The organism is Mycobacterium sp. IDUB_24 (assembly GCF_055419385.1).
Window position 1 is genome coordinate 169,119 of record NZ_JBVAXO010000009.1, and the last position, 57,671, is coordinate 226,789.

The 57,671-nt window shown below is 65.4% G+C and carries 48 protein-coding genes (2 of these 48 cut by a window edge); 33 read left to right on the plus strand and 15 right to left on the minus strand.

Annotated features, from left to right (window positions below):
- On the minus strand, positions 1-358 hold the 5' portion of the coding sequence (locus ACZYZF_RS27690; protein WP_463837403.1) for an SDR family NAD(P)-dependent oxidoreductase. 629 nt of this gene lie to the left of the window's left edge; only the first 358 of its 987 coding nucleotides appear in the window; the start codon lies at positions 356-358; its stop codon lies beyond the left edge, outside the window.
- A gap of 123 nt (positions 359-481) precedes the next feature.
- Between ACZYZF_RS27690 and ACZYZF_RS27695 the strand changes: the two genes are divergently transcribed.
- The 12 genes from ACZYZF_RS27695 (at position 482) to ACZYZF_RS27750 (ending at position 13,492) form a co-directional block, all read left to right on the plus strand.
- Positions 482-2,179 (plus strand): nitric oxide reductase activation protein NorD, encoded by a 1,698-nt coding sequence (locus tag ACZYZF_RS27695; protein WP_463747340.1) that lies wholly within the window; start codon positions 482-484, stop codon positions 2,177-2,179.
- Between the two features lie 194 nt (positions 2,180-2,373).
- Complete coding sequence (locus ACZYZF_RS27700; protein ID WP_463747504.1) at positions 2,374-3,171, plus strand: AAA family ATPase; 798 nt, start codon at positions 2,374-2,376, stop codon at positions 3,169-3,171.
- Positions 3,172-3,257: 86 nt separating this feature from the next.
- Positions 3,258-4,373 (plus strand): ABC transporter substrate-binding protein, encoded by a 1,116-nt coding sequence (locus tag ACZYZF_RS27705; protein ID WP_463747339.1) that lies wholly within the window; start codon positions 3,258-3,260, stop codon positions 4,371-4,373.
- Between the two features lies 1 nt (position 4,374).
- A complete protein-coding gene (locus tag ACZYZF_RS27710; protein WP_463747338.1) occupies positions 4,375-5,502 on the plus strand; it encodes a spirocyclase AveC family protein in 1,128 nt (375 codons plus the stop codon).
- Positions 5,495-6,400, plus strand: coding sequence for an SDR family oxidoreductase (locus ACZYZF_RS27715; protein ID WP_463747337.1), 906 nt, complete (start codon positions 5,495-5,497; stop codon positions 6,398-6,400). The genes ACZYZF_RS27710 and ACZYZF_RS27715 overlap by 8 nt, the downstream gene beginning before the upstream one ends.
- Positions 6,393-7,880, plus strand: a complete 1,488-nt coding sequence (locus tag ACZYZF_RS27720) for an aldehyde dehydrogenase family protein (protein WP_463747336.1) — start codon at positions 6,393-6,395, stop codon at positions 7,878-7,880. The genes ACZYZF_RS27715 and ACZYZF_RS27720 overlap by 8 nt, the downstream gene beginning before the upstream one ends.
- A gap of 25 nt (positions 7,881-7,905) precedes the next feature.
- Complete coding sequence (locus ACZYZF_RS27725; RefSeq protein WP_463747335.1) at positions 7,906-9,126, plus strand: cytochrome P450; 1,221 nt, start codon at positions 7,906-7,908, stop codon at positions 9,124-9,126.
- Between the two features lies 1 nt (position 9,127).
- On the plus strand, positions 9,128-10,396 hold the full coding sequence (locus ACZYZF_RS27730; RefSeq protein WP_463747334.1) for a cytochrome P450: 1,269 nt from the start codon (positions 9,128-9,130) through the stop codon (positions 10,394-10,396).
- A 25-nt stretch (positions 10,397-10,421) separates the two neighbouring features.
- Positions 10,422-11,297: a mycofactocin-coupled SDR family oxidoreductase gene (locus ACZYZF_RS27735; protein ID WP_463837404.1), complete on the plus strand. Its 876-nt coding sequence runs from the start codon at positions 10,422-10,424 to the stop codon at positions 11,295-11,297.
- Positions 11,298-11,314: 17 nt separating this feature from the next.
- Positions 11,315-11,452: a hypothetical protein gene (locus ACZYZF_RS27740; RefSeq protein WP_463837406.1), complete on the plus strand. Its 138-nt coding sequence runs from the start codon at positions 11,315-11,317 to the stop codon at positions 11,450-11,452.
- Positions 11,449-12,231: a spirocyclase AveC family protein gene (locus tag ACZYZF_RS27745; RefSeq protein ID WP_463747333.1), complete on the plus strand. Its 783-nt coding sequence runs from the start codon at positions 11,449-11,451 to the stop codon at positions 12,229-12,231. The genes ACZYZF_RS27740 and ACZYZF_RS27745 overlap by 4 nt, the downstream gene beginning before the upstream one ends.
- Before the next feature lie 52 nt (positions 12,232-12,283).
- Positions 12,284-13,492, plus strand: a complete 1,209-nt coding sequence (locus ACZYZF_RS27750) for a cytochrome P450 (protein ID WP_463747332.1) — start codon at positions 12,284-12,286, stop codon at positions 13,490-13,492.
- On the opposite strand, the gene ACZYZF_RS27755 is transcribed toward ACZYZF_RS27750, so the two are convergent.
- From ACZYZF_RS27755 to ACZYZF_RS27775, 5 genes are all read right to left on the minus strand, one after another.
- A complete protein-coding gene (locus ACZYZF_RS27755) occupies positions 13,486-13,821 on the minus strand; it encodes a hemophore-related protein (RefSeq protein ID WP_463747331.1) in 336 nt (111 codons plus the stop codon). The two genes, ACZYZF_RS27750 and ACZYZF_RS27755, sit on opposite strands and share 7 nt — an antisense overlap.
- Before the next feature lie 126 nt (positions 13,822-13,947).
- Positions 13,948-15,339, minus strand: a complete 1,392-nt coding sequence (locus ACZYZF_RS27760) for a cytochrome P450 (RefSeq protein WP_463747503.1) — start codon at positions 15,337-15,339, stop codon at positions 13,948-13,950.
- Between the two features lie 36 nt (positions 15,340-15,375).
- The gene (locus tag ACZYZF_RS27765; RefSeq protein ID WP_454791145.1) at positions 15,376-15,570 is read right to left on the minus strand and encodes a ferredoxin; all 195 of its coding nucleotides are present in this window, start codon (positions 15,568-15,570) and stop codon (positions 15,376-15,378) included.
- Between the two features lie 34 nt (positions 15,571-15,604).
- Entirely contained in the window at positions 15,605-16,480 is an 876-nt protein-coding gene (locus ACZYZF_RS27770) for a mycofactocin-coupled SDR family oxidoreductase (protein WP_463747330.1), read from the minus strand.
- A gap of 48 nt (positions 16,481-16,528) precedes the next feature.
- Positions 16,529-17,230, minus strand: a complete 702-nt coding sequence (locus tag ACZYZF_RS27775) for an SDR family NAD(P)-dependent oxidoreductase (protein ID WP_463747329.1) — start codon at positions 17,228-17,230, stop codon at positions 16,529-16,531.
- Positions 17,231-17,492: 262 nt separating this feature from the next.
- Between ACZYZF_RS27775 and ACZYZF_RS27780 the strand changes: the two genes are divergently transcribed.
- From ACZYZF_RS27780 to ACZYZF_RS27825, 10 genes are all read left to right on the plus strand, one after another.
- On the plus strand, positions 17,493-18,971 hold the full coding sequence (locus tag ACZYZF_RS27780) for an aldehyde dehydrogenase family protein (RefSeq protein WP_463747328.1): 1,479 nt from the start codon (positions 17,493-17,495) through the stop codon (positions 18,969-18,971).
- Entirely contained in the window at positions 18,968-20,176 is a 1,209-nt protein-coding gene (locus tag ACZYZF_RS27785) for a CaiB/BaiF CoA transferase family protein (protein WP_463747327.1), read from the plus strand. The genes ACZYZF_RS27780 and ACZYZF_RS27785 overlap by 4 nt, the downstream gene beginning before the upstream one ends.
- Before the next feature lie 570 nt (positions 20,177-20,746).
- A complete protein-coding gene (locus ACZYZF_RS27790; RefSeq protein WP_454791140.1) occupies positions 20,747-21,544 on the plus strand; it encodes an MlaE family ABC transporter permease in 798 nt (265 codons plus the stop codon).
- A gap of 13 nt (positions 21,545-21,557) precedes the next feature.
- The gene (locus tag ACZYZF_RS27795; RefSeq protein ID WP_463747326.1) at positions 21,558-22,415 is read left to right on the plus strand and encodes an MlaE family ABC transporter permease; all 858 of its coding nucleotides are present in this window, start codon (positions 21,558-21,560) and stop codon (positions 22,413-22,415) included.
- 9 nt (positions 22,416-22,424) lie between these two features.
- The gene (locus ACZYZF_RS27800; protein WP_463747325.1) at positions 22,425-23,702 is read left to right on the plus strand and encodes an MCE family protein; all 1,278 of its coding nucleotides are present in this window, start codon (positions 22,425-22,427) and stop codon (positions 23,700-23,702) included.
- Positions 23,699-24,724, plus strand: coding sequence for an MCE family protein (locus ACZYZF_RS27805; RefSeq protein ID WP_463747324.1), 1,026 nt, complete (start codon positions 23,699-23,701; stop codon positions 24,722-24,724). The genes ACZYZF_RS27800 and ACZYZF_RS27805 overlap by 4 nt, the downstream gene beginning before the upstream one ends.
- Entirely contained in the window at positions 24,724-25,806 is a 1,083-nt protein-coding gene (locus ACZYZF_RS27810) for an MCE family protein (RefSeq protein WP_463747323.1), read from the plus strand. Before ACZYZF_RS27805 ends, ACZYZF_RS27810 begins: the two co-directional genes overlap by 1 nt.
- Positions 25,806-27,281: an MCE family protein gene (locus tag ACZYZF_RS27815; RefSeq protein WP_463747322.1), complete on the plus strand. Its 1,476-nt coding sequence runs from the start codon at positions 25,806-25,808 to the stop codon at positions 27,279-27,281. The genes ACZYZF_RS27810 and ACZYZF_RS27815 overlap by 1 nt, the downstream gene beginning before the upstream one ends.
- Positions 27,278-28,663, plus strand: coding sequence for an MCE family protein (locus ACZYZF_RS27820; protein ID WP_463747321.1), 1,386 nt, complete (start codon positions 27,278-27,280; stop codon positions 28,661-28,663). The genes ACZYZF_RS27815 and ACZYZF_RS27820 overlap by 4 nt, the downstream gene beginning before the upstream one ends.
- A complete protein-coding gene (locus ACZYZF_RS27825; RefSeq protein ID WP_463747320.1) occupies positions 28,663-30,405 on the plus strand; it encodes an MCE family protein in 1,743 nt (580 codons plus the stop codon). Before ACZYZF_RS27820 ends, ACZYZF_RS27825 begins: the two co-directional genes overlap by 1 nt.
- 95 nt (positions 30,406-30,500) lie before the next feature.
- On the opposite strand, the gene ACZYZF_RS27830 is transcribed toward ACZYZF_RS27825, so the two are convergent.
- Positions 30,501-31,010, minus strand: coding sequence for an Rv2253/PknI dimerization domain-containing protein (locus tag ACZYZF_RS27830; protein ID WP_463747319.1), 510 nt, complete (start codon positions 31,008-31,010; stop codon positions 30,501-30,503).
- Between the two features lie 230 nt (positions 31,011-31,240).
- Here ACZYZF_RS27830 and ACZYZF_RS27835 point away from each other — a divergent pair, with 230 nt between their 5' ends.
- Positions 31,241-31,597 carry a hypothetical protein gene (locus ACZYZF_RS27835; protein ID WP_208301462.1) on the plus strand — a complete coding sequence of 119 codons (357 nt, stop codon included), beginning with the start codon at positions 31,241-31,243 and terminating at the stop codon, positions 31,595-31,597.
- Positions 31,598-31,671: 74 nt separating this feature from the next.
- On the opposite strand, the gene ACZYZF_RS27840 is transcribed toward ACZYZF_RS27835, so the two are convergent.
- From ACZYZF_RS27840 to ACZYZF_RS27850, 3 genes are all read right to left on the minus strand, one after another.
- Positions 31,672-32,106 carry a hypothetical protein gene (locus ACZYZF_RS27840; protein WP_463747502.1) on the minus strand — a complete coding sequence of 145 codons (435 nt, stop codon included), beginning with the start codon at positions 32,104-32,106 and terminating at the stop codon, positions 31,672-31,674.
- Positions 32,107-32,121: 15 nt separating this feature from the next.
- Positions 32,122-32,595 carry a hypothetical protein gene (locus tag ACZYZF_RS27845; protein WP_463747318.1) on the minus strand — a complete coding sequence of 158 codons (474 nt, stop codon included), beginning with the start codon at positions 32,593-32,595 and terminating at the stop codon, positions 32,122-32,124.
- A 167-nt stretch (positions 32,596-32,762) separates the two neighbouring features.
- A complete protein-coding gene (locus ACZYZF_RS27850) occupies positions 32,763-34,046 on the minus strand; it encodes a cytochrome P450 (protein ID WP_463747317.1) in 1,284 nt (427 codons plus the stop codon).
- Positions 34,047-34,237: 191 nt separating this feature from the next.
- On the opposite strand from ACZYZF_RS27850, the gene ACZYZF_RS27855 reads away from it, so the two are divergent.
- Entirely contained in the window at positions 34,238-34,843 is a 606-nt protein-coding gene (locus ACZYZF_RS27855) for a TetR/AcrR family transcriptional regulator (RefSeq protein WP_463747316.1), read from the plus strand.
- A 75-nt stretch (positions 34,844-34,918) separates the two neighbouring features.
- Here the strand turns inward: ACZYZF_RS27855 and ACZYZF_RS27860 are convergent, their stop codons facing one another.
- Both ACZYZF_RS27860 and ACZYZF_RS27865 read right to left on the minus strand, forming a co-directional pair.
- The gene (locus tag ACZYZF_RS27860) at positions 34,919-36,064 is read right to left on the minus strand and encodes a thiolase family protein (RefSeq protein ID WP_463747501.1); all 1,146 of its coding nucleotides are present in this window, start codon (positions 36,062-36,064) and stop codon (positions 34,919-34,921) included.
- Positions 36,061-36,498 carry a Zn-ribbon domain-containing OB-fold protein gene (locus ACZYZF_RS27865; protein WP_463837407.1) on the minus strand — a complete coding sequence of 146 codons (438 nt, stop codon included), beginning with the start codon at positions 36,496-36,498 and terminating at the stop codon, positions 36,061-36,063. The genes ACZYZF_RS27860 and ACZYZF_RS27865 overlap by 4 nt, the downstream gene beginning before the upstream one ends.
- A 99-nt stretch (positions 36,499-36,597) precedes the next feature.
- On the opposite strand from ACZYZF_RS27865, the gene ACZYZF_RS27870 reads away from it, so the two are divergent.
- Entirely contained in the window at positions 36,598-37,125 is a 528-nt protein-coding gene (locus ACZYZF_RS27870) for a VOC family protein (RefSeq protein WP_463747314.1), read from the plus strand.
- A 119-nt stretch (positions 37,126-37,244) separates the two neighbouring features.
- Here the strand turns inward: ACZYZF_RS27870 and ACZYZF_RS27875 are convergent, their stop codons facing one another.
- On the minus strand, positions 37,245-37,961 hold the full coding sequence (locus ACZYZF_RS27875; RefSeq protein WP_463837409.1) for an enoyl-CoA hydratase/isomerase family protein: 717 nt from the start codon (positions 37,959-37,961) through the stop codon (positions 37,245-37,247).
- Between the two features lie 58 nt (positions 37,962-38,019).
- Between ACZYZF_RS27875 and ACZYZF_RS27880 the strand changes: the two genes are divergently transcribed.
- The 5 genes from ACZYZF_RS27880 (at position 38,020) to ACZYZF_RS27900 (ending at position 44,081) form a co-directional block, all read left to right on the plus strand.
- On the plus strand, positions 38,020-39,561 hold the full coding sequence (locus ACZYZF_RS27880) for an AMP-binding protein (protein WP_463837411.1): 1,542 nt from the start codon (positions 38,020-38,022) through the stop codon (positions 39,559-39,561).
- Positions 39,562-39,640: 79 nt separating this feature from the next.
- On the plus strand, positions 39,641-40,831 hold the full coding sequence (locus ACZYZF_RS27885; protein WP_463747311.1) for an amidohydrolase family protein: 1,191 nt from the start codon (positions 39,641-39,643) through the stop codon (positions 40,829-40,831).
- A 39-nt stretch (positions 40,832-40,870) separates the two neighbouring features.
- A complete protein-coding gene (locus tag ACZYZF_RS27890) occupies positions 40,871-42,388 on the plus strand; it encodes a FadD3 family acyl-CoA ligase (RefSeq protein ID WP_463747310.1) in 1,518 nt (505 codons plus the stop codon).
- A 143-nt stretch (positions 42,389-42,531) separates the two neighbouring features.
- Positions 42,532-43,410, plus strand: a complete 879-nt coding sequence (locus ACZYZF_RS27895) for a hypothetical protein (RefSeq protein WP_463747309.1) — start codon at positions 42,532-42,534, stop codon at positions 43,408-43,410.
- Complete coding sequence (locus ACZYZF_RS27900) at positions 43,407-44,081, plus strand: twin-arginine translocation pathway signal (RefSeq protein ID WP_463747308.1); 675 nt, start codon at positions 43,407-43,409, stop codon at positions 44,079-44,081. The genes ACZYZF_RS27895 and ACZYZF_RS27900 overlap by 4 nt, the downstream gene beginning before the upstream one ends.
- A 136-nt stretch (positions 44,082-44,217) precedes the next feature.
- On the opposite strand, the gene ACZYZF_RS27905 is transcribed toward ACZYZF_RS27900, so the two are convergent.
- Positions 44,218-44,805: an AfsR/SARP family transcriptional regulator gene (locus tag ACZYZF_RS27905; protein ID WP_463747307.1), complete on the minus strand. Its 588-nt coding sequence runs from the start codon at positions 44,803-44,805 to the stop codon at positions 44,218-44,220.
- Between the two features lie 202 nt (positions 44,806-45,007).
- Between ACZYZF_RS27905 and ACZYZF_RS27910 the strand changes: the two genes are divergently transcribed.
- Positions 45,008-46,228, plus strand: a complete 1,221-nt coding sequence (locus tag ACZYZF_RS27910) for a low temperature requirement protein A (protein WP_463747306.1) — start codon at positions 45,008-45,010, stop codon at positions 46,226-46,228.
- Here the strand turns inward: ACZYZF_RS27910 and ACZYZF_RS27915 are convergent.
- On the minus strand, positions 46,213-47,481 hold the full coding sequence (locus ACZYZF_RS27915; protein ID WP_463747305.1) for an MFS transporter: 1,269 nt from the start codon (positions 47,479-47,481) through the stop codon (positions 46,213-46,215). The two genes, ACZYZF_RS27910 and ACZYZF_RS27915, sit on opposite strands and share 16 nt — an antisense overlap.
- 318 nt (positions 47,482-47,799) lie before the next feature.
- On the opposite strand from ACZYZF_RS27915, the gene ACZYZF_RS27920 reads away from it, so the two are divergent.
- Both ACZYZF_RS27920 and ACZYZF_RS27925 read left to right on the plus strand, forming a co-directional pair.
- Positions 47,800-48,411 carry a MerR family transcriptional regulator gene (locus ACZYZF_RS27920; RefSeq protein ID WP_463747304.1) on the plus strand — a complete coding sequence of 204 codons (612 nt, stop codon included), beginning with the start codon at positions 47,800-47,802 and terminating at the stop codon, positions 48,409-48,411.
- Positions 48,412-48,963: 552 nt separating this feature from the next.
- Positions 48,964-57,671 carry the 5' portion of a fatty acid synthase subunit beta domain-containing protein gene (locus ACZYZF_RS27925; RefSeq protein ID WP_463747303.1) on the plus strand. 544 nt of this gene lie beyond the right edge of the window, so 8,708 of the gene's 9,252 nt are visible here — the first part of the coding sequence; its start codon is at positions 48,964-48,966; the stop codon falls past the right edge of the window.

Genomic DNA, 57,671 nt, shown 5'->3' on the forward strand with positions numbered 1-57,671 from the left:
GCATGCGACGCCAGTCGTCTGCGCCGAGTTGCTCGAACGGAATGCTGTTGAAGATTCCCGCATTGCTGACCACGACGTCGAGCCGGCCGAAACTCTCCATCGCCGAGTCGACGATCGCCTGGCCGCCTTCGGGACTGTCCACTGAATCGTAGGACGCGACTGCCTGGCCGCCGGCCCGCTTGATTTCCTCGACAACCTGGTCCGCGACCGCGGCGTCCGAGCCGTCGCCGTGCATGGTTCCGCCGAGGTCGTTGACGATCACGGACGCTCCCCGGCGAGCCAGATCGATGGCATACAGCCGGCCCAGTCCGCGTCCGGCTCCGGTCACCACGGCCACCTGGCCGGTGAAGTCGATCATGTTGCACTCCCCGCTGATTCGCGTCCCAACGGACTTTCTGTTGACGCCAGTGGGGCCGAACTCTACGGTGGAACAGATATTTGGTCAATCGGTGGGAACCCGGCGAGTTGCGGAGGTGGTCGAGTGTCCGACGGCGGCGAGGAGGACCGATTCTTCGGACTGGGCCTGCTGACGTCCGCGCTCGCCGGCCGCCCGGTCGCAGTGGCCCCCGTCGAGTCAGGGGAGCCGTCGTGGACCGACGGTGAAACCGTGTTCGTGGATCCCTCGGTGCCCGTACGCAAGCAACTCGAATCAGTGGCAGTCCAGGCGTCGTTGATTGCCGCGGGGAGCCTGACCGCGGACGTCGTCGGAGCGATGGTTCGCCACCCGCGGGTGGCTAAACGCTATCTGGCCGTCGAAGGGCACCGCGCGCTTCTCGCCAACGACATGCTGCTGCCGGGTGTCCTCGGCGCATTGGCAGACCGCGGCATCGGCGGCCGGAGCGATTCGGCGGCCAAGTCATTGTCTATCGCGTTGGGAAAAGATGTGGTCGACGATCCGCCTGGTGTTTTCGGTGTCATTCGCCCGAAGAAGGTGCTGGCGGCCGGCAGCCGTGCGGTCCAGCAGGTAGACCACGAGACGCCAGGCCACGTCCCGCGACGGCACGACAGCAAGCAGGCACTCGAGGAACTCGATGACGGTGAGGTGGACGACACCGGCGATCCGGACCTGTTCACCAGCCCGGTCGGCGGCGGTGGAGCGATCGGCAAATGGCTGAAGAAGATGTTGTCCTCGGTGCGGAAGACCGGCAGCGGTGGCGGACCGCCTGGCGCCGATTCGCCGACGCATCGCGTCGACTCGGGCAAGCGCGGAGCGAATGCGGTGTCGTCGTTGGCCTCTGCTGAGGCCGAGGACGGAAAGTATGGAGCCGACATCGAATCGGTCGGCCTCAGGTATCCGGAGTGGGACGTCGACCGCAAGGGCTACCGGCCGGACTGGTGCACGGTGCGTGAGGTCGAGCCGCGGTTGAAGGTATCCGCCGCACAGGCCATCGACACGGCCATCGGCGTGCGGCGGCCGCTCGCACGGCTCGGGATGGGTTTGCATCGCCGCCATCGTCAGTCTCAAGGCGACGACATCGACATCGATGCCGCGATCGAGGCGCGGGTGGAGGCGAGGGCCCGGTCGGTGCCGGACGAGGCCGTCTATCTCGACAGCCTGCGCCGCCGCCGAGACTTGTCGGTGCTCGTTTTGCTCGATGTTTCGGGTTCTACCGCCGAGCCGGGAACGGCTGGGCGCTCCGTGCATCAGCAGCAGCGAGAGGCGGTGGCCAACATGACGGTCGCGCTGCACGACCTTGGTGATCGGGTCGCGCTGTTCGCCTACTTCTCCCAAGGGCGCAAAGACGTGACGATGGTGCCGGTCAAGCGGTTCGACGACCATCTCGACGCCAGGGTGATCCAGAAGCTCAACAGCCTCGAGCCCGGCGCTTACTCACGGCTGGGAGCTGCCATCCGCCACGGCTCGGCGGTGCTGGAGGCCCGCGGCGGCACCTCGCGGCGACTCCTCGTCGTGGTGTCCGATGGGCTGGCGTACGACCACGGGTACGAGCGCGCCTACGGCGCTGCGGACGCGCGTCGCGCGCTGACCGAGGCGCGGCGCCGGGGAACCGGCTGTGTGTGCCTGACCGTGGGCGCGAGCACCGACGTCGCCTCGTTGCGCAGAATTTTCGGCAGTGCGGCGCATGCGACGATCGCCCGCCCCGACCAACTGGCGGGCGTGATCGGCCCGTTGTTCCGTTCGGCCCTGCGCGCAGCCGAGGTCCGACGGAGCGTGGCCTGACTGTAGCCCTGATGCTTTGTCTAAGAAAGCAATTGACGATTGAAACAAACATCTGTTCCGGCTAGGCTGCGATGAAGCCGCAACGGAGCGGGTGAGGAGAGGAAGCGATGGCCAGTGAGACAGGATCTGCAACAGGGTCTGCACTCGGGCTCGCCTACCAGAACGGCACGCAGTCCGATGCACAGGCTGAGGCCATGAACCGTCCCTACTACACGCCGGTCGGAAACGAGGAGGCGGTTTTCAAGGCGGCTTACCGCCAGGGCCTCTCGGTGGTCCTGAAGGGTCCGACCGGCTGCGGCAAAACCCGCTTCGTCGAGGCGATGGCCCATGAACTCGGACGCCCCCTGATCACCGTGGCATGCCACGACGACCTGACCACCGCAGACCTCGTCGGCCGCTATCTGCTGCGGGGTGACGAGACGGTCTGGGTTGACGGTCCGCTGACCCGCGCTGTGCGCGAAGGTGCGATCTGCTACCTGGACGAGGTGGTCGAAGCCCGCCAGGACACGACCGTGGTGTTGCACCCGCTCGCCGACTACCGGCGCCAACTGCCCATCGAGCGCCTCGGCGTGACGCTCGACGCCGCTCCTGGGTTCGGGCTGGTGGTGTCGTACAACCCCGGCTATCAAAGCGTTCTGAAGGATCTCAAGGACTCCACTCGTCAGCGGATGGTGGCCATCGAGTTCGGCTTTCCCGCCGCCGATATCGAAGAGAAGATCGTCGCGCATGAAGCCGGCGTCGATCCCGCGACGTCCGCCGAGTTGGTCCGCTTCGGCCAGGCGATACGTCGCCTGGAAACCGGGGGACTGCGCGAGGTCGCCTCGACCCGGGTGCTGATCGCGGCGGGCCGGCTGACCGCCGAGGGCCTGACGTTGCGTGAAGCGGCTCGAGCCGCGATCGCCGGCCCGCTCACCGACGATGTCACGGTGAGCCGCGGCCTGGCCGAGATGATCGATGTCTACTTCGGCGAGCCTGCCGGATCCGGCGATTGACGCTGTCCAACGTCGCCGTTAGTGTCAGAACAAATATTAGGTTAGCTCCGGTTCCCGGTCGGGGAGCTGCCTGCCGGGGAGGTCAGATGTCGTACGAGAGCACTGCGGAACCCATCAAGGTCGGCTACCTGATGGACTTCAAATTGCCGCCCGGATTCCCCGAGGAGCTGCAGGCTTCATTCACCCGGACCTTCGATCTCGTGTTCGCCGAGGCGGTGGAACAGGGACTGATGGATCGGCCGGTGCAGATGATCTACCGCGAGGTGGAGGGGCTGCCGAAGGGTTCGGTCAAGGCGGTCATCGATGCCTATGGCGAACTCGTCGACGAAGGCTGCCTGGTGGTGTTCGGACCGAACATCACCGACAACTGCGTGCCGGTGCGGGAAGCGATCGAAGAGCGCTTCAAGGTACCGGCGATCAGCGTCACCGGGACCGACGACTGGCTCGGCGACTGGACATTCGCCTTCCCTCAAGGGTCGATGACCGACGAACCCATCTTTCTGGCCGATCTGGTGGCGAAGCGGGGCCTGACCGAGATCGGCGTCCTGGTCGAGCAGAACCTGATCGGTGACAGCTATCTGAAGAACCTGCGAAGTGCATGCGCCCGCAAGGGTATTCGTATTGTCGCCGAAGCCGCGATCGCGCAGACGGCGCAGGACATCAATACCGCGGTGAGCACGCTGCACCAAGCGAAGGCCGAGGCCATCGTTCATCTCGGTTTCGGTTTCGGAATCGTGTTCATCAACCCGGCACTGGAGGCTGTCGACTGGGATCCGCCGCGCTTCACCACCACCGCATTTCAGAATGCGTGGGTCAACCCGATCATGTGGCAGGCGTTCCTGGGCTGGGTTGGGGTCGATCAGTACGACGAGGGCAACCCGGTCGGACAGGCCTGGCTCGACCGGTATGCCAAGCGGTACAACGGCAGTCGGCCCGAGTACTGCGTGTCGGTGGTCAATCACGACGTCGCGGCCACGCTGGTGCGCGCCTTCACCGACGCCCATCCGTTGAGCCCGCGCGGGGTCAAGGAGGCGCTTGAGCGCGTGAAGATGATGCCCGCCGCCTCCGGTGCGCCCGGAACCCGGGTGTCCCTGGGGAAGTGGACGCGGCGCGCGTGGATGGGCTCGGGATACCTGGTCGCGCGGACCCTCGATGCGGACGGTGTCAATTCGCACCTGGTCGACCGGTTCGGGGAGGACTGACATGACGACACAGGAATCCCCACCGTCAGACTCGCGGGTCGAGCGACCACCGCGCAACGGCCCGAACTGGGGCCGAGTGATCTCTTTGATCGCCTGGCTGGGCTTCCTGGGATTGTTCGCCGCAGTCGGGCGGACCGCAGTCGACCCACGGGTGGCCAACCCGAATGTCGAAGGCAGGCCACGTCCGGTCGGCTTCCTGACCTCGTTCGATCACTGGCAGGTCATCCCGCAGGTGGGGGCCGTGACCATAGTTGTGGTGTTCACGGTCGCCTTCATCCTCGGCTGGCGGAAGAACCCAGGAAGCCCGGTATTGCTGATGGTCTTGTGCACGACGCTGATCGTGTGGCAGGACCCGATCATGAACTGGTCGCCGTATGCGGTCTACAACCCGATGCTGTTGCACTGGCCGGAATCCTGGTTGCTGATCATGATGTCGCCGACAGTGGAACCCTTCATCGTGTTCGGCTACGTCTTGTTCTATTTCGGCCCGTACTTTCCGGCGGTCTGGATCCTGCGCAAGTTGCAGGCCAGGCACGGACCAAAGGCGTTCGTCGCACGGCACCCGCTGATCAGCTTGGGCGCACTGGTGTTGGTGATCGGCTTCGTCTTCGACGCCGTGCTGGAGGTCAGCTTGGTGCGTACCGGGCTGTACATCTACTCGCAGGCGATCCCGTTCGGCACGATGTTCGGTGGCAGCACTTTCCAGTTCCCGTTGATCTGGGAGTCGCTCTCGGTGACCTTCGTGATGATCCCGGCGGCGATACTGGTGTATCGCGACGACACCGGAAAGTCGGTGGCGGAGAAGCTCGCCGCGAAGGCGAGGCTGTTCCCGACCAAGCCGGTCCTCGGCACCTTCCTGGTGATGTTCGCGATCATCAACGTGTCGTACTTCGCTTACGGCGGTTGGTTCTGGGCGATCAAGGCCAGTGGGTTGGCCACCTCGGTCGCCTGCCCGTGGCCGTACCCAGAGGCGAAGATCTATGACCCGCAGGGCTATTACCGGGCGAACGGAGCCGAGGGGCCGTACTCGGTCGGCAAGTGGTCCACCTGGCAGCAGGGGCCGTCTCGCAACCCCGACGTCGAACTGGGTTCGAAGAGCGACAGGTGCGCAACGGAGAACCATGGCTGAGCCCCGCAGCACCGAACCGCGCAGCGTCGTCATCACCGGGGCGTCCCGCGGGCTGGGCTTCGCATCGACCGCGCGCCTTTATCGCGAGGGGTGGCGCGTGGTCGCTGCGATGCGCACGCCCGAGCGGGGAATGCCGTTACTGCGCGAGGCGACAGGAGCCCGCGAGGATGACGACCGGCTGCTCGGCGTCCAGCTCGACCTCACCGACACTGCGTCGATCGCCGCGGCAGCCAAGACGATCGAAGAGGCCGTCGGCGCGCCGCATGCGTTGGTGCACAATGCCGGTATCTCGGCGGCGGGAATGGTCGAGGAGAGCTCGCCTGACCTTTGGGAGCGCATGTTCGCCACGAACATCTTCGGCCCGGTGGCGCTCACCAAGGCTCTTCTGCCGTCCATGCGAAAGGCCGGCCGCGGCCGCATCGTGCTGATATCCAGCGCAGCGGGTGTGCGCGGAATGCCTGCCACGGCGCCGTATTCGGCGGTCAAGGGCGCGCTGGAGCGGTGGGGTGAATCGATGGCCGGTGAGGTGGCCCCATTTGGAATCGGTGTGACGATCCTGGTCGCCGGGACCTACGACACCGAGATCATCACCGACGCGGGAACTACCGACGACCGCAATCTGGACGGGCCGTACGCTGCCCACCACCGCACGATGGACAAGCGTGGGCGGGCCATGATGAAGCACGCGGCCAAGTCGCCGGAGATATTCGCCGCGGGCTTGACGAAGGCGCTCGACGGCTCGAAGCCGTTCGTCAGGACGGCGGTTGGACGTGACGCACGAATGTTGTTGATTGCCAACCGCTTACTACCTGCTGCTGGGCTGCATCAGATGACGCGGCTGATGATGGGAATCCCGCGGTTCGGCGCACTGCGACGAAAAGGTGCAGGCCATGGCTGACTTCGAATCGAGGATGCTGATCGACGGCAAACTGGTCGACGGTCAGACTGGGACATTCGCCAACATCAACCCGGCGACTGAGGAGGTGCTCGGAGAGGTTTCGGACGCCTCCAAGACCGACATGAACCGGGCCATCGCGGCGGCCCGCCGTTCGTTCGACCAGACCGATTGGTCGACCAACCACCAATTCCGCAAGCGGTGCCTCGAACAATTACACGAGGCAATCGAAGCTGAGCTGGACGAGTTGCGTGAGGAACTCATCTCCGAAGTGGGTGCTCCGCGTGCGGTGACGCACGGGCCGCAACTCGACGCTCCGCTGGCCGATGGCCTCAAGTTCCCCGCCCGGCTCATCGAAACGTTCCCGTGGGAAACGGATCTCGGGGATACCCTCGTCTCCGTCACCGGGGTGAACACGACGCGCAAGGTGTGGCGTGAGCCGGTCGGGGTGGTTGGCGCCATCGTGCCGTGGAACTTTCCGTTCGAGGTCGCCATCAACAAGCTGGGGCAGGCGCTGGCGACCGGCAACACAGTGGTGCTCAAGCCGGCGCCGGACACGCCGTTCAACGCCACGCGGCTCGGCCGGCTCATCGCCGAGAACACCGACATCCCCGCGGGCGTCGTGAATGTCGTGACGGCATCGGACCACCTCGTCGGCGAAGAGCTGACCCTGTCGCCCAAGGTCGACATGATCTCGTTCACCGGCTCCACGACGGTGGGCAAGCGGATCATGGAGAAAGGTGCTGCGACGATGAAGCGGCTCTTCCTCGAGCTCGGCGGTAAGTCAGCGACGATCGTCTTGGAGGATTTGGATGACACAGCGTTCAACACCGCCTGCCTGATCGGTATCGGTCCGCTGTTGCACGCGGGGCAGGGCTGCGCCGCTCCCACCCGAATGTTGTTGCCGCGTTCCCGCTACGACGAGGGAGTCGCGATTCTGAAGGCCATCTACGAGAACATCGTGCCCGGTGACCCGCAGGACCCCGGAACCCTGTGTGGCCCGGTCATCTCGGCCAGGCAGCAGGTGCGCATCCTCGACTACATCAGACAAGGCGTCGACGAGGGCGCCACGATGCTGGTCGGCAGTACGCAGGCGCCGACGGCACTGGATCTGTATGCCAAGGGATTCTGGGTCAACCCAACACTTTTCATCGATGTGGACAACGCGATGACGATCGCCCAGGAGGAGATCTTCGGACCGGTTCTCGTCGTCATTCCCTACGAGGATGAAGAGGATGCCATCCGGATCGCCAACGACAGCCCCTACGGACTCGCGGGCAACGTCATGTCGAGCTCGCTGGAGCGGTCGCTCGCCGTCGCTCGCCGGCTTCGCGCCGGGTTCATCGGGCTCAACGGTACCGCGGGCTACGGCGCCGACACACCGTTCGGCGGCTATAAGAACAGCGGCGTCGGACGCCAGAACGGCATCGCCGGATTCGAGCAGTACACCGAGATCAAGTCCGTCGCATACCCGGCACGGTAGAGGAGAACGAGAGAAGGAGGAAGCTATGCCCCAGTTATTTGAAGACCTCGAGGACTTCGGCTCCTTCGACGATGCCGTGTCGGGCGATGTTCGCGACCCCTACCCGGAGCTCGCCAGGCTTCGGCACGAGGAGCCGATCCAGCGGATCGACATGTCGGCGATGCCGGGGGAGCAGGGCATGCCTGTCTTCATCGTGTACCGCTACGAGGACGCCCAGCAGATGCTGCGCGACAACTTGACGTTCTCGTCGTCGGGTGTCATCGCGGCGTTCGGCCCGGTGCTCGGTGAGCGCGTGATGCTGGGTATGGACGAACCGGTGCACGGTCGGCTGCGTTCGCTCGTGTCCAAGGCGTTCTCGCAAAAAGCCCTGGCGCGGTGGGAAGACGAACTGGTCGGGCGAATCGCCAACGAGCTCATCGACAAGTTCGCCTCCAAAGGCAAGGTCGACCTGGTCAAGGACTTCACCTTCGACTATCCGAGCCGTGTCATCGCCGGGTTGTTGGGGCTGCCCGAGGCGGACTATCCGCAATTCCAGCGCTGGTCCATCTCGCTGCTGAGCTGGATCATGAACCCGGAGCGCGGCCTGGCGGCGTCGGCTGCACTGTGCGAGTACTTCGCACCCATCCTCCAGGCCCGCCGAGCCCAACCGAAGGAAGACATGATCAGTCTTCTGGCGGAGGCTGAGATCGACGGTGAGAAGCTCACCGACGAGGAGATCTTCTCGTTCCTGCGACTGCTGTTGCCCGCAGGTGTGGAGACCACGTATCGGTCGCTGGGCAATCTGCTCTTCGGATTGCTCTCCGACACAACGCAGCTGGACGCGGTCCGGGCCGACCGGTCGCTGTTGCCACAGTCCATCGAGGAAGCGGTGCGCTGGAACCCGCCACTGCTGACCATCACGCGCACCACCACCTGCGATACCGAACTCGGCGGGGTACACATTCCGGCAGGCTGTTCGGTGATGCCGATGCTCGGTTCGGCGAATCGGCAGGAAAATCGGTGGGCCGACCCAGACGAGTTCGACATCTTCCGGACAGCCAAGGGAAACCTTGGTTGGGGCCACGGGGTGCACGTGTGCCTGGGCATGCACCTGGCGCGACTCGAAATGCGTACCGCTGTCGACCTTCTGCTGGATCGGCTGCCCAACCTGCGTCTGGACCCCGACGGCGACGATCCCCACATCCGCGGACAGGTCTTCCGATCACCGACCTCGTTGCCAGTTCTGTTCGACCCGTCAGGAGCCTGATGTGACCGATTTCGACGTTGTGGATTTCTTCACCGACCCGGCACTGGTGCCTGACCCTTACCCCTATTTCGACCACCTGCGGTCCAAATGCCCTGTGGCGCCTGCGACCCCGTTCAACGTCCTCGCCGTAACCGGGTACGACGAGGCGCTTGCGGTGTACAAGGACCCGGCGTTCTCCTCGTGTGTGTCGGTGGCCGGGCCGTTCTCCGGCCTGCCGTTCGGGCCGGGGGACAGCGACGACGTCTCGGAGCTGATCGAGCAGCACCGCGGGCAGGTTCCGATGGCCGAGCACATCACCTCGCAGGATCCGCCGGTCCACAGCCGCACCCGCGGCCTGATGAACAAGCTGATCACCCCCAAGCGCCTCAAGGAAAACGAAGACTTCATGTGGCGGCTGGCCGACCAGCAACTCGACACGTTCATCGACAAGGGCGGCTGCGAATTTCTCGCCGACTACGCAAAACCGTTCTCGCTGCTGGTCATCGCCGACCTGCTGGGTGTCCCCGCCGAGGATCACGAGGAATTCAAGGCGGCGTTCGCACTCGAAACTGTGGGGGAGCTCGGCAAGGAGGCACCGACAACGCACAACCCGCTGCAGTGGCTCAACGACAAGTTCTACGCCTATATCGAGGACCGCAGGCGGGCGCCGCGTGAAGATGTGCTGACCGGACTGGCGCAGGCCAAGTACGAGGACGGTTCGACACCCGAGATCGAGGACGTCATGAACCTGTCGACGTTCCTGTTCGCGGCCGGTACCGAGACCACGACGAAGTTGGTGAGTTCGGCGGTGCGGTTCATCGGCGACAATCTGGGGTTCGAAAAGTTGCTGCGCGAGGACCGCAGCAAGATTCCGGCCTTCCTGGAAGAGACTCTGCGGCTGGAGAGCCCGGTCAAATCGCACTTCCGGATGGCCAGCAAGGCGACCAGCATCGGTGATGTCGAGGTGCCGGCCGGGACGACCGTCATGGTACTTCCCGGTGCGTGCAACCGTGACGAGCGGAAGTTCCCCGACCCCAACTCATTCCAGGCCGACCGTGCCAATGTGCGGGAGCAGATCGCCTTTATTCGCGGTGTCCACTCCTGCCCGGGAGCCCCACTGGCCCGAGCCGAAGGCCGCATTTCGCTGAACAGGATTCTCGATCGGATGAGCGACATCGCGATTTCCGAGGAACACCACGGCCCAGCGGACAACCGCGACTACGCGTACGAGCCAACGTTCATCATGCGTGGTCTCGCCGCACTGCATATCACGTTTACGCCGCTCGGCTGAGCACGCACATCAAGAGGAGCACAACATGACCGGAAAGCTCGACGGCAAGGTCGCTTTCATCACCGGAGCGGCACGTGGGCAGGGCCGCGCGCATGCGGTGGCGATGGCCAAGGAAGGTGCCGACATCATCGCGGCGGACATCTGCCGAGACATCCCGTCCAATCCCTATCCGCTGGCCACACCCGAGGACCTCGCCGAGACCGAACGCAAGATCAAGGAACTCGGCCGCCGCGTCGTCGCACGGGTGGCCGATGTCCGGGAGCGTCATGAGTTGCGCGACGCGGTCGAGGCCGGGATCGCCGATCTCGGCAAGATCGACATCGTCGTCGCCAACGCGGGCATTCTGCCGATGGCGATGGGTAATCCTGATCCGATGGGGTTCGTCGACGCCTCCGACGTCGATCTGCTGGGCGTGATGAACACCGTCGCCGTGGCGATACCGCATCTGCCCGACGGCGCGTCGATCATCGTGACCGGTTCCACCGCGGGCATGATCCGCGGTACCACGACCAGCCCGGATATGGGTCCGGGCGGAGCGGGGTACGGCTGGAGCAAGCGCATCGTCATGGAGTACGTCGACGAGATGTGTCTTCACCTGGCACCGAGGATGATCCGGGTCAACGCCATCCACCCGACCAACTGCAACACCCATCTGCTGCAGAACGAGGGCATGTACGGGGTGTTCCGCCCCGACCTCAAGGCCGCGGGCAAGACGGCCACCCGCGAGGACGCCGAACCCCTGTTCAACCTGTTCCAGGCGATGCCGATCCCGTACATCGAACCGGAGGACATGGCCAATCTCGGGGTATTCCTGGCAAGCGAGGAGAGCCGCTACATCACCGGGCAGCACATCCGCGTCGATGCCGGTTCCCTGCTCAAGTGGCCCAACGGGCCCCAGTAGTTCTCCGAGGAGGGGCAATGGGCGCAATCATCATGTTGGGCACCCTGTTTGGCCTGATCGTCCTGATCGTCGGCCTGGTGGTGTATTTCGACCCGGAGGCGCGTCGCACACCGCCTGAGCCGCAACCCTCACCGGGGCCGGAGGCGGGTCAGTGAGCGTGCAGGTCTTGATCAACGCCGGAGTGGCGTTCGCATACATCAGCGGGCTGGGTTTCCTGGCCGTCGGTGTCTATTTGAGTGTGCGGCGTGGGCGTCTGCATCCGTTGCTGCTGTTGTGCATCTCGGCGCTCTCGTTCTCCTGGATCGAGGCACCGTACGACTGGGCGGTGTATGCGCAGTTCCCGCCCGAACTACCGCGGATGCCGTCCTGGTGGCCGCTCAACATGACCTGGGGCGGCGGACTGCCCTCGGCAGTTCCGGTGGGCTACATGGGGTACTTCGTACTGCCGGCCATCATCGGTGCGGCACTTGGCCGTTGGGTGTGCGGAAAATGGAACTGGCGCCGACCGCAGACCCTGCTTGTGGTGGGCTTCGCTGTGGGATTCCTCTGGGCCCTGTTCTTCAACGCGATCATCGGCGCGCGGCTCGGCCTGTTCTACTACGGCTATGTGATCGAAGGATTGGGGCTGTGGGAGGGAACCAAGCACCAGTACCCGATCTACGACGCCATCGCCATGGGTCTGCAGATGATGGTGTTCACGTATCTGTTGGGCCGCACCGATTCCCAGGGCCGCAACGTGATCGAGATATGGGCAGACAGGATTTCGGCGACCCGGCTGCAATCGGGTGTGCTGTCGGTGATCGCCGTGATCGTGGTCGGCCATGCCGTCTACGCCTCGGTGTTCGCACCGCACCTGGTCACCAAGCTCGGCGGTTGGGTGACAGCAGGACCCACCGAGCAGTTCTTCCCCGGGGTACCGAATCAGCCCAAGTAACGCCCGGCGGTCAATCATCAGGAACACGGCATGATTGGAAGGTGGAACGACGGTGACGGTCGACCCCGCGGTGGAGTTGTATTACGACCCCTTCGACTTCGCGATTGACGACGACCCGTATCCGATCTGGCGGCGAATGCGTCAAGAAGCTCCGCTGTACTACAACGACAAGTACAACTTCTACGCCCTGAGTCGCTACGACGACGTGGCCAAGGCCCTGCCCGATTGGGAGACCTACCGGTCGGGGCGGGGTACAACGGCGGACATCCTGTTCAGCGGCATCGAGGTGCCGCCGGGCATCCTGCTGTTCGAGGACCCGCCACTGCATGATCTGCACCGGCGTCTGCTGTCCCGGGTCTTCACGCCCCGGCGCATGCTGGCCGTCGAAGACCTGGTGCGTGGATTCTGTTCTCGTGCACTAGATCCACTGATGGACAGCGGCGGATTCGACTTCGTCGCCGACCTCGGCGCGATCATGCCGATGCGTACCATCGGGTACCTGCTCGGGATTCCCGAGGAGGGGCAGGAGAAGATCCGTGACCGCACCGACAAGAGCATTTCGGTCGGGAATGAGGCCGGCGACATCAGCGGGGCGATCTTCGCCGAGTCCCTCGCGGAGTTCGCGGACTACATCGAGTGGCGGGCTACCCATCCTTCCGACGACCTGATGACCGAATTGATCAACGCGGAGGTGGAGGAGCCGGACGGGTCGCGGCGCCGGCTCGACCGCACCGAAGTTCTCGCCTACACGGCCATGATCGCCGGGGCCGGGGGTGAAACCACGGCCCGGCTCATCGGCTTCATGGGACAGCTTCTCGCGGAGCACCCCGACCAACGTCATGAGCTCGCCGCCGATCCGGCGTTGATCCCGATGGCCGTGGAGGAAACACTGCGCTTCGAACCGCCGTCACCGGTACAGGCGCGCTACGTAGCGGCCGATGTCGAACTGTACGGGCACACTGTGACCGAAGGGTCCTACATGCTGCTGCTCAACGGCTCGGCCAACCGGGACGACACCCGGTATATCGATCCGGACCGCTACGACATCCACCGCAAAGGCAGCCATCTGAGCTTCGGCCAGGGGCTGCATTTCTGCCTCGGTTCGGCACTGGCCCGGCTTGAGGCGAGGGTGGCCTTCGAAGAGGTCCTGAAGCGCTGGACCGACTGGACGGTCGACTACGAATGCGCGACCATGGCCCACACCTCAAGCGTGCGGGGATGGGCGCGGATGCCGGTCAAGACCGGCTCAACATGTCAGTAGTTGTTGCAGCTGCCCGCGATCGCATTGATCGGCCCGAAGTACTCCTGAGCGGCCGGGCTGGCCTGCAGCTGGGCCACCGTCTGCTGACGCTGGGCAGGCCCCGAGGCCAGGAAGTTACGCAACGCACCCTGGGCGAACGGGGAAGCATTGAACTGCTGGGCAAGGTCTGGACGCTGCGCGTTGAGCGCCGCCATGACCTGCTCGTAGCTACACGTCGTGTTGACCACGCCGCTGAAATCGGGTTGGGCGGATGCCACCCCCGTCACCAGCGGAACGGACAGGGCCAGCCCACCGAGAGCGGCCGCGATGTACTTGAAAGATTTGATCACCTGTTGGAACCCCCATGTTGTTCGCCCAAGAAGGCGACGCCTTGCACGTTTGCCGGACCCGACCTCATTCGAGGTTAACAGGCGGCAGACGTACAAGGCGTCCTCGCGAAACCGCTGTCGGTTGCGTCAGTCGATGACGGCGGCTTCCTTGCGCTCGGTGATCGGCCGGGCCAACTCCTGCTCATTGCAGATGCGCTGCAGCTTCTCCAAGGTCTCGTCCAGGCCGGGGCCGAGCGGTTTCCCTGGTGTGAAGGTCGCGGGCAGGTTCCGCATGCCCTGGATGACGCCGATCGTGTCGTAGTGAATGGCGCCTTCCGGGTCGCACACGTAATCCGGCATCCGATCCAGGACCGCGGTGAGCATCGACTTGAACACCGTGCGGGCCACGTTCGAACCCACGCAGCGGTGCACGCCGATGCCGAAGCTGAAGTGCCGGTTGCCCTTGCGATCCAGGACGACCTCGTTGGGCCTGTCGAACACCGACGGGTCCCGGTTGGCCATCGCCCACGACAACCACAGCCGCTCGTACTGCTTGAACTGGTGCCCCGCAACCTCGACGTCCTCGGCGAAGGTGCGCCCGTCACCGGGTGCCGGGGTGAAGAACCGAAGGAACTCCTCGGTCGCGGGGTGCAGCAGGCTGTCTCGTTCCCGGCTGAGCCGGTCGCGTTCGTCGGTGTGCTCGCCGAGCCACTCCAGTGCGTGTGCGGTGAGCGCCGTCGTGGTGTCGAAACCTCCACCGATGACCAGGCCGAGGTTGCCCAGGATCTCCATGTCGGGGGCCGGTTCGCCGTCGATCCGCAACTGCAGCAGAGCATTCACCAGACCCGGCCGCGGGGTCTCCCGGATCTCCATCATGTTGTTGATGATGTCGATGCCCATTTCGCGGTGCTGCTCGTTGATCTTCTCCCGGTCGGGGGAGTGTTCGGGCGTGTACACCGACGCATGGGTGGGCTCGCTGTAGACGTTCCACTTCTTCAGCTCGATGCCCATCATGGCCAGCGTGAAGACCGCGGGCACCACGTTGGCCAGGTGCTCGACGAAGTCGATCCGGCCCGACGCGATGTGTTCGTCGAGTGCGGCCCTGGTGATCTCATCGACGAACGGTTCCCAGCGCTTGATCGCCGCGGGAGACAGATACGGGTTCAGCGCACCGCGGTACGCGCTGTGTTCGGGCTCGTCCATTTCGAGGATGCCGCCCCGAACGACGGTGGCACGGCTGGCTTTCGGGATGGTGATGCCCTGAAACGGAGTCTCACCGCTGATGTCGTGGTGATTGGACACCACCGGACAGCGAGCCAGCTCGAACACGTGCTTGCTGTCCGCGGCGATCCAATGCCCGTTGTAGACATCGGTCCAGGCCATCGGGCACTTGGCGTGCATTTCCTCGGTGATGTCCTGGAACTGCTCCCGGTACTCCGGGGTGTGCCGGTCGAACTGGATCTTGTGTTTCTTGCGGTCGTCGTCGGTAACGACATCGACGGCTGCTCCTCGCGCAAGCGGCTCATCGCTACGGCCGATACTCACGGCGTTGTCTCCCTTTGTCATTGGCCGGCCTCATTCCTCGATGAGGATGGCCTGCTCGGGGCAGGACTGCGCTGCCTCCCGGACCGCATCTTCCTGGTCGGCAGGCACCACGTCCGACACCGGAGATGAATGACCGTCGACGTCGTCGAGTTCGAACGAGTCGGGCGCGATCATCGCGCAGAGGGTATGCCCCTGGCAGCGACTGGCATCGACCGAAACCTTCACTACGCCAACTCCTTTCGAATCAATGGCTGAGTAATCACACGTGGTAGTCGTACCACTTGAGGTAGCCACCGGCGTCGACGCGCAGCTGCATACCGGTGACGTAGCGGGACTCGTCGGAAGCCAGCCACAGCACCGCGTTGCTGATGTCCTCGGGCTCGATGAAGTTGACCTTCATCGCCTGCTGCACACCGAACACCGGTTCGGCGTCGGCGCGGGTGGGGTTCTCCAGATCCGGCCGGAACGAGCGGTACATCGGCTCGCTCTGCAGCATGTTCGTGTTGCAGTTGGTCGGGTGGATGACGTTGGCGCGGATACCGCGCACCGCCAATTCGGTGGCCAGCGCATGCACGTACTCGGAGATCAGCCGCTTGGAGATCATGTAGCCCATGCCGCCCGGATCGCCACCCGGGTTGGGCTTGTTGTGGGCGTCCATCAGCGCGGCGGCCGATGCGGTCGCGATGATCGAAGCGCCTTCTTTGAGGTGTGGCAGCGCGACCTGGATGGCGTTGATGGTGCCGACGAAGTTTGTGTTGATGCCGTCGGTCCACGCCTGCATCGCGGGCTGACCCTTCATCGCGGCGATGCCGGCCTGCGCCACGACGATGTCGACCTTGCCGAACTCCGCGAGCCCGGCGTCCAGCGCACCGCGCAATTCGGCCTCGTTGCGGACATCGGCCTGGGCGGTGACGATGCGCCGACCGGTCTTCTCGACGTAGTTCTTGGTCTCTTCGAGATCTTCGGCTGTCGCCATCGCATAGCCGACGGTGTCGTAGTTCTTACAGATGTCGACCGCGATGATGTCGGCGCCCTCTTCGGCCAGCCGGACCGCGTGGCTGCGGCCCTGGCCGCGTGCCGCGCCGGTGATGAATGCGACTTTCCCGGCCACCCGGCCTTCTGCGCTGCTTCCCACTGCATATGTCCTTTCGCTGCTGATGATGTTTCGGGTGCGTCGCGCCCGTCAGGTGTTACGGCCGCCGTTGACGCCGAGGATCTGGCCGGTGATGTAGCTCGCCTCGTCGGAGACGAAGAAGGCGCAGGCCGCGGCGATGTCTTCCGGCTTGCCCATCCGCCGTACCGGGGTCTGTTCGATCTGCCTGTCGGTGTCCCCGAGGAACCCCTTGCCTTCGGCCTTGCGCAGCATGGGGGTGTCGATGAAGCCCGGCGGCACGGCGTTGACTGTGATGCCGCTGGGGCCGAGTTCCAGCGCGAGGCTCTTGGTCAGACCGTTCACCGCGGACTTCGCCGCGACATAGGGCGCCATGAAGGGCTGACCCGAATGTGTGCTCGATGACGAGATGTTGACGATCCGGCCCCAGCCGGCCTCGAGCATGTCGGGCAATACCGCCTGTACACAGTGGAATACGCCGTTGAGGTTGACGTCGATGATCTGCTGCCACTTCTCGAACGAGACGTCGCTGAAACGCTTGAAGCAGTCCAGCCCGGCGGCGTTGACCAAGACCGAGATCGGGCCGAGTTGGGCGCGAACGGCGTTGAGTGCGGAGTCGACGGCGGCGCGGTCGGTCACGTCGGCGACGTGGGCGAACTCATCGTCGGATTGCTGCAGGTCGAGTGTCGCGACATGGAGGCCGTCGGCGCGCAAGCGGGCCGCGACGGCCGCCCCGATGCCTGAACCTCCTCCGGTGACAACGGCATTCTTCATGGCAGATCTCCGGTCGCCGGGCGAGGCCGGACTTTCTCAGGGGTCAAGAATCATCCTTCCGATTATGAGAACCGTACTCTCGGACTGGCCCGCACCGCAAGATCCGGGCCCAACCTCGGTGCCGCCTGCACGGATGGTGGATTCGCAGCGAATAGGGCATGACTAGCTGATCTAGCTTTCACTTGAGTTCTCATCGAGCGAATGTATGATTCGCCGGTGATGAGAATGCAGTTTCCATCACAGTGGGAAACGCCTGAGGAGGATGATGCAGCAGGAAGCGCCGACCATCGCGCAAGAACAGCGTGCTGACCGGAAGTTGTTGATCGGCGGAGAGCTGCGCGAGACGCCGCGGACGTTTCCTTCCGTCAATCCAGCTACCGGTGAGGTATTCGGCCATGCGCCGGACGCAACCGTCGCCGATGCCGAGGCCGCGGTCGCTGCGGCCAGGCACGCGTTCGACAACACCGACTGGTCCACGAACACGGAATTGCGGATCCACTGCCTGGAGCAGCTGCACCAGACACTGGTCGAACATCGCGACGAATTGGCCGCCCTGACCACCACCGAGGTCGGGGCCACGGCTGCGCTGTGCGCCGGCGCGCAGCTCGACGGGCCGATCGACATCGTCCGTTACTACGCGGAGCTGCTCAAGACCTACCCGCTGACCGAGGACCTCGGAAACATCGAGAGCCGCGGCATGCAGCATCACCGGTGGGTTGAGAAGGAAGCGGGCGGCGTGGTGGCCGCGATCATCGCCTACAACTATCCGAACCAGCTGGCCCTGGCCAAGCTGGCGCCGGCCCTGGCTGCCGGCTGCACCGTGGTGCTCAAGTCGGCTCCGGATACCCCGCTCATCACGCTGGCCCTCGGCGAGCTGATTGCCAACCACACCGACATCCCGGCCGGCGTCGTCAACGTGCTCTCGGGTGCGGACCCAGAGGTCGGCGCGGTGCTCACCACGAGTCCCGACGTCGACATGGTCACCTTCACCGGCTCCACGCCCACCGGCCGGCGCATCATGGCCGCGGCGAGTGAGACCTTGAAGAAGGTGTTCCTGGAGCTCGGCGGCAAGTCGGCCGCGATCGTGCTCGACGATGCCGACTTCAATACCGCCGCACTGTTCTCGGCCTTCAGCATGGTCACCCACGCCGGTCAGGGCTGCGCGCTGACTTCGCGGCTGCTCGTGCCCGCCAAGCACAAGGACGAGATCGTCGAACTGATCAAGAACAACTTCGGCCTGGTCCGCTACGGCGATCCGACCGATCCCAAGACCTACATGGGGCCGCTGATCAGCGAGAAGCAGCGGGACAAAGTCGACGGCATGGTCCAGCGGGCCGTCGAGGCCGGCGCGACGCTGGTCACCGGTGGACAGAAGGTCGATCCGGGCTACTTCTATACCCCGACACTCCTGGCTGATGTCGATCCGGACAGTGAGATCGCCCAGGAAGAGGTCTTCGGACCGGTGCTGGCGGTGATCGCCTACGAGGACGACGACGACGCCGTGCGGATCGCCAACAACTCGATCTACGGGCTGTCCGGCGCGGTGTTCGGCAGCGAGGATCGTGCGCTGGGCGTGGCCCGGCGGATCCGGACCGGCACGTTCTCCATCAACGGCGGCAACTACTTCAGCCCCGACAGTCCGTTCGGCGGGTACAAGCAGTCCGGCATCGGCCGCGAGATGGGCACCGCCGGACTCGAGGAGTTCATGGAAGCCAAGACGTTCGCGCGGGTGCTGTCGTGACCGGCCCGTTGCAAGGAGTTCGCATCCTCGAGGTCGCGATGTACGGCTTCGTCCCGTCGGCGGGTGCAGTGCTGGGGGAGTGGGGTGCCGACGTCATCAAGGTCGAGCACGCCGTCACCGGCGACCCGCAACGCGGCCTGCGTCAGACCGGGCCGTTGCGCGTGGAGGGCGACCCGAATCCGAACATCGAGCATGCGAACCGCGGCAAGCGCAGCATCGGGCTGGACATGTCGGTGCCGGAGGGTCGCGAGATCCTGCTGGAACTGGCCAAAAAGGCCGATGTCTTCCTGACCAGTTTCCTGCCGGGGCACCGGCAGAAGTTCGGGATCGACGTCGAGGACATTCGCGCGGTGAACCCGAAGATCATCTATGCCCGCGGCAGCGCGCTGGGGCCCCGCGGTGACGAGTCGGTCAAGGGCGGCTACGACATGACCGCCTTCTGGTGCCGGGCCGGCACGGCCGCGACGATCACTCCCGCCGGGATGGCGGGAATGATCGCACCACCGGGGCCCGCCTACGGTGACACCATCTCGGGCACCAACCTGGCCGGCGGTATTGCCGCGGCATTGTTCAAGCGGGAGCGCACCGGCGAGCCGTCGGTGGTGGACGTCTCGCTACTGGGGAGCGGCCTGTGGTCGATGGGCCACACCGTGGCGTTGACCCAGCACCTGAATGAATTGATGGTGACACCGCCACCCGGTGTACACGGGTCGCCGATCAATCCGCTGGTCGGGTTGTACGCGACCGCGGACGATCGCTACATCTCCTTCGTGATGATGCAGCCGACCAAGTTCTGGGCCGACGTCTGCCGGCACATGGACCTGGAGAGCTACATCGACGATCCGAGGTTCGCCACGGCCGAATCGTTCGCAGAGAACACGCCCGACGCGGTCGAGATCCTCACCGAAGCGATGAAGAAGCGAACTTTGCCAGAGTGGAGCGAGCGATTCGCCACGCTGGCCGGTCCGTGGGCTCCCGTGCAGGACACCCTCCAGGCCGGCAAGGATGCCCAGGTCCGGGCCAACGAGTACCTCGTGCAGGCGGGCGAGCTCGAATTGGTGGCCAATCCGGTGCAGTTCGACGTCACCGCGCCGAGCACCGGGCCCGCGCCGGGCTTCGCCGAACAAACCGACGACATCCTGGGCGAACTCGGACTGGACTGGGATCGCATCATCGAACTCAAGACCGTCGGCGCCGTCACCTAAGCCGCCTCTGTGATGCCCTTCAACGATTCCACCGGAACCCGCCTGTCGTGGGCTGCTGCCAACGCAGCTCACGGCACAAGGGGCCATGCGGTGCAACCGTACGGGCTGGGCCGCGCCAATTGTCAACTACCCGAGCAAGTTCTACGTTATTTGCCTCCGCGACAGATCCCGGGTCCGATAGCATCAGGCACCCGGGGGGAAGTCATACGGACAAGTCTGTCCGGCTTCGCCGCTGGATCCGGTGGAGCGCAGAACATCAGCGGGAAACAGGAGGTGCGTCAGATGCTCGAACGCACCTCGTATTTGCCGGCTGTTGTCGAGTCGCCGGGCCCACACGCGGTCATGGATGTCAAAGATATTGGGGCTGAGTTGAATTCGGATTACAGCCGGATCGGTAAACACCCAACCAGCCGGTTGGCATGTGCTGATTCCGGGGTTGCGGCATGACCCCGGTGGGGCCGCAGGCCGCACCATGCGCACTAGATCTGTTCGAGCACCGGCGCGCTGAACCACTTAACATCGGCGCACCAACGGCGGTGTCGGCAGCCACTTGCCGGGACAGGAGTTCTGATGGCAGATAAATGGTCGACCGGAGTACCTCTGGTACGTAGCCTGTCCGGCCCCATGCAGGCCGTCGGGGCGCTGTTCTCGATGGCGTTGGATGCGGTGCGGTTCGTGTTCGTGCGGCCGTTTCAGTGGCGGGAGTTCCTCGAGCAGTGCTGGTTTGTGGCCCGGGTGTCGATGGCGCCGACGCTCTTGGTGGCGATCCCGTTCACCGTGCTGGTGAGCTTCACCCTCAACATCCTGCTCCGCGAACTCGGTGCGGCCGATCTGTCCGGCGCCGGCGCTGCCTTCGGTGCGGTGACCCAGCTGGGGCCGATGGTGACGGTGCTGATCGTCGCCGGTGCCGGTGCGACGGCGATGTGCGCGGATCTGGGTTCCCGCACGATCCGCGAGGAGATCGACGCCATGGAGGTGCTGGGCATCAACCCGATCCAGCGCCTGGTGACCCCCAGAATGCTGGCCTCGGGGCTCGTGGCATTGCTGCTCAACAGCCTGGTGGTGATCATCGGCATTCTGGGTGGCTACGTGTTCTCGGTATTCATCCAAGATGTGAACCCGGGTGCGTTCGCGGCCGGCATCACGCTGCTGACCGGTGTGCCCGAGGTGATCATCTCGTGCGTCAAGGCTGCGCTGTTCGGACTGATCGCCGGGCTGGTGGCCTGTTACCGCGGGTTGACCATCAGCGGTGGCGGCGCCAAGGCGGTGGGCAACGCGGTGAACGAGACCGTGGTGTACGCCTTCATGGCGCTGTTCGTCATCAACGTGGTCGTCACGGCCATCGGTATCCGCATGACGGCGCACTGAGGCAGGGGAAGCAATGGGAACCATGACGATCCTGCGGTCGACCTATCCGCGGGTGACCCGGCAGTTCAACAAGCCGGTGTCGACGTTGAGCCGCATCGGCGATCACACGCTGTTTTACCTCAAGGCGCTGGCAGGCACTCCGCACGCCGCCATGCACTACCGCAAGGAACTCGTCCGGCTGATCGCCGAGATCTCCATGGGCGCAGGCACATTGGCCATGATCGGCGGCACGGTGGTGATCGTGGGGTTCTTGACCCTGGCTACCGGCGGTGTGCTCGCCATCCAGGGCTATTCCTCGCTGGGCAACATCGGCATCGAAGCGCTGACCGGATTCCTGGCCGCCTTCATCAACGTCCGGATCGCTGCGCCCGTGGTGGCCGGTATCGGGCTGGCCGCGACCTTCGGGGCGGGCGTGACGGCCCAACTCGGGGCGATGCGCATCAACGAGGAGATCGACGCGCTGGAAGCGATGGCGATCCGGCCCGTCGAATACCTGGTGTCCACCCGCATCGTGGCCGGGATGATCGCCATCACCCCGCTGTACGCGATCGCGGTGATCCTGTCGTTCCTGGCCTCCCAGTTCACCACCGTGGTGTTGCTCGGGCAGTCGGGCGGCCTTTACGACCACTACTTCACGACGTTCCTCAACCCGATCGACCTCCTCTGGTCGTTCCTGCAGGCCATCCTGATGGCCATCACCATCCTGTTGATCCACACCTACTTCGGCTACTTCGCCTCCGGCGGGCCATCCGGAGTCGGGGTGGCGGTAGGCAACGCCGTACGTACCTCGCTGATCGTCGTGGTCTCGGTGACCCTGCTGGTGTCACTGTCCGTCTACGGCTCCAACGGCAACTTCAACCTGTCGGGTTAGGGAGAAGAATTGACTCGAAATGTGGGACCGGGTCCAGCCCACCGGTCCGAAACCACAAGTACCGCGGCGCCGGTGGCAGCACGTCCCGGACGCAGCTTCGGTGCGCGCAGTTCCGCGCGGCCACTGGCCGGTCTGGCGACCGTGGTCGCTATAGGCCTGATCTTCGGCCTGGCGGTCGCACTGTTCCGCGGCAGCTTCACCAAGACCGAGCCGATCACCCTGATCTCTGATCGCGCGGGCCTGGTGATGAACCCCGACGCCAAGGTGAAGATGCGCGGTGTGCAGGTCGGCACCGTCAGCTCGATCGAGCAGCGTGCCGACGGCAAGGCCGTGCTGCACCTGGCGATGAACCCGTCCCAGCTGCGCCTGATCCCCGGCAACGTTCAGGCAGACATCGCCTCGACGACCGTGTTCGGCGCCAAGTACGTCCAGCTCGTCGCGCCGGAAAATCCGTCATCGGACAAGCTCCGCCCCGGCCAGACCCTGCAGGGCGACCATGTCACCGTCGAGATGAACACGGTTTTCCAGCAATTGACCAATGTCCTGAACAAGATCGACCCGGCCAAGCTGAACGAGACCCTCGGCGCGTTGTCGTCGGCGTTCTCCGGGCGCGGCGAGGCGATGGGGCAGTCGCTGTCCGACTTCGACGCGGTGCTGAAGAAGATCGAGCCGAGCCTGCCCAACCTGACCGGTGACATCGAGAGTATGGCCGCGGTGTCGCGGGCCTACGGTGACGCCGCACCCGACCTGCTCAAGACCGTCGACAACACCAACCGGATCAGCGACAGCCTCGTGGCCGAGCAACAGAACCTCGACAACTTCCTCGTCAGCTCCATCGGCCTGGCCGACGCCGGCAACGACGTCATCGGCGGTAACCGTGAGGCCCTGAGCAAAACGCTGAACGTGTTGGTACCCACCACCGATCTGCTCAATGAGTACGCTCCCGGACTGGAGTGCGGCCTCAAGGGCATGAATTATCTGCTGAAGGAGCCGCCGCAGCCGGACCCCGGCGTCGTGGTGAACGTCGCATTTACACTCGGGATCGAGCGGTACCGCTACCCGCAGAACCTGCCGAAGGTGGCTGCCAAGGGCGGGCCGCAATGCATGGGCCTGCCGTACCTCGGATTCGGCAACAAGGCCAAGTACCTCGTCACCGATACCAACGCCAACCCGTGGAAGTACGGCAACCAGGGCATCCTGTTCAACTCCGACGGACTCAAGCAGATCCTGTTCGGCCCGCTGGACGGTCCGCCACGTAACACCATGCAGATCGGACAGCCGGGATGAAGCGCGGCAGAAGCACATTCATCAAGTTCGCGTCGTTCGCCGTCGTGATGGTCGTCCTCACGGCCTTCCTGTTCATGACGTTCTCGGAATACCGCGGCGGCTCCTACTCGGGTTACTCGGCCGTGTTCGGTGATGCCTCACGTCTTGAGTCCGGGGACTCGGTGCGCATTGCCGGGGTCCGGGTGGGGACCGTGAAAGGCGTTTCGCTGCAATCGGACAAGTCTGTTCGGGTTGACTTCGACACCGACCGCGATATCGCGCTCACCGCCAGCACCAAGGTTGCGGTCCGCTACCTGAACCTGGTCGGCGACCGCTACCTGGAGTTGATCGACAGCCCCGGCTCGACCAAGTTGCTGCCCGCCGGATCACAGATCCCCAAGGACCGCACCGCCAGTGCGCTGGATCTCGATATGTTGCTGGGCGGCCTGCGTCCGGTGATCCAGGGACTCAACCCCCAGGACGTCAACGCGCTGACGTCGTCGCTCATCCAGATCTTCCAAGGACAGGGCGACACTCTCGATTCACTGATGAGCAAGACGTCGTCGTTCTCGAATACGCTGGCCAACAACGACCAGGTCATTCAGCAGCTGATCGACAACCTGAACGTGGTCGTCGGAACGCTGGCCAAGGACGGCAAGAAGTTCGACGGAACCGTCGACCGTCTCGAACAGTTGATCAGCGGCCTGTCGCAGGATCGTGACCCGCTCGGCACGGCGGTAACCCAACTCGACAACGGAACCGCTTCGCTCGCAAGCCTGCTCACTGAGGCGCGCCCACCGCTCAAGGGGACCGTCGATCAGATGAACCGGCTGGCGCCGCTGCTCGACGACCACCAGATCGTCCTGGACCGGGGCCTGCAGAAGGCCCCCGACAACTTCCGCAAGCTGGCTCGGCTGGGTTCCTACGGCAGCTGGATCATGTACTACATCTGCGGACTTTCCATCCGCGTCACCGATCTGCAGGGGCGCACTGCGCACTTCCCGATGATCAAACAACAAGGCGGGAGGTGCGCGGAGCCCTGATGCTTAAGTACCGCGAATCAAATCTGATCAAGGCGGGCTTCATCGGTGTCGTGCTGATGATGCTCATCATCGCCGTCGGGCTACAGCCCGAGCGGCTGCAGCAGTGGGCCTCCTCGGTCCGTCACCAGGCGCTGTTCAGCGAGGCCGGCGGCATCGCCGCGGGCAACGACGTCACGCTGTCAGGGATCAAGATCGGTGCGGTCACCGACGTGTCGTTGGAGAACGGCGACGCATTGGTCACCTTCACCACCGAGGGCAAGTACCCCCTGGGATCGCTGACCACCGCGCACATCCGCACCGGTTCACTGCTGGGCGAGCGCGTGCTGACGCTGGAGTCCGATGGCAGCGGCACGCTGCGCACCACCGACGTGATCCCGACGTCGCGCACGTCGTCGCCGTACTCGCTGACCGAAGCGGTCAGTGACCTGACCACCAACTCGGCGGGTACCGACACGACATCGCTGAACCAGTCTCTGGATACCCTTTCGGCCACGATCGACCAGGTCGCACCCAAGCTGGGGCCGACGTTCGACGGTCTGAGCCGGCTGTCCAAATCGATCAACGGGCGCAACGAGAGTCTGGCCAGCCTGCTCAAGAGCGCCAGCGACGTCACAGTCGTGCTGTCCCAGCGCAGCGATCAGCTGAACACGTTGATTCTCAACGCCAATGATCTGCTCGGTGTGCTGAACGACCGGCGCCAGGCGCTCGTCGATCTGCTCGCAAACACAGCTGCTGTCTCGCAGCAACTCAGTGGTCTCGTCGCCGACAACGAAGCCGTGTTGGCGCCGACACTCAAGCGACTCAACTCGGTGACCGCGATGCTGGAACGCAACCGCGACAACATCAGCAAGGCCCTCCCGAACATGAACAAGTTCCAGTTGTCCCAGGCCGAGACCCTGGCGAACGGCGCCTACTACAACGCCTACGTTCCCAACCTGCAGCCCGCTCAGTTGCTGCAGCCGTTCTTCGACTACGCGTTCGGATTCCGGCGCGGGACCAACGCCGGCCAGCCGCCGGACAATGCCGGCCCGCGGGCCGAATTGCCGCTGCCCTACAACGGAATTCCCGGAGGTTCACGCTGATGAACCGCAGTCGTCTCGGTAAGTGGCTGGCGGTGGCGCTGGTGGCGCTACTGGTGGTGGGCGGAGCAGTGCTGTTGCGCCAGAAGCTCTTCGGGCAGAAGACCATCTCCGCCATGTTCACCTCGGCCACCGGCGTCTACCCGGGTGACGATGTCCGGGTCTCCGGCGTCAAGGTCGGCACGATCGAGTCCATCAAGCCTGAGGGCACCCAGACCCGGGTGACGCTCAAGGTCGACCACGACGTGCCGGTCCCCGCGGACGCCAAAGCGGTGATCGTGGCCCAGAACCTGGTCGCCGCACGCTATGTGCAGCTCGCGCCTGCCTACCGGTCGAGTGGCCCCACGCTGCCCGACGACGCGGTGATCGGCCTGGACCGCACCGCCGTTCCGGTGGAGTGGGATGAGGTCAAGGAGCAGCTGATGCGGCTCTCCACCGACCTGGGACCACAGAGCGGTGTCGACGGGACGTCGGTGTCGCGGTTCATCAACAGCACGGCCGACGCGATGGCAGGCAACGGCGACAAACTGCGGCAGACCATTTCGCAGTTGTCCGGCGTCGCCCGCATCCTCGCCGAGGGCAGCGGCAACATCGTCGACATCATCAAGAACCTGCAGACATTCATGACCGCGCTGCGGGACAGCAACGAACAGGTGGTGTCGTTCCAGAACCGGTTGGCCACCTTGACCAGCGTCGTCGACGGCAGCCGGTCCGACCTCGACGCGGCGCTGACGAACCTTTCGGTGGCGGTCGTCGACGTGCAGCGGTTCGTCGCGGGATCTCGTGATCAGACCTCTGAGCAGGTGCAGCGGCTGGCCAACGTCACCCAGAATCTCGTCGACAACAAGATGCACATCGAGAATCTCCTGCACGTCGCGCCCAACGCATTCATGAACGGCTACAACATCTACAACCCGGACACGGGCAGCGCCGTCGGTCAGTTCGTGATGAACAACTTCTCCAACCCGGTGGAGTTCGTCTGCGGCGCGATCGGCGCTGTCGAGAACACCACCGCACCGGAGACCGCGAAACTGTGCTCGCAGTATCTCGGCCCGGCGCTGCGGCTGGTCAACTTCAACTACCTTCCGTTCCCGATCGACCCCTACCTGATGCCATCGGCCAAACCCGAGAACATCGTGTACTCCGAGCCGGGCCTGGCACCTGGCGGCAGTGGTGGGGCGCCCTCTGCGCCCGAGACGCCACCAGCGATCTCGGCGTACAACCCGGGTCCCGAGCCGCCCCCGCCGTTCACCGGCCGGGAGCCCGGGGTGCCGCCGCCAGGGGCCCAGCAGATGCTTCCCGGAGGCGACTACTACCCACCCAACATGCCGAACACGGTGTCGGACATGCTCAATCCAGCTGGGGGACAAGCGGGTCCGCCGCCGGGACCTGCGCCAGGTCCTGCGCCCGGTCCGCTGGCCGCCGAAGCCCCGGCGCCTGCGGCACCGTCACCAGCAGAAGGGACGCCACCAGCATGACCAGGGGAAAGCCGGTACGACTGGCGATCGCCGTCGGATCCTGCGTCGCGTTGACCACCAGCGGGTGCGCCTTTCAAGGTGTCAACTCGCTGCCGCTGCCAGGCGCGGTGGGCCGGGGTACGGACTCCAGCGTCTACCACGTCGAGATCGCGAATGTGGCCACGCTGGAACCGAACTCACCGGTGATGATGAACGACGTCGTCGTCGGTAGCGTGCGCAGCCTGTCCGTGAAGGACTGGCACGCCGACGTCGAGTTCTCGGTGAAGCCGGGTGTGGTGGTGCCGGCCAACGTGGTGGCCAGCATCGGGCAGACCAGCCTTCTGGGTTCGATGCATCTGGCCATCAACCCGCCGGCCGGGCAGGCGCCAGATGGGAAACTCCCAGCAGGAGCGACGATTCAGCTGAACAACTCGTCGACGTATCCGACGACCGAGCAGACGCTGTCCTCGCTGGCGGCGGTGGTGAACGGCGGCGGCCTGGGGCAGATGGGCGATGTCATCCACAACTTCAGTGCCGCGATCAACGGTCGGGAAACCGATTTCCGCGACCTGCTCACCCGACTGGATACCTTCGTCGGCGCGTTGGATGCCCAGCGCGACAACATCGTGACGTCCATCCAAGGGCTCAACCAGTTGGCATCGACCTTCGCCGGGCAACGCGATGTGATCACCCGTGCACTGGAGAAGATTCCGCCGGCCCTCGACGTGTTGATCAAGGAGCGGCCGAGATTCACCACGGCGCTGCAGAAGCTGGGGACTTTCAGCAACACCGCCAACCAGTTCGTCAACGAGTCGCAGGCTGATCTCGTCAGGAACCTGAAGAATCTGGAGCCTGCGCTCAAGGCCTTGGCCAATGTCGGGCCGGACCTCGATGCGGTGCTCTCATACGCCCCGCACTTCCCGTTTACCGACAGCTTCATGGACCGGGTCATCCGTGGCGATTACTACAACCTGTTCGCGTACTTCGACATGACGATCCCGCACCTCAAACGCAGCCTGCTGCGTGGGACCCGCTGGGAAGACGGAGACGTCCAAAACGTTCCGGTGCCGGGTGAACCCGGGTATCTGAACTACACCTACGACCCGCTCAAGACCGGAGTCGCCCCACCGCCGCCGGATGTGTTGCCAGGGGAGGAGCCGGCCGTGCCGGACGCCCCGCCCCCACCGGATCTCCCGGCGCCGACTTATTCCGGCCCGGTGCTCCCGGTGGTGCCTCCGGCACCGATGACCATGCCTGGTGGCATGCCGCAGCCGGCTGCAGCGCCGAGTCCGTCTACCTCGGTGTTCGCGGGACCCTATGCGCAGCAAGGCGGTTCGGCTCCAGCTGAACAGCCGGCACCACCGGCACCACCTACTCCAGCGGCGACAGAAGGTGGTGGGTAATGCTCACGCGCTTCATCCGGACTCAGCTGATTCTCTTCACCGTCGCCTCTGTCGTCGGTGTGGCCGTCATGCTGTTCGCCTATATGCAGCTGCCTACGCTGCTCGGTATCGGTCGCATCACGGTGAAGATGGAACTGCCGGCGACGGGGGGCCTGTACCAGTTCGGCAACGTCACCTACCGCGGGTCCCAGATCGGCAAGGTCACCTCGGTGGAATTGACCGACAAGGGTGCCGAGGCGACTCTGTCTCTGGACCGCTCTCCGAAAGTGCCTGCCGACCTGGCTGCTGAGGTCCGGAGCATGTCGGCGGTGGGTGAGCAGTACGTCGAGTTGTTGCCGCGCACCAACTCCGGGCCTTACCTGGACAACGGCTCGGTGATCGCGGTATCGAACACCAAGGTTCCGCAGGCGGTCGGTCCCATGCTCGACCAGCTCAGTGCCCTGGTGGATACCATCCCGAAGGACAAGCTGAGCCAGCTGTTGGACGAGTCCTATAACGCGTTCAACGGCACCGGCTACGACTTCGGCTCGCTGCTGGACTCGGCATCGACGATCACCAGGGATTCCAACGCGATCTCCGACCAGACCCGGGCACTGATCGACGACTCCAAGCCCTTCCTCGATGCGCAGGCCCAAACGACCGATTCGATCCGGACCTGGGCCGCCAGCATGGCCGGTATCACCGGGAAGGTTGCAGAGAAGGATCCCGAGGTTCGATCGTTGCTACGCAACGGTCCGGGTTTCGCGCAGGAGACCACCAAGCTGCTCGAGCAGATCAAGCCGACGTTGCCGGTCTTGCTGGCGAATCTGACCACATTCGGCCAGATCGCGGTTACCTATAACCCGTCGATCGAGCAGTTGCTGGTGTTGTTGCCGCCGTACGTCGCTCAGCTGCAGACCTACGCGCCGACAAACAATACGAGCGGCCTTCCAATGGCCGACTTCTCCCTCGGACTGGGTGATCCGCCGACCTGCACGGTGGGTTTCCTGCCGCCTTCGGCCTGGCGCTCCCCGGCCGACACCACCGTGATCGACACCCCGGACAACATCTACTGCAAGTTGCCGCAGGATTCCCCGATCGGCGTGCGTGGTGCACGGAACTATCCGTGCATGGGCCACCCCGGCAAGCGGGCACCGACGGTCGAATTGTGCAACGACCCAAGGGGATTCCAGCCGCTGGCACAGCGCCAGCATGCTCTCGGGCCGTACCCGCTCGACCCCAACCTGATCGCGCAGGGAGTGCCCCCGGACACCCGGGTGCTGCCGGACGAGAAGATCTTCGGGCCGCTCGGAGGCACCCCGTTGCCGCCCGGGGTGACCGCTCCGCCACCGGGTGCGGCACCTGAGCCCCAGCCGGCGCCGAGCTTCGCCGGGACGGGTCCGGGCCCCCTGCTGCCGGGGCAACCGATGTACCTGGAGCCGCCGGTGCCCGGCGTGCCGCCACCGCCGCCGGGGGATCCGGCCGCGGTTCCGGTGCCCGCGAACGACCAGCCGCGGGCCACCGAGGTTCCGTCCGTCCCGCACGGTCAAGGGGTATTGCCCGACGCGCCTGAGCTTCCCATGCCCGCACAACCCGGCGTGGCGCCGAGCGCATTCAACGGTGGGGCCGGCCATGGGCCGTCGGTGGCGATTGCGAAGTACAACCCGCGCACCGGGGAGTACATGGGCAGCGACGGCAATTTGTACAAGCAGACGGACCTGGTGTCCTCGGCCAAGTCGTGGCAGGACCTGATGCCGACATAGCCGGCCGTGCATAAAAGAACTGGCCACGGGCAACAGCCCGTGGCCAGTTCTTTTGTCTGACTCCGTTTTTCGATTCCAGCTGAAGCCGACAGCAGCTATGCGGGCCTCATATAGAACGGCATCCGGACGGAGGGCCACTGATTGCGTCCGCAGGATCCGCTGGGGCCGGTGGTCACGTCCTCGCCGGCGTATTCGGTTGCGGTCACGTCAACGTGGCCGTCGAAACCCACCGGATAGAACTTGATTATCTGCATGCCCTCAACCGGTGTGCCGTCGGCGCAGAAACGCCAATTGGGTACGACCCGCTTGACGTACCACAGTCCGTTGGTCGTGTAGACCGGGGCGGTCCAGCCCGCGTCGCTGTTCACCGTCCCGTTGCATTCGGTGGGAGAGATGCACTGGGTCGAGATTGTCCAGTTGCCGCGTGTCGAGGGCTGGTTCTCGTAGCGGTCGTTGATCTTGGCCCATTCGCCGTTGGACGACGTGGCGTAGGTGCCGTTGATACCCCACTGTTCGCCGGCGACCGCAGGGGCGGCGCCGCTCAGGCTGACGGCCGCGGCGGCGGCAACGGCCGCCGCAACAGCGCTTACCCGGGAGACTGACATGAACGCTCCTTCTGGCCGACCTGACGAGGCGGTAGCCATCTTCTCAATTCCGGAGAATATCACTATCAAGGGCTGGTTCACGATGGATTGTGGTGGCCTCCGAACCACCGCCCCACGGCGCACGAGAACTGCGGCGGGCCATTCGTAGTAATATTCTCCAAAACCGAGAGTTTGATTTCCAGCTATGCGAAAGTAGCAACGTGCGTGTGACGGTGATGGTGACCGCTTCAATGATTGTCGCCGGGATGCTGGCTGCTCCGCAGGCGAATGCGGGTCCGCAGACATGTAATGACGCGTTTTGCACACCGGGCATCAACCCGAACGCCGTGCTCGGCGCTCCGTGCGACAACACCGCCTACTACGTGTTCGGGGTGGACGCGCGCAACGGGTGGGGCCGGCTGGTGTTCTGCGGCTCGCCGCGGCGCTATGAGCCGAGGTGGTTCCGGTCGCCGCCGATGGTCGGCATCAGGGACGAGAACAGCCTGTGCATCAACGAACAGAACTCGGTGGCCCAGGCCCCGGACGGGCTGTTCTTGAGCTGCGTGCCGATGAACGGTGAGACACGCTGGCTTCGTGGCGACGCCTGAGCTCAACGCTTGAGAAATGCCTGGGGGCGACGCGATTCGCGTCGCCCCCAGGCATTTCGGTCGTGAGTTGGGATCTACCAGTTCCGGATCGAACACACCGCGCCCTTGGGGCCACTGTTCGTCTTGACCACCACGCCGTCGACGGTCAGTTTGCAGTTGAACCCAGGGGTCGGAAGGTTGGGTGACTCACCGCTCTGCACCAGGACCATCGCCCACAGGTCCGGGTCGGCGAGCATGGCATCGAAGACCCACGGCCGGTCCGGTGCGATGTCCACGTCGGCTCTCGGGCTGAACTCGTACGGATTGTGGCTGTAATCCGAGAACTGAACGGGGTCGGTGTCGCGGTAGTAGATGTGGGCCCAGTACGGGGCGTCGGAGGTCACGGTGTATTGCACGTGATGCAGCGGTGGACCGGGCGGTTCTGGATCGTCGGCGAATGCCGGTGCGGCCGTGGCGATTGTGCCGACCGTCAGCACGGTGGCCGTCGTGACGGTCAGGGCTCGGCTCATCAGGTGGCGCATCGATCACATCCTCGTCAGGGTGAACGGGTAGGTGAAGGCGCCGCCGGGAGCGCCGTCGCAACCGGCATCGAACGAGGAAACCATCTCGCCCGCGAGCGTGTTGGCATCCCACGAGTACACGTCATGGGTGGGAATCGTCGGCCCGTAGTAGATGTCTCCGCACCGCAGGCCGAAGGGATCGTCGATCGTCATCGAGAACCGACCGTCCACCAAGTGCGCTTGGACATTGCTGGAGACTGCCTTGGCCACCGGCTGGGGGATGGTCACGACGATGATGCAGTCCTTGAGCTGGATGTCGGTACCCGGGCTTCTGCACGGATTGACGGCCGCCCAGATCCAGGTGTGGAAGTCCCTGCGGTCCGGCATGTTCAGGTTGTAGTTGCCGAAATACATGGCCTGTGACGGCGGTGCCAATGCGACTGCAGTCCCCAATCCCAGCGCGGCGCTCAACGCCATGCGGATCAAACTGGACTTCACACGCACCTCCACGGATCGGCACTGGTCGGCTGACTATAGAACGAGATCAGGCTTCACCGTGCCGAAACCGGAATCTCGTCTTCGCCAGTGAGATTGTCATTCTCTCATTCGGAGAATAACAAATACGACGGAGACGAGATTCGCGGATCGGCAGTCCGGGTCCGGGGTCAGCGCACCGGCTTGAACGTGATGTTCAGCTCGGTCAGGCCGCGCAGGATGAACGTCGGCTCGTAGCTGTAGCGACGATCGTCGGCGGGACCGTGGAACTCCTCGTCGATACCGATATCGGCCATCCGATCCAGGATGCGCTCCAGCGACACCCGGCCCTCGACGCGGGCCAGCGGGCCACCCGGGCAGCTGTGGACGCCTCGGCCGAATGCGATGTGCTCACGCACGTTCTTGCGATCCAGACTGAAGGTGTGCGGGTCCTCGAACCGGACCGGGTCGCGGTTCACCGCGCCCGGGCACACCATCAGGGTGGTACCGGCGGGCACCTCGATGTCGCCGAGCTTGGTGTCCTTCTTGGCCAGCCGGAACTGGCTCTTGACCGGGGCGTCCATCCGCAGGGCTTCCTCGACGAAGGTCGGGATACGGCTACGGTCGTCGCGCAGGGCCTGCTGGATGTCCGGGCGGTCGCCGAGCACGCGCAATGAGGCCGACAGCAGTTTGGTGGTGGTCTCCTGGCCGGCTGCGAACAGGAATGTCGCGGACCGAACGACCTCGATGATGGGCGGTACGGAGCCGTCCGGGTAGTTCGCCGTCGCGAGTGCCGTCAGCACGTCGTCGCGCGGTTCTTTTCGACGGTCTTCGAGGTAACTGCTGAACTTCTCGTCCAGCCATTCCAACGGATTGCTGGCGACGAGGTCGCCATCGAGGGAGCCGACCTGAGCCCCGGGCCGGGGGGCGCCCAGCACCGTGCGGAATTCCTCGTGGTCCTCTTCGGGCACCCCCAGCATGTCGGCGATGACCAGGAGTGAGAAAGGCTTCGCGTAGGCGCTGAGGAACTCACACTTGCCGTCGGCGATGAAGTCGTCGAGGCACTGGTCGGCCAGTCGCCACATGAAGTCCTCGTTCTCCTTCAACCGCCGCGGGGTGAGCAGCCGGTTGAGCAGGGAACGGGCGTTGGTGTGGTCGGGTGGGTCCATGGTGACCATGTGCTCGAACATCGGCATCTGCGCTCGGTGCGCGGCAATCTGCTCGGTGATGTCGTCACCCTCGGGCGTGAAAGGCAGCGGCGGGAACGGGCCGGCCACCGCGATGCACGAGGAGAAGAGATCGGTGTCCTTGAGGACCGTGGTGGCTTCCTCGAACCCGGTGATGGCCATGACGCCGTAATTCGGCTCCTTCACCACCGGACACTTGCTGCGCAGGTGATCGAAGTACGGGTGCGGGTCAGGTACCAGCGACGGGTCGGTGAAGTAGTCGACAGTGTCGTAATTGGTCTCGGTCATGGTGTGCGCTGCCTCCCGAAATCGATATGCGCTGCGGTGGTTTCGCGACGGGCTGCACCGCGCGAAGAATTTTCGAAAATTGCTGAGCACCTGCTTAGCATGTCGGTAGAGTCGTGGTCAAGGTCACGAGGCTGGGGGAAAGTTACGATCAGCCAGACATTGTCGGGGGCAAGCCGTAAGGAGGGTCGGGTATGGCATCGGCGCGAAGGATCGGGGCGCCGGACGCGAAGAACCGGATCGTGCTGCTCGATGCTGCCGAGCAGCTGATGATCGAGGAAGGGTACGTCGCGGTCACGTCCCGCCGGGTGGCCGAGCGGGCCGGTCTCAAGCCCCAGTTGGTGCACTACTACTTCCGCACCATGGACGACCTGTTTCTGGCGGTGTTCGTGCGGCGTGCCGAAGAAGGATTGGTCGCGCAGGCCGAGGCCCTGAAATCGCCGCAGCCGCTGTGGGCGTTGTGGCGGTTCTCCATCGATCCCAGCGCTACGCGCCTGACGATGGAGATGACCGGGTTGGCCAACCACCGCAAGGTGTTGCGGGCCGAGATCGGCCGTTACGCCGAGATGTTCCGCGACGCCGAGACGAAGGCGATAGAGGGGGCGTTGCGCCGGTACGGCGTCGACGCCTCCGAGGTGCCGCCGATCGTGTGGACATTCATCGCGGCCAGCGTGTCGCGCGTGATGGTCATGGAGCAGGCCCTGGGCATGACGTCGGGGCACACCGAGGTACTGCAGTTCTGTGAGGACTGGCTGCGACGCCTGGAAGGTGAGCCGCAGCCGCTGGAACTGCCGGCCTGACATCCCCGCGAGCAGACGCAAACTTGCCCTGATTCCTCTGGAAATGGGCCAGTTTGCGTCTGCTCGCACAGGGATCTAGAGCGACAAGATGGTGGCCGAGGCGGTGCCCGGCGCGCCGTAGACCTGGGCCAGGCCGACCCGTGGATTGCCCGGCACCTGACGATCGCCGGCCTCGCCGCGCAACTGACGCACGAGCTCGTGCATCTGGCGCAGGCCCGAGGCGCCGATCGGCTCGCCGTTGGCGATCAGGCCGCCGTCGGTGTTGACCGGCATCGTGCCGTTGATCTCCGTCGCGCCTTCGAGGAGCAGCTTCTCCTGGTCGCCGTCGGCGCACAGTCCCGTTTCGGCCATGTGGATCACCTCGGCGCCGGCGTCGGTGTCCTGCAGTTGAGCGATGTCGACGTCTTCCGGGCCGATGCCTGCGGCTTCGTAGGCGGCCTTGGCCGCGTACACCGTCGGCGAGGGATCCTCGTCGAGCGGAGCGGAGGTGCCGTGCACCTCGTAGGCGCCGAAGGTGCGCGTGCGGATCTCGCTGGCCCGCACGTACACCGGTTTGTCGGTGAATTTGTGCGCGATGTCGGCACGGCACATGATCACTGCCGCGGCGCCCTCGTCCGGTGCGCAGAACATGTACTGCCGCAGCGGATAGTTCAGCACCGGTGAGGCCATGATCTCCTCGACCGAGATCTCCTTGCGCCGGAACGCATTCGGGTTCAGTTCACCGTTGCGGAAGTTCTTGTTGGCCACCCGCGCCAGCGTCTCCTCGGAGATGTTGTGCTTGTGGATGTAATGGTTGGCCTTCATCCCGAAGAACTTGGTGGTGACGAACTGGCCGTTCTCGGCATACCACTGCGGCAGAGCGAGTTTGGCCGGGTCGTCGGTGAACGCGCCACGCGGGTGCTTGTCCAGGCCGATCGCGATCCCGATGTCGTACTTGCCCAACCGGATGGTGTCGGCGGTCTGCTGAATGGCGCTGGCGGCGGTGGCGCAGGCGTTGAACACGTTGGTGAACGTGATGCCGGTCAGTCCGACCAGGCGGGTGACCGCATCCGGATTGGACACCTCATAGCTGCCGCCGAACCCGAACTGGATGTCCTTCCATTCCAGGCCCGCATCTTCGAGCGCGAATTGGATTGCCTCGGCACCCATCTGCATCGCGGTCTTGTCGAAGCGGCCGAACGGGTGCAGGCCGACGCCGATGATGGCTACGTCGTTCATCAGGCTCCTACGGGTGCGAAGGCGAAGGTGACGATCTCGTTGCCGTCTTCATCGGTGGTGAACGGGATCATGGTGAGTTCGACGTCCATGCCGAATTGCAATTTGGCCGGGTCGTTTTCGGTGAGGCGGCCTTCGACGCGCAGGACGGGTCCGGTGTCGTCGGTGAGTTCGATCAGGCCGACGCCGAAGGGGACGAAGTCTTTTCCGGTGGGTCCTTTGTAGGGGGCGCCGGGTGGGAAGCCCTGGGTGGTCCAGGCGATGACGGTGCCGCGCCGGGGTAGGCGCGTCTCTTCGGTGTTGCCGCCGGAGCATTTGGGGCAGCGGGCCTGGGCCGGGAATGTGGTGGCCGTGCAGTCGGTGCAGCGACTGCCGATCAGCTGGGGTTCGGCGTCGGGCCACGTTGAGATCTCGGGCGCCAGAGCAATCTGTGTTGACACGTCGCTGACGATAACTGGAAATGCAATTCTCGTCTAGTGAGAACCGACTGTCGATAGGCTCTCGTGGGCAGTTCAGACGGGCAACTGAATGGAGGCGGCGTGAGCGAGGTTCTACCGGGGGAGGTCCGCCAGATCGGGTACGTGGTCACCGACCTGGACGACGCGATATCGGGTTGGCTGAAGATGGGTGTGGGCCCGTGGTTCGTCATCCGCAACCTGCCGCAGCGCGTGACGTACCGGGGCGCGCCCTGCGAGGTGAAACTATCTCTGGCGTTGTCGAACAGCGGTGACCTGCAGGTCGAGCTGATCCAACAACTCGATCACACGCCGAGCATCTTCACCGAGTTCCTCGCCGGCGCCGGCGCAGGCGGGGGATTTCACCAACTTGCTTATTGGACAGACGATTTCGATGCGGCCATGGACAAACTACGCGAAGCCGGCTGGCCGCAGGTGTGGTCCGGCGGGGAAGGTGAGGGCGTTCGATTCGCCTACTTCGAGCCGCCGACGGGTGCCACGATCGTCGAGATCATGGAGTTGACCGAGGCCTCCGCGGGTATGGCCGGCCATGTGCGTGAACAGGCTGCCGGCTGGGACGGCAGTGATCCGATCCGGGAGTTGGGTGGCTGACTCGGCCGGGCGATCTCCCCGCCGCCGAAACAGCATTCCAGCAGGCTGGTACTCGAATTCTTCCTGACGGAATGCCGTTTCGGCGACTGGCGGGGCGGCGCTGCGGCGCTGCGGCGGGGCTACTTGCCTTTGTTCATCACCTTGTCCGCGGCGGCCCAGTGCTCGTCTGAGCACCAGAGCCGGGCGAAGGCGGACACGGCCTCGGTGGTCGGCACCCCGTTGATGACCCGCTTGACCTCACCGGCCTGACGCCTGGCCAGCAACTGCGCCGTCGAGCGCCAGGTCTCGGCGAACTCGGCGCGGGGAACCACCTGGTCGATCAGGCCGAGCTGCTCGGCCTCACGGGCGCCGAGGATGCGACCGGTTCCGGCCAGCAGCAGTGCCCGGCTGCGGCCGACGAGCGTGGCCAGCCGCTCGGCCCCACCCCAGGCCGGCATGATCGCCAGGGCCACCTGGTTGAAGCCGATCTTGATGTCGTCCGCGGCGATTCGGATGTCTGCTGCCACCGCCACCTCGGCCCCGCCGCCCAGGGCATGTCCGTTCATTGCCGCGATGACCGGTCCGTCGAAACCGGCGATGCGGTCGCAGATCGTGCGCATCCGCCAGGCCATCTCGGAAGCCTCGAGCTCGGTGCGCAGGGCGGCCAGTTCCTTTAGGTCGCCCCCCGAGACGAAGGCACGGTCACCGCCGCCGGTGATCGCCAGGGCGGACGCGCCGGCTGCACCGTCCAACGCCTTGTTGAGCGCATCCATGGTGTCAAGCGAGATGGCATTGCGTGCCTGTGGCCGGTCGATCGTGATGATCGCCAGTTCGCCGTCGATTTCGAGGTCGACCATCAAACGTTCTCCAGTTCCGGGATTGGCATTCTCGTTTGATGAGAATAACATCACCGTTGTGCGCGACATCCCTGTTGAGCTGACCAAACGGTACGTCGAAGAAGGCTGGTGGCGACCGGAAACCCTGGGCCAGATGCTGGCAGACGGGCTGGCCGCCAGCCCGGGGGCCGCGTTCCATGTCCATTCCGCGATACGCCCGTACCAGGGCACCTTCGGCGAGGTCGAGCAGATCGCCCGGCGCCTCGCTGCCGGGCTTCGAGAGCGCGGCGTCGGGCCCGGTGACGTCGTGGCATTGCAGTTGCCCAACTGGATGGAGGCCGCGGTCGCGTTCTGGGCCTCGGCCTTCCTCGGCGCGGTGACGGTGCCGATCGTGCACTTCTACGGGCGCAAGGAACTCGGCCACATCATGGCCACGGCCAAGCCGAAGGTGTTCATCACCACCGAGCAATTCGGCCGGATGAAGTTCGAGCCGGATCTGTGTGCCGACGTCCCGATCGTCGGCCTGGTCGGGCAAGATTCATATACCGATCTGCTTGCCGACGAGCCGATGCGGGGCACCCTGACCGCCGATCCGGCTGCGCCTGCCCTGATCGCCTTCACGTCCGGAACCACCCGCGACCCCAAAGGCGTCATCCACAGTCATCAGACGCTGGGCTTCGAGACCCGCCAACTGCTGGAGAACTACCCGCCCAACCGTGGCCGTCAACTCACGGCCACGCCCGTCGGGCACTTCATCGGCATGGTCGGCGCCTTCCTGATCCCCGTGCTGGAGGGCGCACCGATCGACCTGTGCGATGTCTGGGATCCCGGCAAGGTCCTGGAGTTGATCGAACGCGACGAACTGTCCATCGGTGGCGGGCCGCCCTACTTCGTCACCAGCCTGATGGACCATCCGCAGTTCAACGAGCGCCATCTGGCGCGGTTCACCACCGTCGGCCTGGGCGGCTCGACGGTGCCCGCGGCTGTCACCCGGCGGCTTGCCGATCTGGGCCTCTTCGTCTTCCGTTCCTACGGCAGCACCGAACATCCGTCGATCACCGGATCGGGTGCAGGGGCGCCGGAGGCGAAGCGCCTGTACACCGACGGCAATGTGCGTCCCGGTGTGGAGATCCGGCTCGGGCCGGACGGCGAGATCTTCAGCCGTGGACCGGATCTGTGCCTCGGCTATACCGACGACGCCCTCACCGCAAAGCATTTCGACGACGACGGCTGGTATCGCACCGGTGACATCGGCGTGCTGGACGACGATGGGTATCTGACCATCACCGACCGCACCACCGACCTCATCATCCGCGGCGGCGAGAACATCAGCGCACTCGAGGTGGAGGAGGTGCTCCTCGGGCTGCCGGATGTGATCGAGGCGATCGTGGTGGCGGCTCCGGACACGCGGTTGGGTGAGCGGGTGGCCGCGGCCCTCCGGGTGCGCGACGGCGGCACGATGCCCACCCTCGATCAGGTCCGGGCGCATTTCGAGTCCAGCGGGGTGGCCCGGCAGAAGTGGCCGGAAGAGCTACATCAGGCCGAAGATTTTCCCCGCACGGCCAGCGGCAAGGTCCAGAAGTTCGTCATCCGTCAGCAGATTGCTGAAATCACCCGTTGAGCAGCCCTTCGGGCGGGCGGGGCATTGCGGCGGCTAACAAGTGAGAATATGATTCTCTCGAATTGCAAAGGAGTTTTCCATGGGACAACTGTCGCACAGGGTCGACATTCCGTTTCCGCTGTTCGACGCGGACAACCACCTCTACGAGCCGCCCGAGGCGCTGACGACGTACCTCCCCAAGGAGTACAAGGACATCGTCCAGTACGTCGAGATCAACGGGCGCACCAAGATCGCCATCAAGGGCCAGATCAGTAACTACATTCCGAACCCCACGTTCTCGCATGTCGCCAAGCCCGGCGCCTGGGAGGAGTACTTCAAGTTCGGCAACCCGGACGGCAAGAGCAAGCGCGAGCTTTTCGGCGAGCCGATGAAGTCCATCCCGGCCTTCTTCGAGCCGGCTCCGCGCCTCGAGTTGATGGATGAGCTGGGCCTCGACCGCAGCCTGATGTTCCCGACGCTGGCCAGCCTGATCGAGGAGCGGCTCCGCGACGACCCGGTCGCCATCCACGTCATCATCCACTCGCTGAACCAGTGGCTGGACGAGGTCTGGGGCTTCAATTACAAGAACCGCATCTTCACCACCCCGGTGATCACCTTGCCCCTCGTCGACAAGGCCATCGAGGAACTGGAGTGGGCGGTCAAGCGCGGTGCGCGGGCCATCCTGGTCCGGCCGGCCCCGGTGCCCGGCTTCCGCGGTCCGCGCTCGTTCGCATTGCCGGAGTTCGATCCGTTCTGGCAGAAGTGCGTCGAGTACGACGTCTTCGTCGGCATGCACTCCAGCGACAGCGGCTACTCGCGCTACACCTCGGAGTGGGACGGCGCGGCGCAGGAGATGCTGCCGTTCCAGACCAACGCGATGTCGATCCTCAACGAGTGGCGCCCGATCCAGGATGCCGTGGCCTCGTGGGTGATTCACGGCGCGCTGTTCCGTTTCCCGACGCTGAAGGTCGGCATTGTCGAGGCCGGCTCGAAGTGGATGTTCCCGCTGCTGGACTCCATGGCCGAGGTCTACAAGAAGGCCCCGGAGGCCTTCCTGGGCAACCCGATCGAGGAGATCAAGAACCGCATCTACGTCAGCCCCTTCTACGAAGAGGGCATCGACGAGCTGATCAACCTGATCGGCGTGGACCAGGTGCTCTACGGTTCCGACTGGCCGCACCCCGAGGGCCTGGCCGAGCCGACCCACTACGTGACCGCGCTTGAGCACCTCGCTGTCGAGGACCAGGCCAAGATCATGGGTGGGAACCTCGGTCGCCTCGTCACGACCTAAGGGGCCGGACGCATCGAACAGCAGCAGACCATCCCCGGGATGGTCCTGAGTGCAGCGGACCGTTTCGGCGACACGGAGGCGGTCGTCGACTATGGCGACAATTCAGCCGGGGTCGACTATGGCGACAATTCGGCTGGTGTCGACGGTCCGCTGCGCCTGTCTTTCACCGAACTCGGCGAGCGCATCCGGAAAGCCTCGGGTGCGTTCGCCGAGTTCGGCGTCGTCAAGGGGGACCGGGTCGCGGTCTGGGCCCCCAATTCGGCCGAGTGGATCATCGCGGCGTTCGGGATCATGGCCGCCGGTGGCATCCTGGTCCCGGTCAACACCCGCTTCAAGGCCGAAGAGGCCGCCGATGTGGTGGCGCGCAGCGGCGCCAAGGCGGTGATGATCCAAAACGGTTTCCTCGGGCAGGATTTCACGTTTTCCGAGACGGCTCTCGATGTCCCCACCATCGATCTGAAGTCGGACTTCCTGAGTAGTGGGAGCCCGTTGAGTCAGGGCCGCGTAGACGAGTTGGAGCCCACCGACATCGCCGACGTCATCTTCACCTCGGGCACCACCGGCAGGCCCAAGGGCGCGATGATGAACCATCGCCAGACGCTGCAGGCTTACGAGGAGTGGGCCACGCTGGCGGATCTGCGCGAGGGTGATCGCTATCTGATGATCAACCCGTACTTCCACACCTTCGGGTTGAAGGCAGGGTTGGTGGCGTCGTTCCTGCGCGGTGCGACCATGCTGCCGGTCGCAGTGTTCGACGTCGACAATGTCGTGGAACTCATTGAGCGTGAACGCATCACGATGCTGCCGGGCCCGCCGACGCTGTATCACTCGCTGCTGGCCGTCGCCGAGCGTGACCGGCTGGCGACGCTGCGCGCGGGGGTTACCGGTGCTGCCGACATCCCGGTGGAGTTGGTGCGACGCATCCGCGAGGAGTTGCCGTTCCAGACGCTGATGACCGGTTACGGCCTTACCGAGGCAGGCAACGTCACGTTGTCACGGCCCGGTGACTCGGCCGAGGAGGTGGCCACCACGGCCGGACTTCCGTGCGAGGACGTCGAGGTGCGCATTGCCGACGACGCCGAGGTGCTGGTGCGCGGCTACAACGTGATGCAGGGCTATCTGGACGATCCGGCGGCCACCGCGGAGGCGATCGACCCCGACGGTTGGCTGCACACCGGAGATCTCGGCGAGTTCACCGAATCCGGCCGGCTACGGATCGTCGGACGCAAGAAGGACATGTTCATCGTCGGCGGCTTCAATGCCTACCCGGCCGAGATCGAGGGATTCCTGCTGGAGCATCCGGCGATAGCGCAGGTTGCCGTCATCGGTGTCGCCGATGAGCGGATGGGACAGGTCGGCAAGGCGTTCGTGGTGCTGCGGGACGAGCCCGGGGTCTCGGCTGTTGTTGCCGAGGATCTCATTGCCTGGAGCCGCGAGCGTATGGCTGGCTACAAAGTGCCCCGGTATGTCGAGTTCCTCGACGAACTGCCGCTCAATGCCACCGGCAAGGTGATGAAGAACCAGCTTGAGGCGCGGATGACTGCCAGTCCGGGCTAAGTGAACGCACAGCACGTAAACATCATTTCCGCAGGTAAATGGCGGTTTAAGCGCCTGCTGTCGATGATGTACTCTCGGGTCACTACCGCAAACTGATAACGTAATTCTCGTTAAGCAGGCTGCTGAACGGACAGGAGGTCGGCATGCCGTCCCGCAAGCCTTCGTCGCCGGTACTCGATACTAGCGAAGATGACGCGTCGCCAGGCGACGCATTGGAATCGGCCGAGCTGGCCGAAGCCGAGGCCGCAGAGGCCGAGGCCGCCGCGGCTGCCGCCCGGGCCCGGGCCCGCGCCATTCGGCTGCGGAACCAGGCGGCCGCTGACAAGGACGCCGCCACCACGACCGCGGCCGACGACCCCGCCGATACCAAAGACTCCGACACCGAAGACTCCGATACCCACGAGGTCACCGACACCACCGGCGCCGATGCAGAGGCGGGGGCCGTCGAGGCCGAGCCGCTCGACGGCTCCGAGCCGGAGACAGCGGGAGAAGTCGGGGCCACGTCGTCCCGCCGGCTACCGCGGGTGCAGGTATCGCGCCTGTTCTGGAAGGTACTGGCGAGCTGTCTGACGATCATCCTCATCGCCGGGCTGCTCACCCTGAGCGGGCTGATGATCTGGCACCACCGGCAGGCCGAGCATCGTCAGCAGTTGGCGGCCGAATACACCGCCGCTGCCCGCCAGACCGTCGTGACGCTCATGTCGCTGGATTTCAACCACGCTCAGGACGCCGTCAAGAACATTCTCGACAACTCGACGGGCGAGTTCCGGGAGGATTTCGAAGGGCAGTCGAAAGACTTCGTCAAGCTGGCCCAGGACGCGAAGGTGGTGACGGAGGCGAAAGTGACCGCCGCTGCCGTGGACACCATGAGCGATGACAACGCCGTCGTTCTGGTCGCCGTCAATACCCAGGTCACCAACACCACAGGCGCCAACAAGCAACCGCGGCCGTGGCGGGTGGCCGTCGACTTGGTCCGTGAAGGCGACCAGATCAAGCTGTCGAAAGTCGAGTTCGTGCCGTGACCGTGGATATCAAGAAGACCGAGAACGAAGAGACCGAGACGGCAGTCGAGATCGAAGGCACCGAGACGGCAGTCGAGATCGACAGCGCCGACGAAGCCGGCGATCAGGACGCCACCGAGGCCGATCTGGCCGAGGACGTCACCGCCACCGCGGCCGACGAGCCCGCAACAGGGTGGCGCCGGAACTTGATGAAGCTGTGGTTCCCGCTGGCACTGGCCGTGGCGCTGATCGCGTCGGCTGCGCTGGCCGGATGGCTGTACTTTGCGCAGTACCGCGACGACCAGGAGACCGGTCAGGCGGCGTCGGCGACGGTGCTCAAGGCTGCGAGCGATGGCACCGTGGCCCTGCTGAGCTATGCGCCGGACAGTCTCGACCGGGACTTCTCGGCAGCCAAGTCGCACCTGACCGGCGATTTCCTGTCGTACTACACCCAGTTCACCCAGGAGATCGTCGCCCCGGCCGCCAAGCAGAAATCGGTCAAGACCAGCGCGGCAGTGGTGCGCTCGGCTGTTTCGGAGATCCATCCCGATTCAGCGGTGGCGCTGGTGTTCGTCAACCAGGCCACGACGAGTGCCGAGAACCCCAACGGGAGCTTCACCGCCAGCGCGGTCAAAGTGGGGATGAGCAAGATCGACGGCAACTGGTTGATCTCGTCATTCGACCCGGTGTAGCTGAGACCTTCAACCGAACCGCGTCAGTCCTGAGCGTGCCGCTCGTACGCCCACCGCTCGAGCCACGTCTGCAGCTGGTGTACCGCAAACGCGGTCGCCGCTGCGCTGACCACTACGAGGCCGAGCAGTAACGTACTCACGGCCGACACCCCGCATTGTCGCTGTGGTGGCGACCCCCGCGAGATGTGGGACGGAGCGCAGAGCCCGGGACCGCGTAGTGCGTCACCTGCCTCGGCACGACACTGTCGGGGGTGTCCAGGACGGCCTGCTGGATGGCGCGGTAGCGGTCACGCTCGGCGACGCACCAGGAATCGGTCCAGCCTTCGAGCAGGTCACCGCTGCGCACCAGCCGGTGCAGGTTCGGATGGGTACCCGCAGGTGCCGGTCGTCCTTCGATCACGGCCATCGCCTCGTGCAAGGCGACCGCCTCATGCCAGTCGACCGTCACGTCGGGCGCCAGGCTGACGTACTGGTGCTGCACCACGAGCAACGCGTCGGCGCCCACCGGTCGCAATCGCCACAGCGCAGAACGCAGCGAGGACACCGCCTTGTCCGCAGGGCTACCCGGCCACAGCAGGTCGCAGACCCAGCTGCGGTGCAGCTCGCGACGCTTCACGGCGGCAAGTGCCACCAACCGGCGACACGAGGGTGGCAACACCAGCGGTTCCATGTCTCGGTACACGGCGAACTCGCCCAGGAGATTCAGCCTGAATTGCTTGTACATATACGCATCCTCGAGGGCGGCCGGAGCCCTGACATCAGTAGTGCACTACTCGTATTTCGGTGAGTTTCTGCCACCACGCCGTCGGCAATCCACGGTCCGGCGTCCCAATGAGATGGAATTGCGGGAAACGAGGCGACAAAGGGGACATACCAGGTTGAACGAGATCACGCCCCGTCCGGTTCAAGCACACCGCCTGAGCCGGATGTCCGGACGCGACCCGCACGAGCAGCACCGGGTGGCGAGTCCGTTGGAATTGCTGTTCGACCTGACGTTCGTGATCGCCTTCGGGGTGGCTGCCGCGCAGTTCGCGCATCTGATGGCCGAGGGCCATATGTCGGCCGGGCTCGTCGCCTTCGCCTTCGCTGCGTTCGCGATCTGGTGGGCATGGATGAACTTCACCTGGTTCGCCTCCGCCTACGACACCGACGACTGGGTCTACCGGGTGATGACGATGCTGCAGATGGTCGGCGTCATCATCCTCTCGCTCGGCATACCGGCGATGTTCGCCTCCGTCGACCACGGTGGGCACGTCGACAACTCGGTGCTGGTGGCCGGCTACGTGGTGATGCGAATTGCATTGGTGGGGCAGTGGTTACGGGCTGCCGCGCAAGATCCGCAACATCGGTCCGCCTGCCTGACGTACGCGTGTGCGGTCGTTGTCGCCCAGATCGGCTGGATAGTCCAGATCTTCGTTCAGGTCTCGGTCCCGGTCTTCTTCGTCACCGCCCTGGGGTTGGTGATAGTGGAGATCAGCGGACCGCTGCTGGCCGAGCGGCGCATGGGAGGCACGCCGTGGCATGCCCACCACGTGGCCGAGCGATACGGGTTGCTCGCGATCATCGCGCTGGGCGAAGGCGTGGTCGGCACCGTGGCGTCTTTGACGGCGGCAGTGGGGGAGCACGGCTGGTCCACCGATGCCATCCTGCTGGTAGCGGCCGGAACCGGCCTGACCTTCGGTATGTGGTGGGTGTATTTCCTGATTCCGGCCGGTGAGTTGCTGCACGCCAGGCGTCAGCTGTCGTTCTGGTACGGCTACCTGCACCTGGCGGTGTTCGGTGCGATCGTGGCCACCGGAGCGGGACTGCACGTGGCGGCCTACTACATCGAGGATCAGTCGAAGCTGGATTCCGTCGGCACCGTGCTGGCGGTGGCGATTCCGGTGGGCATCTACCTGCTCTCGATGTTCGTCATCTACTCATGTCTGGTGGGAGAGGTCGATCTGCTCCACGCACTGTTGCTGGCGCTGGCAGGGGCCGCGCTCGCCGCCGCAGTGGCGCTGGCCGCACACGGGATGTCGATGGCGCTGTGTCTGTTGGTGGTCACCGCGGCTCCGGTGGTGGTCGTCGTCGGGTTCGAGGCCGTCGGCCACCGGCATGCGGCGGCGATCGTCGACCGGCGTCTGGACATTCACCGACCCGGGTGAGTCTCGAAGCTCTCCAACAGCATTCGTTCCTGCTCGGCCGCGAGCAGGCGGCGCGTCTTGTGGCGGGTGATCAGGATTCCGATGGTGGCCAAGATCCACACCGCATACTGCACTGACCAGGCCACGCGGAAGGACGCGAACGAGTAGCTGTCCGTTCCGGACAGGATCAGACCCATGGCCTGCATCACCAGCAGTGCGGCCAGGAAACCGCCCATGTTCACCATGCCCTGCGCGGTACCGAGGGTGTGGCTCGGATTGAAGGTGCGGGCGAAGTCGAAGCCGACCATCGATCCGGGACCGCCCACCGAGATGACGACGATGAGTGCCACCAACAACCACACCGGCGCCGGACCGGGCAAGGCCAGCACCACGGTCCACACCAATGCATTGCTGGCGATGATCCAGAGCACCAGGCGTGACCGGCGGTGTGGATGGCGCCCGGTGAATATGCCGATCATGATCCCAGCCGAGATCGCGGCCACCACCGAGACGGTCAGCAGCGTGCCCGCGGCCGTCTCCGAAAGTCCCTGCGCGACGGTGAGATAGGGCACTCCCCACATCAACGCGAACACCGTCACCGAGAACTGGGTGCCCATGTGCGTGAAGAACCCGAGCCTGGTACCGGGTCGCAGCCAGACGGTCCTGATGCGAGACAGGGTGGTGTGCAGTGAGATCGGCTCGGACGTCATCGCCGACCCGTGTGGCGTGTTGCGGATCAGGGCCAGCGCCAACACGATTACCACAAGCCCGAATGCAGCGACCGACAGATAGGCGGGCGTCCAACCCTTTCCGGTGAGGATCGCCAGGAAAGGGACCGCGGACAGCACCTGGCCGAGCTGACCGCAGATGCCCGTCAACTGAGCCACCAAGGGGACCCGAGCCGGCTCGAACCAATAGGGCACCAGGCGGAGAACCGAGATGAAGGTCAGTGCGTCGCCAAGACCGACGATGGCGCGTGCGCCGATGGCCGCGGGTAGTGACTCGCTGAGCGCGAGCACCAATTGCCCGGCTGTCATCAGCGCCGCACCGCAGACGATGAGCAGGCGGGAACCGAAGCGGTCCAACAGCAGTCCGGCGGGAACCTGGGCCGCGGCGTAGACGATCACTTGCAACACGACGAACGTGGACAGCACACCGGGGCTTGCGGCAAATCTATCGGCGGCCTGCAGCCCCGAGACGCCGAGGGTGGTGCGGTCGAGAACGGCGATGATGTACGCGAGTAGTCCGGTGGCCCAAACGATCCAGGGACGCACGCGGGCACCTTTCGTCAAATGTGATTCGTGGGGCAGAGGTACATGCTCTCTCACCGTAGGCGGCGAAGCGACCAGAGTTCTCTGTGGCGGATGTGAATTTCGCCTCCGGGCCGGCTTTAGAGCGATTCATCGAGTTGGCTGAAACTGCACTCTCATGTATCAGGTAAGGGGAGCAGGTTGGCATATCCGCAGATGATCGCGTTATCGGCCAAATGCGGGGACGGCTGAATGCTGTAGCTGCGAATTCGCTCGCAACATTAACCGGGGAGTAGGGTGTCGGCATGAATCGCTGTTCAAACCGACGCGGGGGACGCCGGCTTGGTTGAGTACCGCCTTGAAGACCTGGCGCGCATTTCCGGCGTCAGCACTCGTAATATCCGCGCCTATCGTGAACGCGGCTTGCTCGATTCGCCGCGCCGCGTCGGGCGCTCGGCGTATTACGGTGAGCGGCACCTTGATCAGCTGACAGCGATCAGCCAGCTACTGGCCAAGGGTTTCAACTCGGCGCATATCGCCGAGTTCTTCGCCGCCTTGCGCGGCGGCAAGGATCTGTCCGACGCCTTGGGGCTCCAGGCCTCGGGCTGGTTCCGGCCGACGGCGCTGGCATTGAACGTCGACCCGGCCGGCGACGACGTCCAAGCGCTCGTCGAGTTCGGGTTGGTGCGCGTCGTGGACGACTCCGTCGAGGTGACAGATCCGGCGTTGGTCGCGCTCGTCGGTGACGCGGAGGACCATCGGCGCGTCGTCCGCAGCATGGCCCATGTCTGCCGGGCCACCGGCGTGGCGATCGATCACCTGGCCGAGTCGGTCGCTGCTGCGGTGGCCGAGTGTCGGGGCGGCGCTCCGGATGCCGGTCTGCCCGAGCTGGCCCGGGCAGTGGTCTCGGCCAGGGTGGACCGGGCCCTGCGTGCCGGCGTGGCCGCCGAGTAGACCGACCGCCAGGGCTGAATAGTTACCGACGGGTAAGATATTCCAGCAAACTTTTGGCTCGGACTGGCAGGATTCGCTAGACAGAATCGGCCCGATTGTCTGCTGGTTCACACTCGGTTCGCGGGCCCGGATGTGGCGAAAAATTTAGATAACGATTCGATAACAATACTGCCTTGATCTGCGCAGTTGTGGCTACTCGACCGTAACCACCTGCCAACAGGACGTTTGTCCCGAATGTCTTCGGGCGCCACTCGACGCGGCGTTACGTTACCGGCGGTTACCCATGCGTAGAACTCGCCAGTAACCAATCTGGACGGAAAAAGCCCACTGCCTCTTATGACACTCTTAGTACGGCGGGAATGTGAGTGGCGCCGTCCGGAGGGCTCCGGCGACACCGCGTTCCTCACCTGATTCGACGCTGAATCGCCGTTGGCTTGTCGCCGGGCAGCCACAACCGCCCAGACATGCAGACAGATACCTGAGACCGCACGCGACAGCCACACGCGACACCATTCACCGCAGAACCGCAGCAGCACCGAGGAGATAGCGCCAGTGACGATCTATGAACACGACCGGGTGTCCGCCGGTCGCAACGACGACTCAGGATCCGACGGTCGGCAGGCTGACTCCACCCACGCCCTGGTCGATCGGCTGAGCGCCGGTGAGCCCTACGCAGTCGCCTTCGGCGGTCAGGGCAGCGCCTGGCTGGAGACTCTCGAGGAGTTGGTGTCCTCGGCCGGTATCGAGGCCGAACTGGCGACCCTGGCCGGAGAGGCCGAGCTGCTGCTCGAGCCGGTCGCCGCCGAGCTCGTGGTCGTCCGGCCCATCGGCTTCGAGCCCCTGCAGTGGGTCCGCGCGCTGGCCGCCGAGGAGCCGGTGCCGTCCGACAAGCAGCTGACCTCCGCCGCTGTCTCGGTCCCGGGCGTCCTCCTCACCCAGATCGCCGCAGTGCGGGCGCTGGCCCGCCAGGGCATGGACCTGGCCGCAACCCCGCCGGTGGCCGTCGCCGGGCATTCTCAGGGCGTACTGGGCGTCGAGACACTGGCCGCCAAGGGTGCCAAGGACGTGCAGCTGCTGGCGCTGGCGCAGCTGATCGGTGCAGCGGGCACCCTGGTCGCGCGTCGCCGCGGGATCACCGTGCTCGGCGACCGCCCGCCGATGGTGTCGGTGACCAATGCCGAGCCCGAGCGCATCTACGAGCTGCTCGAAGAGTTCAGCCAGGACGTGCGCACCGTGCTGCCCCCGGTGCTGTCCATCCGCAACGGACGGCGCTCTGTTGTGATCACCGGCACACCCGAGCAGCTGTCGCGGTTCGAGCTGTACTGCAACCAGATCGCTGAGAAGGAAGAGGCCGAGCGCAAGAGCAAAGTCCGCGGCGGCGCCGTCTTCGCCCCGGTCTTCGACCCGGTGCAGGTCGAGGTCGGTTTCCACACGCCGCGTCTGGCCGACGGGATCGACATCGTCGCCCGTTGGGCAGAGGCCGTCGGCATCGACGTCAAGCTGGCCCGTGAGATGACCGAGGCCATTCTGGTCAGCCAGGTGGACTGGGTCGACGAGATCACCGAGATCAGCGACGCCGGAGCTCGATGGATTCTTGACCTCGGTCCCGGCGACATCCTGACCCGCCTGACCGCCCCGGTGGTCCGCGGACTCGGCATCGGAATCGTTCCCGCTGCAACCCGCGGTGGCCAGCGCAACCTGTTCACCATCGGCGCGGTGCCGGAGGTGGCCCGTCCGTGGTCCAGCTACGCCCCGACGGTCGTCAGCCTGCCGGACGGATCGGTCAAGCTCTCGACCAAGTTCACCCGGCTCACCGGACGCTCGCCGATCCTGCTGGCCGGTATGACCCCCACCACAGTGGACGCCAAGATCGTCGCGGCCGCAGCAAACGCCGGCCATTGGGCCGAACTCGCCGGTGGCGGACAGGTCACCGAGCCGATCTTCAACGATCGCATCGCCGAGTTGGGTGAGCTGCTGGAGCCCGGCCGGGCCATCCAGTTCAATACTTTGTTCCTCGATCCCTACCTGTGGAAGCTTCAGGTCGGTGGCAAGCGCCTGGTGCAGCGCGCCCGCCAGTCCGGTGCGCCGATCGACGGCGTCATCGTCAGCGCCGGTATCCCGGACCTCGAAGAGGCCGTCGAGCTGATCGGTGAACTCAACGATCTCGGTATCAGCCACGTGGTGTTCAAGCCGGGCACTGTCGAGCAGATCCGCTCGGTCATCCGAATCGCGGCCGAGGTGCCCACCAAGCCGGTGATCGTCCACATCGAAGGCGGCCGCGCCGGTGGCCACCACTCGTGGGAAGACCTCGACGACCTCCTGCTGGCCACCTATTCGGAGCTGCGCAGCCGGTCCAACATCACCATCTGCGTCGGCGGCGGCATCGGCACCCCCGAACGTTCGGCCGAGTACCTGTCCGGCCGCTGGTCGGCCGCCCACGGTTACCCGCTGATGCCGATCGACGGCATCCTGGTGGGCACCGCCGCGATGGCCACCCTCGAGGCCACCACGAGCCCGCAGGTCAAGCAGCTGCTGGTGGACACCAAGGGCACCGACACCTGGGTGGGTGCCGGCAAGGCCTCGGGCGGCATGGCGTCCGGACGCAGCCAGCTCGGCGCCGACATCCACGAGATCGACAACGCCGCATCGCGTTGTGGCCGGCTGCTCGACGAGGTGGCCGGCGACGCCGACGCCGTCGCCGCGCGCCGCGACGAGATCATCGCCGCGATGGCCAACACCGCCAAGCCGTACTTCGGTGATGTCGCCGACATGACCTACCTGCAGTGGTTGCGCCGCTACATCGAACTGTCCATCGGCGAGGGCAACAGCACCGCCGACACCAAGCGCGACCACTCACCGTGGCTCGACGTCACCTGGCGCGACCGCTTCGAGCAGATGCTCAAGCGTGCCGAAGCACGTTTGCACGCAAAGGATTTCGGCGCCATCGAGACGCTGTTCGACGCCTCCGGCGACGGCGAGGCGCTGCTGGAGGACCCGAAGGCCGCGCTGGCCGCGCTGGTCTCGGCCTACCCGGACGCCGCATCGGTGCAGCTGCACCCGGCCGATGTGCCGTTCTTCGTCGAGCTGTGCAAGACGCTGGGCAAGCCCGTCAACTTCGTTCCGGTGATCGACAAGGACGTGCGCCGCTGGTGGCGCAGCGATTCGCTGTGGCAGGCCCACGACGCGCGCTACGACGCCGATCAGGTCTGCGTCATCCCCGGCACCGAGGCCGTCGCCGGCATCACGCGCGTCGACGAGCCCGTCGGTGAGCTGCTGGACCGCTTCGAACAGACCGCCGTCGACCAGGCGTTGGCTGCCGGCGCTCAGCCGCAGGCCGTGCTGTCACGCCGCCAGGGCCGCGACGACGTGACCGGTCCGCTGGCCGTTCTGCTCGATGCCCCTGACGTGTTGTGGGCCGGTCGCACCTCGGTCAACCCGGTGCACCGGATCGCCCCTGCCAACGAGTGGTTGGTCCGCGAAGGATCGGCGAAGCGTTCCGCTTCCCATCCGTCCACCGGGGCCCGGCTTGAGGTTGCCGACGACCAGCATGTGCTGCTGTCGGTGCCACTGTCGGGGACCTGGATCGAGATCCGGTTCACCCTGACGGAGGCCATCCGCAGCGGTGGCGCACCGGTCGTCGAGGTCGCCGATGCCGCGACCGCCATGCGGTCGGTGCTCGCCATCGCCGCGGGTGTGGACGGTCCCGACGCACTGCCGTCGGTCGTCGACGGGACCGCCAAGGTCACCGTCGCCTGGAACCCCGAGCAGGTCGCCGACCACACCGGTGTCACTGCCACCTTCGGTGCCCCGCTGGCGCCGACCCTCACCGTCGTCCCCGACGCGCTCGTCGGTCGCTGCTGGCCCGCGGTGTTCGCCGCGATCGGCTCCGCCGCCACCGACTCCGGATTCCCGGTCGTCGAAGGTCTGCTGAGCCTGGTGCATCTGGACCACGCCGCTCACCTGTTGGCTGCTTTGCCGACCGAGCCTGCCGAATTGACCGTCACCGCAACAGCTTCGGCTGCCACCGACACCGAGGTGGGCCGGGTTGTCCCGGTCAACGTAACGGTGCGTGCCTCCGACGGCACCGAGTTGGCCAAGCTGGAGGAGCGGTTCGCGATCCGCGGCCGTACCGGCGAGGCCGAGCTGACCGATCCGGTTCGCGCCGGCGGCGCGATCTCGGACAACGCCACCGACACCCCGCGTCGCCGCCGGCGCGACATCACCGTCGGCGCACCCGTGGACATGCGGCCGTTCGCCGTGGTGTCCGGTGACCACAACCCGATCCACACCGACCGGGCGGCCGCGCTGCTGGCCGGTCTGGAATCGCCGATCGTGCACGGCATGTGGCTGTCGGCCGCAGCGCAGCACGTCGTGACCGCCACCGACGGCAAGCCGGTTCCGCCGGCCAAGCTGGTCGGCTGGACCGCCCGCTTCCTGGGCATGGTCAAGCCGGGCGATGAGGTGGACTTCCGCGTCGACCGAGTCGGAATCGATGTCGGCGCAGAGGTTGTCGAGGTTCAGGCCCGCATCGGCACCGAGCTGGTGATGGCCGCCACCGCACGCCTCGCGGCACCCAAGACCGTCTACGCGTTCCCCGGCCAGGGCATCCAGTCCAAGGGCATGGGCATGGAGGTACGGGCCCGGTCCAAGGCCGCGCGCAAGGTGTGGGACAAGGCCGACAAGTTCACCCGCGAGACGCTGGGCTTCTCGGTGCTGCACGTGGTTCGCGACAACCCGACGTCGCTGATCGCCTCCGGTGTGCACTACGAGCACCCCGAGGGCGTGCTGTACCTGACCCAGTTCACCCAGGTCGCCATGGCCACCACAGCTGCGGCCCAGGTTGCCGAGATGCGTGAGCAGGGCGCGTTCGTCGAGGGCGCGATCGCTTGCGGTCACTCCGTCGGTGAGTACACCGCGCTGGCCTGTGTGTCCGGCGTCATCGAACTCGAAGGTCTGCTGGAGGCGGTGTTCCACCGCGGCTCCAAGATGCACGACATCGTGCCGCGCGACGAGCGGGGTCGGTCCAATTACCGGCTCGCCGCCATCCGGCCGTCGCAGATCGACCTCGCCGACGACGACGTCGAGGACTTCGTCGCCGAAATCGCCGAGCGCACAGGTGAATTCCTGCAGATCGTCAACTTCAACCTGCGCGGTTCGCAGTACGCGATCGCCGGAACCGTGCGCGGCCTGGAAGCGCTGGAGGAAGAGGTCGAGCGTCGTCGCGAGATCAGCGGCGGCAAGCGCTCGTTCATCCTGGTGCCCGGCATCGACGTGCCGTTCCACTCCAGCGTGCTGCGGGTGGGTGTCGACGACTTCCGGCGCAGCCTCGAGCGGGTTCTGCCCCGCGACCGGGACCCGGAGCTCGTCGTCGGGCGCTATGTCCCGAACCTGGTGCCCCGGCCCTTCACACTGGACCGCGACTTCATTCAGGAGATCCGCGACCTGGTGCCGGCCGAGCCGCTCGACGAAATTCTCGCCGACTACGACACCTGGCGTAACGAGAAGCCCAGGGAGTTGATGCGCAAGGTCGTCATCGAGTTGCTGGCTTGGCAGTTCGCCAGCCCGGTGCGCTGGATCGAGACCCAGGACCTGCTGTTCATCGAGGAGGCCGCCGGCGGACTCGGCGTGGAGCGGTTCGTCGAGATCGGCGTGAAGAACGCGCCGACGGTCGCCGGCCTGGCCACCAACACGCTCAAGCTCCCCGAATTCGCCCACAGCACCGTCGAGGTGCTCAACGCCGAGCGCGATGCCGCGGTGCTCTTCGCCAGCGACACCGATCCGGAGCCTGAGCCTGATATCGAGGAAAGCCCAGCACCGGCTTCCGCAGAATCCGAGGCCGCTCCGGCTGCCGCGGCAGCCCCCGCCCCGGCCGCTCCTTCCGGCGGGCCCCGCCCCGACGACCTGGCTTTCGACGCAGCGGATGCCACCGTCGGCCTGATCGCATTGAGCGCCAAGATGCGCATCGACCAGATCGAGGGGCTGGACTCCATCGAGTCGATCACCGACGGTGCGTCCTCACGCCGCAACCAGCTGCTGGTAGACCTCGGCTCCGAGCTGAACCTCGGCGCCATCGATGGTGCCGCCGAAGCAGATCTGGGTGCGCTCAAGGGACAGGTCAGCAAGCTGGCCCGCACCTACAAGCCGTTCGGCCCGGTGCTCTCGGACGCCATCAACGATCAGCTGCGCACCGTGTTCGGTCCGTCGGGTAAGCGCCCGGCCTACATCGCCGAGCGCGTCACCAAGACCTGGGAGCTGGGTCCGGGCTGGGCCAAGCACGTCACCGTCGAGGTGGCACTGGGCACCCGTGAGGGCAGCAGCGTGCGTGGCGGCGACCTGGGTGCCCTGCACCCAGGCGCGCTGGCGAGTGCCGCCGACGTCGACAAGGTCATCGATGCTGCGGTGGTCGCGGTGGGCGCCCGCCAGGGTGTGCCGGTGAGCCTGCCCTCGGCCGGCGGTGCCGGGGCCGGCGGCGTGGTGGATTCGGCCGCGCTGAACGAGTTCGCCGAGAAGGTCACCGGTCCCGACGGCGTGCTGGCCTCGGCCGCGCGCCTGGTGCTGGGCCAGCTCGGCCTGGACGCTCCGGTCGGTGCCCCCGAGGCTGCGACCGACGCCGAGCTGATCGACCTGGTCACCACCGAACTCGGTTCGGACTGGCCGCGATTGGTGGCTCCGGCGTTCGACGCCAAGAAGGCCGTCGTGTTCGACGACCGCTGGGCCAGCGCCCGTGAGGACCTGGTCAAGCTGTGGCTGGCCGACGAGGGCGAGATCGACGCCGATTGGCAGCGCCTGTCGGAGCGGTTCGAAGGTGCCGGACATGTCGTTGCCACGCAGGCGAATTGGTGGCAAGGCAAGGCTCTGGCCGCCGGGCGCACCATCCATGCCTCGCTGTTCGGTCGCATCGCGGCCGGTGCGGAGAACCCTGGCAAGGGCCGCTACAGCAACGAGGTCGCAGTGGTGACCGGTGCGTCGAAGGGCTCCATCGCCTCGTCGGTCGTCGGGCAGCTGCTCGACGGCGGTGCCACCGTCGTCGCCACCACCTCGCGTCTGGACGACGACCGGCTCGCGTTCTACAAGAAGCTGTACCGCGAGAACGCCCGTTTCGGCGCCACCCTGTGGGTGGTCCCGGCCAACATGGCGTCCTACTCCGACATCGACAAGCTGGTCGAATGGGTCGGTAGTGAGCAGATCGAAAGCCTTGGGCCGCAATCGATCCACCTCAAGGATGCGCAGACCCCGACGCTGCTGTTCCCGTTCGCCGCACCGCGTGTGGCCGGGGACCTCTCGGAGGCGGGTTCACGCTCCGAGATGGAGATGAAGGTCCTGCTGTGGGCCGTGCAGCGGCTCATCGGTGGCCTGTCGACGATCGGCGCCGAGCGTGACATCGCCTCGCGCCTGCACGTGGTGCTGCCGGGCTCGCCCAACCGCGGCATGTTCGGTGGCGACGGTGCCTACGGCGAAGCGAAGTCGGCGCTCGACGCGTTGGTGACCCGCTGGAGCGCGGAGTCCTCATGGGCCGAGCGGGTCAGCTTGGCGCACGCACTCATCGGCTGGACCAAGGGCACCGGGCTGATGGGGCACAACGATGCCATCGTCAGCGCGGTGGAAGAGGCCGGTGTCACCACCTACAGCACCGCGGAGATGGCGGCCATGCTGCTGAACCTCTGCACGGTGGAGTCGAAGGTGGCTGCGGCTAGTTCTCCGATCAAGGTGGATCTGACCGGTGGTCTCGGCGACGTCAAGATCGACATGGCCGAGCTGGCCGCCAAGGCTCGCGAGGACATGTCAAGTGCGGCAGCCGAGTCCGAGGAGGAGGACGAGACTGGTGTCCTGGCGGCCCTGCCGTCCCCGCCGCGCGGACACAATCCGGCGCCCGCGCCGGAGTGGGCCGACCTCGATGTCGATCCGGCCGATCTGGTGGTCATCGTCGGTGGTGCCGAGCTCGGGCCGTACGGCTCGTCGCGCACCCGCTTCGAGATGGAGGTCTCCGGCGAGTTGTCGGCGGCCGGCGTGCTGGAGCTGGCCTGGACGACCGGTCTGGTCAAGTGGGAAGACGATCCCAAGGCCGGCTGGTACGACACCGAGACCGGTGAGCTGGTGCCCGAATCGGAGATCGTAGAGCGCTACCACGACGCTGTCGTAGAGCGTTGCGGCATCCGCGAATTCGTGGACGACGGCGCGATCGACCCCGATCACGCCTCGCCGCTGCTGGTCAGCGTGTTCCTGGACAAGGACTTCAGCTTCGTCGTGTCCAGCGAGGCCGACGCCCGGGCGTTCGTGTCCTTCGACCCCGAGCACACGGTGGCCCTGCCGGTACCGGATTCCGGCGACTGGCAGGTGATCCGTAAGGCGGGCACCGAGATTCGGGTTCCGCGCAAGACCAAGCTATCGCGCACGGTCGGCGCCCAGATCCCCACCGGGTTCGACCCGACGGTGTGGGGCATCACCCCGGACATGGCCAATTCCATCGACCGGGTGGCGCTGTGGAACATCGTCGCGACCGTGGATGCGTTCCTGTCCTCGGGCTTCACCCCGACCGAGCTGATGCGTTGGGTGCACCCGAGCCTCGTGGCCTCCACACAGGGCACCGGCATGGGCGGCATGACCTCGATGCAGACCATGTACCACGGCAACCTGCTGGGTAAGGCCAAGCCGAACGACATCCTGCAGGAGGTGCTGCCGAACGTTGTTGCGGCACACGTCATGCAGTCCTACGTCGGCGGCTACGGCGCCATGGTCCACCCGGTGGGTGCCTGCGCCACCGCGGCCGTCTCGGTCGAGGAGGGGGTCGACAAGATCCGTCTCGGTAAGGCCGACCTGGTGGTGGCCGGCGGCTTCGACGACCTGACCCTGGAAGCCATCATCGGCTTCGGTGACATGGCGGCCACCGCCGACACCGAGATGATGCGTGCCAAGGGCATCAGCGATTCGAAGTTCTCCCGCGCCAACGACCGTCGTCGTCTCGGCTTCCTGGAGGCACAGGGCGGTGGCACCATCCTGCTGGCCCGCGGTGACCTGGCCGTCAAGATGGGCCTGCCGGTGCTGGCTGTCGTCGGTTACGCGCAGAGCTTCGCCGACGGTGTGCACACCTCGATCCCGGCTCCCGGACTCGGTGCTCTCGGCGCCGGCCGTGGCGGCAAGGATTCGCAGCTGGCCCGTTCGCTGGCCAAGCTGGGTGTGGGCGCCGACGACATCGCGGTGATCTCCAAGCACGACACCTCGACACTGGCCAACGATCCCAACGAGACCGAGCTGCACGAGCG

Excerpts from the sequence above, each read along its gene's own strand:
- ACZYZF_RS27700 (WP_463747504.1), top strand. The coding sequence starts at position 2,374 with ATGAACCGTCCCTACTACACGCCGGTCGGAAACGAGGAGGCGGTTTTC.
- ACZYZF_RS27705 (WP_463747339.1), top strand. The coding sequence starts at position 3,258 with ATGTCGTACGAGAGCACTGCGGAACCCATCAAGGTCGGCTACCTGATG.
- ACZYZF_RS27710 (WP_463747338.1), top strand. The coding sequence starts at position 4,375 with ATGACGACACAGGAATCCCCACCGTCAGACTCGCGGGTCGAGCGACCA.
- ACZYZF_RS27715 (WP_463747337.1), top strand. The coding sequence starts at position 5,495 with ATGGCTGAGCCCCGCAGCACCGAACCGCGCAGCGTCGTCATCACCGGG.
- ACZYZF_RS27720 (WP_463747336.1), top strand. The coding sequence starts at position 6,393 with ATGGCTGACTTCGAATCGAGGATGCTGATCGACGGCAAACTGGTCGAC.
- ACZYZF_RS27725 (WP_463747335.1), top strand. The coding sequence starts at position 7,906 with ATGCCCCAGTTATTTGAAGACCTCGAGGACTTCGGCTCCTTCGACGAT.
- ACZYZF_RS27735 (WP_463837404.1), top strand. The coding sequence starts at position 10,422 with ATGACCGGAAAGCTCGACGGCAAGGTCGCTTTCATCACCGGAGCGGCA.
- ACZYZF_RS27740 (WP_463837406.1), top strand. The coding sequence starts at position 11,315 with ATGGGCGCAATCATCATGTTGGGCACCCTGTTTGGCCTGATCGTCCTG.
- ACZYZF_RS27775 (WP_463747329.1), bottom strand. The coding sequence starts at position 17,230 with ATGAAGAATGCCGTTGTCACCGGAGGAGGTTCAGGCATCGGGGCGGCC.
- ACZYZF_RS27780 (WP_463747328.1), top strand. The coding sequence starts at position 17,493 with ATGATGCAGCAGGAAGCGCCGACCATCGCGCAAGAACAGCGTGCTGAC.
- ACZYZF_RS27790 (WP_454791140.1), top strand. The coding sequence starts at position 20,747 with ATGGCAGATAAATGGTCGACCGGAGTACCTCTGGTACGTAGCCTGTCC.
- ACZYZF_RS27795 (WP_463747326.1), top strand. The coding sequence starts at position 21,558 with ATGGGAACCATGACGATCCTGCGGTCGACCTATCCGCGGGTGACCCGG.
- ACZYZF_RS27805 (WP_463747324.1), top strand. The coding sequence starts at position 23,699 with ATGAAGCGCGGCAGAAGCACATTCATCAAGTTCGCGTCGTTCGCCGTC.
- ACZYZF_RS27810 (WP_463747323.1), top strand. The coding sequence starts at position 24,724 with ATGCTTAAGTACCGCGAATCAAATCTGATCAAGGCGGGCTTCATCGGT.
- ACZYZF_RS27815 (WP_463747322.1), top strand. The coding sequence starts at position 25,806 with ATGAACCGCAGTCGTCTCGGTAAGTGGCTGGCGGTGGCGCTGGTGGCG.
- ACZYZF_RS27820 (WP_463747321.1), top strand. The coding sequence starts at position 27,278 with ATGACCAGGGGAAAGCCGGTACGACTGGCGATCGCCGTCGGATCCTGC.
- ACZYZF_RS27825 (WP_463747320.1), top strand. The coding sequence starts at position 28,663 with ATGCTCACGCGCTTCATCCGGACTCAGCTGATTCTCTTCACCGTCGCC.
- ACZYZF_RS27830 (WP_463747319.1), bottom strand. The coding sequence starts at position 31,010 with ATGTCAGTCTCCCGGGTAAGCGCTGTTGCGGCGGCCGTTGCCGCCGCC.
- ACZYZF_RS27835 (WP_208301462.1), top strand. The coding sequence starts at position 31,241 with ATGATTGTCGCCGGGATGCTGGCTGCTCCGCAGGCGAATGCGGGTCCG.
- ACZYZF_RS27840 (WP_463747502.1), bottom strand. The coding sequence starts at position 32,106 with ATGAGCCGAGCCCTGACCGTCACGACGGCCACCGTGCTGACGGTCGGC.
- ACZYZF_RS27850 (WP_463747317.1), bottom strand. The coding sequence starts at position 34,046 with ATGACCGAGACCAATTACGACACTGTCGACTACTTCACCGACCCGTCG.
- ACZYZF_RS27855 (WP_463747316.1), top strand. The coding sequence starts at position 34,238 with ATGGCATCGGCGCGAAGGATCGGGGCGCCGGACGCGAAGAACCGGATC.
- ACZYZF_RS27875 (WP_463837409.1), bottom strand. The coding sequence starts at position 37,961 with ATGGTCGACCTCGAAATCGACGGCGAACTGGCGATCATCACGATCGAC.
- ACZYZF_RS27885 (WP_463747311.1), top strand. The coding sequence starts at position 39,641 with ATGGGACAACTGTCGCACAGGGTCGACATTCCGTTTCCGCTGTTCGAC.
- ACZYZF_RS27890 (WP_463747310.1), top strand. The coding sequence starts at position 40,871 with ATGGTCCTGAGTGCAGCGGACCGTTTCGGCGACACGGAGGCGGTCGTC.
- ACZYZF_RS27895 (WP_463747309.1), top strand. The coding sequence starts at position 42,532 with ATGCCGTCCCGCAAGCCTTCGTCGCCGGTACTCGATACTAGCGAAGAT.
- ACZYZF_RS27905 (WP_463747307.1), bottom strand. The coding sequence starts at position 44,805 with ATGTACAAGCAATTCAGGCTGAATCTCCTGGGCGAGTTCGCCGTGTAC.
- ACZYZF_RS27910 (WP_463747306.1), top strand. The coding sequence starts at position 45,008 with ATGTCCGGACGCGACCCGCACGAGCAGCACCGGGTGGCGAGTCCGTTG.